The sequence below is a fragment of the Streptomyces sp. NPDC058086 genome, assembly GCF_042885015.1.
GTDB lineage: Bacteria > Actinomycetota > Actinomycetes > Streptomycetales > Streptomycetaceae > Streptomyces.
Genome location: NZ_JBHVST010000078.1, coordinates 1 through 53,947, shown reverse-complemented (window position 1 = coordinate 53,947; position 53,947 = coordinate 1). Strand labels below are relative to the sequence as shown.

Genomic DNA, 53,947 nt, shown 5'->3' with positions numbered 1-53,947 from the left:
CTCCGGGACGCGCGCACCGGGTGGGAGCGGGCGCGTGATCAGCGGTGTACCTGCCACCGTCTCTTTGAGTGAAGATCTCGCTGGGCGACGTAGCAGTCTCGGGCGGGGCGGGGGCGGGGGGCGGGGAGGGGGGGGGGGGGCGGGGTGGGGGGGGGGGGTCCGGGCTGGGTTCGGGCCCCAACCGGGGGGGGGGCGGGCCCGTTGGGTGCCCGCCCGCCTTCTCGCGCCCTCGCCGCAGGGTCGTCTTCCGGCCACCCGGTCGTGAGCGCGGCCGTCCGGTCGTAGGTCGTGAGTACGGCCGTCCAGTCGTCAGTACGGCCAGATCGGCGGGTGCGTCGTGAAGTGGCCGCCCAGGTGGGCGTGGTCCGGGTCGGCCGGGTCGAGTTCGCCCTGTTCGGCGATGAGCTTCTCGGCGTACGGCTCGGAGTCGTCCTGCGGCTCGTAGCCCAGCGCCCGGGCCGTCGAGAGGTCCCACCACAGGCGGGTGTTGGCGGAGGAGCCGTAGACGACCGTGTGCCGTACGTCCTCGGCGGTCAGCGCCGCGTGGAAGAGACGGGCGCCGTCCTCGGGGCTCATCCAGACGGAGAGCATGCGCACGCTGGTGGGCTCCGCGAAGCAGGAGCCGATGCGGACCGAGACCGTCTCCAGGCCGTGCTTGTCCCAGTAGAACTGCGCCAGGTCCTCGCCGAAGGACTTGGAGAGCCCATAGAAGGTGTCCGGGCGGCGCGGCGTGTCGATCGGGATCAGGGCGCTGTCGTCGAAGGGGGCCTCGCCCTGGGGGCGCGGGGTGAAGCCGACGGCGTGGTTGGAGGAGGCGAAGACGATGCGTCGTACGCCCTCTTCGCGCGCCGCCTCGTACAGGTTGTACGTCCCCTCGATGTTCGCCTTGAGGATCTTGTCGAAGGAGGCTTCCAGCGAGATGCCCGCGAGGTGGATGATCGCGTCGACGCCCCGCACGGCCTCGCGCAGGGCGGCCCTGTCCGCGAGGTCCGCGGTGAGCGCGTCCGGCTCGCCCTCGACGGGCAGCAGGTCGAGGAGGCGCAGCTGGTAGCCGTAGTCCGGCAGCAGCCCCCGCATCAGGGTGCCGAGTCCGCCGGCGGCGCCGGTGAGCAGAACGGTGCGGGGAGCGGGCATGCGGGTGTCTCCTCACGGCCACGTGAGTGGCCGTATTCGTGTACGGCATTCACATCCATGGACACGCTAAGGAGCGCCGACCTGCTCCGTCAAGTGTCGCGCGGAGGTGGCGAATCCGCTGCTGTGTCGCGGGTTTGCGCGCTTGACCGGCCCCAAGGTCGCGCTTTAGCGTGGTGGCGTTCAGAAATATGGACATGGATCAGAAACATGCACCGGCTGTTGTGTGCGTGAGCACCTGCCCCAGGGAGAGTCCGTGACGTCAGCCCCCCTTGCCGCTCGGCTCAGCATCCCCAGCGGGCCGCTGTTCTTCCCCGTCACGGCGTACGGCCCCGACGGTGCCCTCGATCTCGACACCTACCGCGCGCACGTGCGACGCGGCGTCGAGGCCGGTGCCGCCGCCGTCTTCGCCTGCTGCGGCACCGGGGAGTTCCACGCGCTCACGCCGGAGGAGTTCCAGGAGTGCGTGCGGGCGGCCGTGGAGGAGGTTGCCGGGCGGGTTCCGGTCGTCGCGGGCGCCGGGTACGGGACCGCGCTCGCCGTACGGTTCGCACGCCTCGCCGAGGAGGCCGGGGCCGACGCGCTGCTCGCGATGCCGCCGTATCTGGTGGTGGCGGGGCAGGAGGGGCTTCTGCGGCACTACCGGGAACTCGCCGCCGCCACCTCGCTGGACATCGTGGTCTACCAGCGCGACAACGCCGTGTTCACGCCCGAGACCGTGGTCGAACTCGCCCGCACCGAGGGGATCATCGGTTTCAAGGACGGGGTGGGCGACCTCGACCTGATGCAGCGGATCGTGAGCGCGGTGCGCAGTGAGGTCCCCGGCGACTTCCTGTACTTCAACGGGCTGCCGACCGCCGAACTGACGGGGCTCGCGTACCGGGGCATCGGCATCACGCTGTACTCGTCGGCGGTCTTCTGCTTCGCACCCGAGATCGCCCTGGCGTTCCACACGGCGCTCAACGCGGGCGACGACGAGACGGCGAACCGGCTGCTGGACGGCTTCTACCGCCCCTTCGTCGACCTGCGGGCCCAGGGCCGCGGATACGCGGTCTCCCTGGTCAAGGCGGGGGTGCGGCTGCGGGGGCTGGACGTGGGTGAGGTACGGCCGCCGCTGCACGAGCCGACCGAGGACCATGTGAAGCAGCTCGCGCAGCTGATCGAGCGTGGGTATGCGCTGCTGGAGCCGCTCGAAGGACCTGAGGGGCCTGAGGGAGAAGGACGGCCGGGGGAGGGCGAGTGAAGGCGTCCGCTTTCGTCTATCCGTGGGACGTCGTCGGGGATCCGGGGGCGGCCGAGCGGATCGCCGGGCTCGGGGTGCGGCAGGTGACGCTCGCCTCCGCGTACCACTCCACGCGCGCGCTGACCCCTCGCCACCCCCGGCACCGGATCGTGACGGCCTCGCACGCCGCCGTCCTGTACCCCGTCGACGACGCGCGGTGGGAGGGGCGCGCGCTGCGGCCGTACGCCGCCGGGGAGTGGGCGCCCGGGGACGCGTACGGGGAGGCGGCCGACGCGCTCGCGGAGACCGGACTGGACGTCCACACATGGGTGGTCCTCGCGCACAACTCCCGGATGGGTGCCGAGCATCCGTCCACCTGCGTCGTCAACGCCTACGGGGACCGCTATGCGTGGGCGCCGTGCATCGCGCGGGCCGACACGCGGGCGTACCTCGTCGACCTCGCGGTGGAGGCGGCGGTGCGGCCCGGGGCGCTGGGTACGGAGCTGGAGTCGCTCGGCTGGTACGGCCTCACGCATCTGCACGCCCACGACAAGATCGGTGGGGTGGGGCTCGGGGACGCCGGGCAGTACCTGATGTCGCTCTGCTTCTGCGCGGCCTGCCGGGAGGGGTACGGGGGATGCGGGCTCGACACGGATGACCTGGCGTCGGCCGTCCGGGAGGCGCTGGAACCGGTGTGGCGCGGGGACGTGCCGTCGGACGGCGGCTGGCCGGCCGTCGAGAAGCTGCTCGGGGGTGAGACGGCGGCCGCCACGCGCGCGTGGCGTGAGGGCGTGGCCCGTTCGCTCCAGGAGACGGCGGTCGCGGCGGTGCGGGCGGCCGCGCCGGCCGGCTTCCAGGTGTTGCTGCACGCCGATCCCGTGTCGTACCACTGCGGGGCGAACGCCGGGGTCGATCCCGGGCACATTCTGTCCGTCGCGGACGGGGTGGTGGTGCCGTGCACGGGTGGAGTGGGCCCGCTGACGCCGTTCGCGGAACAGGGGCGGGACGCGGCCGTACTGGCCGCCAACTTCACGGTCGTGTCAGGGATGGGAGGCAGTCCGGGCACGCTGGCGGCGGACGCGGCCCGGGCGGCTTCGGCGGGCGCGACCGAACTGCGGCTGTATCACGCGGGGTTGGCCTCGGACGGGGATCTGGACGCCGTGCGGGCGGTGTTGACGGGTCCGGCCTGAGCCCAGACCCCGGGGGTGCGTCTTCTAGGTGCGGGTGAGCGGGGGCAGGGTCAGGAGGCGGGTCAGCCCGAGGACCGGGAGCAGGAGCCGGTAGTCGACCAGTTCGATCAGGCCCGCGCCGACGGCCAGCCCGAGCGCGTTCGGGGCGTACATCAGGGTGTTCGCGGTGGCGGAGGTGCGGCCGAGGAGCGGGGCCGGAGTCTCGCGCTGGACGGCGGTGTACGCGGCGATCAGGACGCAGGGGAGGCCGAAGCCGATCACTGCGCCGCAGACCAGGGCCACCGCGTCGGACGGGACCGCGCGGAGCGCGACCGCGACCGCCGTGAGGGCGATGCCGTAAGCGGCGAAGCGGCGCTCGCCCAGTCGGCGGAGCAGGGGACCCGAGACCAGGCCGATCAGCACCGAGCCGGCGCCTTGGGCGACGTAGAGGAGGCCGACGTACGCGGGGGAGTGGCCAAGACCCTCGGCGACGGCGTAGACCGTGGCGCCGTTGACGCCCGCGAAGAGCATGGTCGTGGCGGCGGCCAGGATCAGTGGCCGGAGTTCCGGGTGATGCCGGATGTGGCGGATGCCCGCGACGGTCCGGGCTCGCAAGGCCGAGGGGTCCGGGGCGGGCGGGGCCTCGCGGACCCGCAGCAGCGCGTACAGCCCGGCCGCGAGGGCGAACGTCCCGGCGTCCAGGACGGCCACCCTCGCGCCGCCGTACGCCGCGTACAGGCCCGCCCCGGTCAGCGGAGCCAGGAGCTTCATGCCCTCGCCCGCCGTCATGCGCAGGCCGTTCAAGTCGCCGAGGAGGTGCCTGTCGACAGCCGTGGCCATGAGCGCCGACTCCGCCGCGTCATGGACGACGCCCGCCGCCCCGTAGAGCGAAAGCACCGTGAAGAGGATCCACAGGCCCTCCCGGGTGGTCACGGCCGACAGCGTCGGCAGGAGCGCGGCCAGGGCCAGGTTCAGGGCGATCAGGAGCGGCCGGCGGCGGGTGCGGTCCGCGAGCACGCCGAGGACGGGGCCGACGAGCGTGGGGGCCCAGAGGGCGAACACGCACAGGGCCGCCATACCGTTGGAGCCCGTCAGGTCCTTGACCCAGATGCCCGACACCAGCCACATCGCCGACGAGCCGAAGCCCGAGACCACCACTCCGGCCAGGTACAACCCCGCGTTGCGGTCACCCAGCACACGCGTCACCGTCCATGTCATGACAGGTGATCGTGGTTGTAAGGAGGGCGGTCGGGGATCGGGCATCCGACCTATCTCCTCGGCCGGGAGCGATGAGTTCCGGGCGCCGTTTCGGTCTGTCTCCGGAGTGGAGTCACAGATGAGCCGACGAGCTGAAGAGCTCAAGAGCCGGGGAGCAGCGGATGACGGACGACCGGACTTTCGACACCTTCGACCTCGGGCCGCAGGCCCTGATCGTGGCACGCCTCGCGGCGGGGATGACGCAGGAGCAGCTCGACCGCGCCACGCCCTGTCCCGGGCTCGCGGTGCACAACATGCTCGGGCATCTGGGCGGACTGGCCGTCGCCTTCCGTGACGCCGGGCGCAAGGACCTGGGCGTCACGACCGACACCAACCCCGGTTCCGTGGTGCCGGACATCGGGCCCGACTGGCGTGCGGCCCTGCCGAAGGCGCTCGACGAGCTCGCCGAGGCCTGGCGCGACCCGGCCGCGTGGACCGGCGTGACCCGTGCCGGCGGGGTGACGCTGCCGGGTGCGGTCGCCGGGGCCGTGGCCGCCGACGAGCTGGTGGTGCACGGCTGGGACCTGGCCCGGGCCACCGGCCAGGAGTACGAGCCCGACGAGGTCGCGTTGCGGGCGGCGTACGGCTTCCTCGCCGGCGCGGCCGAGAGTTCCGGCCCGGGCGGGGGCGTGTTCGGCCCCGTGGTGCCCGTGCCTGACGATGCGCCCTTCCTCGACCGCGTGATCGGCCTCAGCGGCCGCGACCCCGGCTGGAAGCCGTAGCCCGGCCGAGTTGCAGAAGCATACGGACTCCGGAAGGGCTGTGTGCGATCTGATCGGGTGCGACATCGAGGCGTACGGCCCGCAGGCCGAGTGCGCACGGGGCGCCGGTCGAGTGTGAGGGGGCGTTCCAGCGTTCCTCTGTGAGGCGAACAACAACCGGCATCGCGAAAGCGAACACCGCGCAGAGAACGTCCGTCGGCCCGGACCTCCTTCGTCACCCCCACTTCTTTTGTTCGAAGCGTTGACGAAACACGGCTGCGCTCCTACCTTCAACGCGTCGTACTTCGTACGTCATATATGAGACGCGATACACGAGATCAGATACAGATCCGAGAGGCGCGCATGACCTCTGTGCCCATTCCGATCCCGTCCCGCACGCAGTTCGTGCTGGAGGGGATCAAACACCGCATACTCACCGGGCAGTTGACCCCGGGGCAGGCCCTGGTCGAGACCGAGCTCGCCGCACAGTTCGGGGTGTCGAAGACGCCCGTGCGTGAGGCGCTGAAGACCCTGGCCGGTACCGGACTCGTCGTGATGAACCAGTACAAGGGCGTCACGGTGCGCATGGTGGACGCGGACATGGCGCGCGAGGTGTACGACGTGCGGCTGCTGCTGGAGCCGGAGGCGCTGCGGCGGACCGTACGGCGCGAGGCGTCGCTCGACGCCGCGCGCGACGCGCTGACCCGCGCCGACGACGCCTCCGACACCGCCGAACGCTCGCTCGCCAACCGGGAGTTCCACCGCGCCCTGTATGTCTCCTGCGGCAACCCGCTGCTCGGCCGGATGCTCGACGAAGTGCGTGACCAGGCCGCTCTCGTCTCGGCGGTCGCCTGGGCCGCCGACCCGTCCTGGGAGCGCGAGGCCGGCGAGCACCGGGAGATCCTGCGCCTCGCCCTCGACGGTGACTCCGACGGCGCGGCCCGCGCGCTGCACGCCCACATCGAGTCGTTCGTGCAACGGGCCTTCCCCGCGGCCCAGGAAGAGGTCGGACAGGAATGACAGCGACGTACGAGACCCAGCGGGCGGCGCTCGCCGAGGTCGTGGCGATCCCCGTGACCCCCTTCACGGAGGACGGGACGATCGACGGCGACACCCACCGGGCCCTGCTGCGTCGGCTGCTCGACGGCGGCATCCGCACCCTCACCCCGAACGGCAACACCGGTGAGTTCTACGCCCTGACCCCCGAAGAGCGGCAGCTCGTCACCGAGTTGACGATCGACGAGGCCGGCGACCGCGCCACCGTCCTGGTCGGCGTCGGACACGACGTGCCGACCGCCATCGCCTCCGCCCGGCACGCCCGGGAGCTCGGGGCGCAGATGGTGATGGTCCATCAGCCCGTGCACCCCTACGTCTCGGAGGGCGGCTGGGTCGACTACCACCGGGCCATCGCCGAGGCCGTGCCGGAACTGGGCGTCGTGCCCTACATCCGCAACCCGGTGCTGCCCGGCGCCCGGCTCGCCGACCTCGCCGACGTCTGCCCGAACGTGATCGGCGTGAAGTACGCCGTCCCGGACGCGGCCCGCTTCGCCGCCTTCGCCCGGGACGCGGGGCTCGACCGGTTCGTGTGGGTCGCGGGCCTCGCCGAACCGTACGCCCCGTCGTACTTCTCGGCCGGCGCCACGGGTTTCACCTCGGGCCTCGTGAACGTCGCCCCGGCCGTCTCCCTGAACATGATCGAAGCCCTCCGGGCCGGTGACTACCCGGCCGCCATGAAGGTCTGGGAGCAGATCCGCCGCTTCGAGGAGCTGCGCGCGGCGAACACCTCCGCCAACAACGTCACCGTGGTCAAGGAGGCCCTCGCCTCGCTCGGCCTGTGCCGCCGCGAGGTCCGCCCGCCGAGCAGGGAGCTGCCCGACTCCGAGCGCGCGGAGGTCGCCGCCATCGCCGCGGGGTGGTCCATATGAGCCAGGGCGGAAAGGAGCCCAAGCGCCCCGAGGAGCTCCGGAGCCATCAGTGGTACGGCAGCGGCGTCTCATCGGGTCTGCGCTCCTTCAGCCACCGGGCCCGCACCCGCCAGCTCGGCTACCTGCCCGAGGAGCACCTCGGCAAGCCGGTCATCGCGATCCTGAACACCTGGTCCGACATCAACCCCTGTCACGTCCATCTGCGCGACCGCGCGCAGGCCGTGAAGCGGGGGGTGTGGCAGGCCGGGGGCTTCCCGCTCGAATTCCCGGTCTCCACCCTCAGCGAGACCTTCCAGAAGCCGACCCCGATGCTCTACCGCAACCTGCTGGCGATGGAGACCGAGGAACTGCTGCGCTCGTATCCCGTCGACGGCGCGGTACTGATGGGCGGCTGCGACAAGTCCACGCCCGCCCTGCTCATGGGCGCCGCGTCCGTCGACCTGCCGGCCGTCTTCGTGCCCGCCGGGCCCATGCTGCCCGGTCACTGGCGGGGCGAGGTCCTCGGTTCCGGCACCGACATGTGGAAGTACTGGGACGACAAGCGCGCCGGACTCATCGGCGACTGCGAGATGACCGAGCTGGAGAGCGGGCTCGCGCGGTCTCCTGGACACTGCATGACCATGGGTACGGCGTCCACGCTGACGGCTGCCGCCGAGGCGCTCGGGGTGACCGTGCCCGGCGCGTCCAGCATCCCCGCCGTCGACTCCGGGCACGACCGGATGGCGGCCGCGGCGGGCCTGAGGATCGTCGAACTCGTCCGCCAGGACCGGAAGCTGTCCGACATCCTCACCGCGGACGCGTTCGAGGACGCGGTGACGACCGTCCTCGGGCTCGGCGGCTCCACCAACGCCGTGATCCATCTGATCGCCATGGCGGGCCGCGCGGGTGTCACCCTCACGCTCGACGACTTCGACCGGATCGCGCGGACCGTGCCGGTGCTCGCGAACGTCCGGCCCGGCGGCCAGAAGTACCTCATGGAGGACTTCCACTTCGCCGGCGGTCTGCCCGGGTTCCTGTCGCGGATCACCGATCTGCTGCACCTGGACCGGCCGACGGTGTCGTACGACAGCATGCGTGAGCAGCTGGCCGGCGCCCAGGTGCACGACGACGACGTCATCCGCACCCGGCACAACCCGGTCGCGGCCGAGGGCGGTGTCGCCGTACTGCGCGGCAACCTCTGCCCCGACGGAGCCGTCATCAAGCACATCGCCGCCGAGCCGCACCTGCTCAAGCACACCGGTCCCGTGGTCGTCTTCGACGACTACAAGACCATGCAGCGGACCATCAACGACCCGTCGCTCGGCATCACGGCGGACAGCGTGCTGGTGCTGCGGGGCTCCGGGCCCAAGGGCGGCCCCGGCATGCCGGAGTACGGGATGCTGCCCATCCCCGACCATCTGCTGAAGCAGGGTGTACGGGACATGGTGCGGATCTCCGACGCCCGGATGAGCGGCACGAGTTACGGCGCCTGCGTGCTGCACGTGGCGCCCGAGTCGCACATCGGCGGACCGCTCGCCCTGGTACGCACCGGGGACACGATCACCCTCGACGTCGAGGCACGGTCGCTCCAGCTCAACGTGGACGACGAGGAGTTGGAGCGGCGCAGGGCGGAGTGGACGGCGCCGCCCGAACGGTACGCGCGCGGGTACGGGGCGCTCTACAACGAGCAGATCACCCAGGCGGACACCGGCTGCGACTTCGCGTTCCTGGCCCGGCCGGGGAAGGTGCCGGACCCGTACGCGGGCTGAGCGTGCCCGCGAGGGCCGCCCCGCTTTGAGTCTCACCCGATCGACATCTCGAACAGCAAGCAGCGATCAGTAAACAGCAAGCGCTTCACCCATGTGTACGTAGCAAGCGCTTCCTGTCAGTACAGCAAGCGTTCCACGGCACCCGCCAGAACGGAGAACAGTCATGGCCCAAGCCGCAGTCGTGGCGAAACAGCCCGCGCCACCCCGGCGGCGCCGTGGCTCGGCGACGCCCCGCAAGCTCCCATATCTGCTGATCGCCCCGGCGGGCCTGCTGATGCTGGGCTTCATCGCCTACCCGGTCATCAGCGTTTTCTACTACAGCCTGCAGAACTACAACCCCACCAAACCGTGGCGCAACGGCTTCGCGGGCCTCGACAACTTCACCCACGCCTTCACCAGCGACCCCCAGTTCTGGGACACACTGACCTTCAGCGCCAAGTGGGTCTTCGTCGAGGTCGGCCTGCAACTGCTCTTCGGGCTCGCGCTCGCGCTGATCGTCAACCAGACCTTCGTGGGACGGGCCGTCGGCCGCGCGCTGGTCTTCTCGCCCTGGGCGGTCTCCGGTGTGCTGACCTCCGCGATCTGGGTGCTGCTCTACAACTCCCAGACCGGCATCACCCGTTACCTGGCCGACGCGGGCATCGGCCAGTACGGCACCAGCTGGCTGTCGGACACCTCCACCGTCTTCCCGGCGGCCGTGGTCGCCGACCTGTGGCGCGGTGTCCCCTTCTTCGCGATTTTGATCCTCGCCGACCTCCAGTCCGTCTCCAAGGACCTGTACGAGGCCGCCGAGGTCGACGGTGCCAGCCGCTTCAAGCAGTTCCTGCACATCACACTGCCGCACCTGAAGGACGCCATCATCCTGTCCACGCTGCTGCGCGCGGTCTGGGAGTTCAACAACGTCGACCTGCTCTACACGCTCACGGGCGGTGGTCCCGCGGGCGAGACGACGACCCTGCCGCTCTACATCGCCAACACCAGCGTCGACGCCCACAACTTCGGCTACGCGTCCGCCCTCACCACGGTCGCGTTCGTGATTCTGCTCTTCTGTTCGGTCGTCTATCTGCGACTGAGCAAGTTCGGAGGCGGGGACAAGTGATCACCAAGGACGCCACGATCAGCGCCCCCGTGGCACCCGCTCCGCTCGCCGAGGAACCCCGACAGCGCCCGGGGAGGAAGCGCCGCGCCTGGGACGAGGTCCCGCGCCGGCACATCTACCTCCCGCTCTCCCTCTACCTCCTCTTCACGCTGATCCCCTTCTACTGGATCCTGCTCTTCGCGCTCCGCCCGGCCGGCTCGACCTCGCTCGTGCCCTGGCCCATGACCTTCGAGCACTTCGACAAGGTGTGGAACGACCGCAGCTTCGGGACCTACTTCCAGAACAGCGTGCTCATCGCCGTCGCCACGCTGGTGATGACGACCCTCGTCGCCCTCGCCGGCGGGTACGCCCTGGCCCGCTTCGACTTCAGGATCAAGCGCGGCTTCATGCTGGCGCTGCTCTGCTCCCAGTTCGTGCCGGGCGCGCTGCTCCTGGTCCCGCTCTTCCAGATCTTCGCCAAGCTCCAGATGATCAACTCGCTGGGCAGCGTCATCATCGCCGAGACGGTCTTCCAGCTGCCGCTGTCGATGATCCTCATCAGCGGGTTCATCAGGAACGTCCCGTACTCGCTCGAAGAGGCCGCCTGGGTCGACGGCTGCGACCGCTTCACCGCCTTCCGGATCGTCGTCCTGCCCCTGCTGCGGCCCGGGCTGATCGCCGTCGGCTCCTTCGCCTTCGTGCACGCCTGGAACCACTTCCTGTTCGCCCTGATGTTCCTCAGCGACCAGAGCAAGCAGACCATCCCCGTCGGCCTCAACACGCTGATGAGCTCCGACAGCGTCGACCTGGGCGCGCTCGCCGCGGGCGGCATCATCGCGGCCGTCCCCGTCGTCATCGTCTTCGCCTTCATCCAGAAGTGGCTGATCACCGGGTTCAGCGCGGGGGCGGTGAAGGGATGAGGGCCGCCGAGGAATTTCCGTCGAGCACGTCCACCGGACAACTGCCGCTGCCCGTCGTTCTCGCGGGTGCGCGCGGTCACGGCCGCTGGCATCTGGAGAACATCCGCCGGCTCCAGGACAAGGGGCTCGTACGGCTGGCGGGCATCTGCGAGCTGACCCCGCTCAGCGCGGAGGAACTGAACGGGCAGACGGTCGAGCAGTCGGCCGACTTCGGCGCCCTCCTCGACTCCACCGGCGCCGCGATCGCCGTGATCTGCACGCCCATTCCCACCCACACCGACCTGGCGCTGATCGCCGCGGGCAAGGGCGTACACCTCCTGCTGGAGAAGCCGCCCGCGCCGTCGTACGCCGAGTTCCGCCGGATGGCCGACGGAGTCGCCGCGGCCGGGGTCGTCTGCCAGATCGGCTTCCAGTCGCTCGGTTCGCACGCCGTGCCCGCGATCCGGAAGCTGATCGCGCAGGGTGCGATCGGCCAGGTGGCCGGGATCGGCGGGGCGGGCGCCTGGGCGCGCGACGAGGCGTACTACCGGCGGGCGCCGTGGGCGGGCAAGCGCCGTCTGAACGGCGTGGACGTGATCGACGGGGCGCTCACCAACCCCCTCGCGCACGCCGTCGCCACCGCCCTGGCGCTCAACGGATCCACCCGCGCCGAGGACGTCACCGCGATCGAGACCGAGCTGCTGCACGCCAACGACATCGAGTCCGACGACACGTCCTGCGTACGGATCACCACCCCGCGGGGCCGGGTCACCGTCGCCGCCACTCTCTGTGCCGAGCGGCCCGGCGAACCGTACGTCCTGGTGCACGGCAGCAGCGGCCGGATCACCTTCTGGTACAAGCAGGACCGGGTGCTGGTGCAGCGGTCCGGGCACGGCCCGGAGGAGATCGAGTACGGCCGCACGGACCTGCTGGAGAACCTGGTCGCGCATCTGACGGAGGGTGCCGAACTGCTGGTCGCGCCGGATACGACGGGTGCCTTCATGAAGGTGGTGGAGGCGATCCGGCAGGCGCCGGACCCGCTCGCGCTGCCCGCCGACGCCTGGGAGCCGCTCCCCGAGGAGAACCGCAGGGTCGTGCCCGGCATCGACGGACTCGTCGCGGCCGCCGCCGACACCCTCGCCCTCTACTCCGAGCTCGGCGCCTCCTGGGCCCGGCCGAACCAGGCCCCGAACCAGGCCCCGGACGACGTTCCGAGCGGCGTCCCGAACAAGGCCGCGAACAAGGTGGGAAGCGAGGTGAGCACCCCATGAACCACGCACAGAGCACCGACTCGCTCGTCCTGCGTGTCGCGGGCCGCCCGGTCGGCCGGTACGTCACCCGGCCCGAACTCGCGCCCCGCCTCTCGCCGCGCCCCTACCTCCACCCGGTCACCACCCTGGCCGGCACGGCCGTCACCGAGCTCAGCCCCGCCGACCACACCCACCACCTCGGCGTCGGTGTCGCCGTTCCCGACGTCGAGGGGCACAACTTCTGGGGCGGGCGCACCTACGTCCGCGACCAGGGACCCACCGAGCTGGCCAACCACGGCGCCCAGCGGCACTCCGGTTTCCAGCTGCGCGACCCGGACGGCTTCGTGGAGGAGCTGCGCTGGGTGGCCGCGGGCGGCGAGCTGCTGCGCGAGCGCCGTACGGTCGCCGTCACCGAACTCACCGAGTCCGCCTGGGCGTTGGACTTCACCTTCTCCCTCACCAACACGACCACCCGCCCCCTCTCGATCGGCAGCCCGGCCACCAACGGGCGGCCCGGAGCGGCCTACGGCGGCTTCTTCTGGCGGGCCCGCAAGGAAGCGCGGGCGCCGCGCGTCTTCACCGCCGACACCGAGGGCGAGGAGACGGTCCACGGGGCCCCCGCCGACTGGCTCGCCCTCGCGGGCGCGGGCTGGACCCTCGTCTTCGCCGGGGCCACCGCGGCGACCCGCCGCGACCCGTGGTTCGTGCGCACCGCCGAGTACCCGGGCGTCGGATCCTCCCTCGCGCACACCGAACGGCTGCCGATCCCGGCCGGGGAGACGGTCGTACGCCGGGTCGTCACCGTCGTCGCGGACGGCGCCCTCGGCAGCAGCGAGGCCGCGGCGCTGGTGCGGAAGGCGGTGAGCCCCTGATGGCGCTGGCCTCGGCAGACCTCGGCGACGGCACCTACCGCAACCCCGTCCTCGACGCCGACTGGTCCGACCCCGACCTTCTGTGCGTGGGCGACGACTTCTACCTCACCGCCTCCAGCTTCGGCCGCGCGCCCGGACTGCCGCTCCTGCACTCCCGCGACCTGGTCAACTGGACCCTCGTCGGACACGCGCTCGGGCTCCTGGAACCCGCGGGGGAATTCAGGAAGCCCCGGCACGACTGCGGTGTGTGGGCCCCGTCCCTGCGGCACCACGACGACCGCTTCTGGATCTTCTGGGGCGATCCCGACCACGGCATCTTCCAGGTCAACGCCCCGGAGATCCGCGGTCCCTGGACCCGGCCGCACCTGGTCAAGGAGGGCAAGGGCCTCATCGACGCCTGCCCGCTGTGGGACGAGGAGACCGGCGAGGCGTATCTCGTGCACGCCTGGGCCAAGTCCCGTGCGGGCGTGAAGAACCGGCTCACCGGCCACCGTATGCGCCCCGACGGCACCGGACTGCTCGACGAGGGCAAGGTGATCATCGACGCGGACCGGATCCCGGGCTGGTTCACCCTCGAAGGGCCCAAGGCCTACCGGCACGACGGCTGGTTCTGGATCTTCGCACCCGCAGGGGGAGTGGAGACCGGCTGGCAGGGCGCCTTCCGCTCGCGCGGCTTCTTCGGCCCGTACGAGGAGCGGGTGGTGCTGGAGCAGGGGGACACCGAGGTCAACGGCCCCCACCAGGGCGGCTGGGTGCGCACGAGGGCCGGCGAGGACTGGTTCGCGCACTTCCAGCAGCGCGGGCCCTACGGGCGTGTCGTCCACCTCCAGCCGATGCGCTGGGGCGCCGACAACTGGCCGGTGCTCGGTGACGAGGGCGCCCCCGTCGCCGTACACCGGAAGCCGCGACTGCCGCCGCAGCCGCCCTGCGCACCCGCCACCGACGACGACTTCCCCGGCGGCCGCTTCGGACGGCAGTGGCAGTGGACCGCCAACCCCCATGACGGCTGGGCCACCCAGCACTCGGGGGACGGGCTGCGGCTGAGCTGCGTACGGACGGCGGACGCGCACGACCTGCGCAGACTGCCGAACGTCCTCACCCAGCGGTTACCCGGAATTCCCGCCACCGTCGGGGTGGAGCTGCGCCTCGACAGCGAGGAGCCGGGGGCGCGGGCGGGGCTCGCGGTGCTCGGGGACGCTTTCAGCTGGATCGGGCTCCAGCGGGAGGCGGACGGGTCGGTGCGGCTCGTGCACCGGTTCGCCGAGTCGGTCGCCATGGGGGCACCTCCCACGCCTTCAGGGCAGTGGGGGAGAGAGCGCGACGCCGCGCATCCGCGAGAGGCGCCCGAGGGGCGGGCCCGGCTGTGGATCGAGAGCGGGGCGGGGGCGCGCTGCCGGTTCTCCTACGACGTCGGGGGCGGCCGGCAGTCCTCCGGCCAGGTCTTCGCCGCCACCTCCTGGCGCTGGGTCGGCGCCCTGCTCGGACTTTTCGCACTCGCGCCCGTCGGCGGGGGACACACCGGCGCGGCCTCGTTCACGCAGTTCCGCATCACCAGTTCCTTCCGCTGACAAGACCACACAACCCCGTTGGATCCAGAAGAAGAGAGCCGATCAATGAAGATCAACATCCACAGAACCGGGCGTGCCGCGACGGTCGTCGCCCTGGGCTCCGTGCTTGCGCTCACCGCCACCGCCTGCGGCGACAACGGCAGCGGAGCGGCGGGCGACAAGGGCACCGAGGGCTCCGGCAAGGGCGAGATCACCTTCTGGGACAACAACGGCGGTGTCCGCACCGACATCTGGAAGCAGATCATCGCGGACTTCGAGAAGAAGTACCCGGACATCAAGGTCAAGTACGTCGGCATCCCGGCGGCGAGCGCCCAGTCGAAGTACGACACCGCCATCCAGGGCGGCGGCCTGCCCGACGTCGGCGGCGTGGGTACCGCGATGCTCGCCGAGGTCGCCGTCCAGGGCGCGCTGGAGCCGCTGGACAGCCGGCTCAAGGGGAGCTCGCTGGGCGGCAAGCTGAGCCAGAACCTGCTCGACGTCAGCCGGGCCGCGGGCGGCGGTGACGCCCTGTACCAGGTGCCGACCTCCGCCAACAACGGCACGCTGTGGTACCGGACGGACCTGTTCAAGGCGGCGGGACTGGACGCACCGACCACCTGGTCGAAGTTCTACGACGCCGCCGACAAGCTCACCGACAAGGGCAAGAACAAGTTCGGCTTCACCATCCGGGGCGGCGAGGGAGCCATCGCGCCGGCCCTCGACGCGGTGTACGGCCAGACCGGCATCACCTCGTTCTGGAACGGCGACAAGACCACCGTCAACGACCCGAAGAACGTCGCCGCCCTCGAGAAGTACATCGCCCTGTACAAGAAGGACACCCCGTCCGCCGACGTCAACAACGACTTCACCAAGATGGTCGCCCAGTGGGACAGCGGCACCATCGGCATGCTCAGCCACAACCTCGGCTCCTACCAGGACCACGTGAAGGCGCTGGGCGCGGAGAAGTTCCGCGGCATCCCGAACCCGACGCAGGACGACGGCACCCGGGTGCAGGTGTCCAACCCGGTCGACGGGATGAGCCTGTTCAAGTCCAGCAAGAACAAGGCGGCCGGCTGGAAGTTCATCGAGTTCGCCCTCTCGGCGGCGGAGAACTCCAAGTTCAACGAGTCGGCGGGACAGGTCCCGGCGAACACCGACGCGGCGAAGGACGCGTGGATCCAGAAGGCCGAGCCCACCAAGCTGGCCGCGGAGGCGCTGAACGGGGCCGGTACCAAGATCGTGCAGCTGCCGTACTACCTGCCGGACTGGAACACGATCTCCAAGTCCGACAACGAGCCGAACTTCCAGAAGCTGCTGCTCGGGAAGATGAGCGCGAAGCAGTTCCTGGACACGTTGGCCGATCAGTTGAACAAGGCGCAGGCGGACTGGAAGGCGAATCACTGAGAACTCGGGTGGTTCGGTCGGTTCTTGGCTGCGGGGCCGTTGTGGCTGGTCGCGCCCACGCGGCGGAGCCGCACATTGATACAGCCCCGCGCCCCTGAAAGACGGGGCGCGGGTCCCCCCTCTGCTTGAAAGGCACACGTCCGTGTCCCTTACGCGTAGACAGGTCACCTCGGCGGCTCTTGCCGCCGTTCCGGTCGCCCTTGCGGCAACCGGCACCGCACAAGCCACCCGGCGTCGCCGCACCCTCTACATCGCCGGTGACTCCACAGCCGCCCAGAAGTACGCCGACGCCGCGCCCGAGACCGGGTGGGGCATGGCGCTCGCGTTCTTTCTGCGGGAGCACCTGGAAGTCTCCAATCACGCCGTGAACGGGCGGAGTTCGAAGAGTTTCGTCGACGAGGGGCGGCTCGACGTCATCCTCGACGTGATCCGGCCCGGCGACTTCCTGCTCATCCAGTTCGGGCACAACGACGAGAAGAGCGCCGACCCGACGCGCTACACCGAGCCCTGGACGACGTACCAGGACTACCTGCGGCAGTACGTCGACGGGGCGCGGGCCCGTGGCGCGCGGCCCGTGCTCGCCACCCCCGTCGAGCGCAGAAAGTTCGACGCGGACGGCAACGCCTTGCCGACCCACGGCGACTACCCGGCGGCGATGCGTGCCCTCGCCGAACAGGAGCGCGTGGCGCTGCTCGACATCCAGGCCCTGTCGATCGCCCTGTGGCGGCGGCTCGGCGTCGAGGAGACCAAGAAGTACTTCAACTGGACCGCGACCGAGCAGGACAACACCCACTTCAACCCGCCGGGCGCGATCGCCGTGGCCCGTCTCGTCGCGGCCGAGCTGCTGCACCGCCGGGTGCTGGCGCACCGGGACGTGCGCCGGCTGGACGAGGAAGTCCCCGAGTCCTGGATCACCTGGCCGGACGCGGCCGCGTAACCCCCTTCCACAGAACCTCCGCCAGAAGGAGAGCCGCACAGTGAACACACAGAGATGGCATGCGCATGTCACAGCAAGGCCGGTGACGACGGCCCTGCTGGTCGGTTGCACCGCCCTGGCTCTCGCCGTCACCGGCACCACCGCCCAGGCCCAGGCCCGGTCGGGCGACCTCGGTCGAGGGACCCTCGCCGCCGGTGACGGCTGGGGCTCCGACGGCACGGGAACCTCCGGTGGTGCGGCGGCCGACACCGCGCACGTGTACACCGTCACCACCTGGGCCGAGTTCAAGGCCGCGTTGAAGAACGGCGGCACCGCCCCGAAGATCATCCAGGTGAGGGGCACGATCGACGCCAACGCCGAGGGCTGCGACTCCTTCGCCGCGCCGGGCTACGACTTCGACGCCTATCTGCAGAAGTACTCGCCGGAGAACTGGGGTTACGGCACCAACCTGGACGCCGAGCCCGACGACAGCCCCGAAGGCCTGCGCCGCGCCTCCGCCGCCAACCAGGACACTGCCATCAAGGCGGAGATCCCCGCCAACACCACCCTCGTCGGCCTCGGCAAGGGCGCGGGGTTCAAGGGCGCCAGCCTCCAGATCAAGGCCGTGGACAACGTCATCGTCCGCAACCTCACCTTCGAGAGCCCGCTCGACTGCTTCCCGCAGTGGGACCCGACCGACACCTCCGTCGGCAACTGGAACTCCGAGTACGACAGCACGGTGGTGTACGGCTCGACGCACGTCTGGCTGGACCACAACACCTTCACCGACGGGGACCACCCCGACAGCACGCTGCCCACGTACTTCGGCCGGATCTTCGAGCAGCACGACGGCGAGCTGGACATCGTCAAGGGCGCGGACTACGTGACCGCCTCCTGGAACGTCTTCGCCGACCACGACAAGACGATCCTCATCGGCAACAGCGACAGCGCGTCCACCGCCGCGGTCGACCGGGGCCACCTCAAGGTCACCTTCCACCACAACCTGTTCTCGAACCTCGTCGAGCGCGCGCCGCGCGTCCGCTTCGGCCAGGTCGACTCGTACAACAACCACTTCGTCGCGGGCGACGGCTACTCCTACAGCTACGGCATCGGGATGGAGTCCCAACTCGTCGCCGAGCACAACGCGTTCACGCTGCCCGCCGGGGTCAGCGCGGCGACCGTCCTGAAGAAGTGGAAGGAGGCGCCGCTCACCGCGGCGGACAACTACGTCAACGGGGCGGCCACCGATCTGATCGCCGTGCACAACGCGGAGATCCCGGCGGAGACGCTGCGGTCCGGGGCCGGATGGACGCCGACCCTGCGGACCAAGGTCGACTCGCCCAGGGCGGTACCGCGGATCGTGGACCACGGGGCGGGCGCCGGAAAGATCTGCTGACCCACGTCGGACCCACGCCTGACCGACCCACCTGCGACCCATCTCCTGGTCAGGCCGGAGCGGCTCCGCACTCGCCCATCACCCAGGGCGCGCCGCTCCGGCCCCTTTCCCCGCGGAGCCCGCGGGGCTCTTGAGCCGCCGCACAGCGAAGGAGCATCGTCATGCTCTCCCGCACCACCCCCAGTCGCAGAACCTTCCTCGCCGCCGGTGCCGGAGCCGCTCTGGCGCTCGGTCTCGCGGCCCCCGCGCGGGCCCAGGGGCGCTCCCCCTTCGGGCGCTACGGCTCACCGTCCGCCCGGCTCACCGAGCGGACCCTGTACGTCCACCCCGGCGGCCTCGGCGACCACACCACCGTCCAGGCCGCCGTCAGCGCGGTTGGGGGCACCTCCCAGGCGTTAAGCACTGGGGGAGGGGCCGGATACACCCTGGTCATCGCGCCTGGAACGTACCGGGAGACCGTCGCCGTCGGCGTCGCCCGTACGGAGATGACCTGGATCGGCGCCTCCGGGGACCCGCGTGATGTCGTCGTCGTGTACGACAACGCCAACGGCACCCCGAAGCCCGGCGGCGGTACCTACGGGACCACCGGGTCGGCCACCACCACCGTGCAGGGCGACGGGTTCACCGCCCGTGGGATCACCTTCGCCAACGACTTCCTGCGCGCCGACCACCCCGAGATCACCGGTACCCAGGCGGTCGCCGTCAAGGTGCAGGGCGACCGCTCGGCGTTCGTGGGGTGCCGGTTCCTGGGCCACCAGGACACGCTGTACGCCGACTCGATCGCGCTCGCCACCTTCGCCCGCCAGTACTACCGCGACTGCTACGTCGAGGGTGACGTGGACTTCGTCTTCGGCCGGGCGACCGCCGTCTTCGATCGCTGCCACTTCCGCACCCTGAACCGCCCGGACCTGGCGGCCGCCCCGTACGGCTTCGTCTTCGCCCCCTCCACCGCCCTCGCCAACCCGCGCGGCTACCTGGTCATCGACAGCCGTGTGAGCAGCGCGGCCCCCGACGCGTACTACAAGCTCGCCCGCCCCTGGGTGCCCGGCTCGGACATCACCGCCCGGCCCATGCTGACCGTCCGCGACACCCGCCTCGCCGCCGGGATCGACGCGGTCGCGCCCTACACCGACATGGCGGACGCCTACCCGTGGCAGAGCCAGCGCTTCGCCGAGTACCGGAACACGGGGCCGGGCGCGGTGATCAGCGTCCCGGAGAACCGTCCTCAACTGAGCCCCGACGAGGCCGAGTCGGCGACCCGCGAGGCGTACCTCGGCGACTGGACGCCGTGGAAGGGGTGCTGAAGATGCGCCGACGCGCCTTCCTCGCCACGGCCGGTGCTCTCACGGTCCTCGGGGCGACTCCCGCCTTCGCGGGCGGGCGCCGGGTGCTGCACGTCCGCCCCGGTGACTCCGTCCAGGCCGCCGTCGACGCGGTGACCGGCGCCGGCTGGACGATCGTCGTGCACCCGGGCACCTACCGCGAGGTCGTGAACATCCCCGCAGACAAGGCCGACCTGACGCTGCGCGGTGCCACCGGCGACCCGCGCGACGCCGTCATCGTCTTCGACCGCGCCAACGGGACCCAGAAGCCGGACGGCTCGGGGACGTACGGCACCGCGGGCTCCGCCACCTTCACCTCGGCGGCGCCGGGGCTCACGGTGCACGGGCTGACGCTCGCCAACGACTGGCTGCGCGCCGACCACCCGGACATCACCGGGACACAGGCGGTGGCGGCGTACGTCATCGGGGACCGCTCGTCCTTCACCCGCGTCCGTCTGCTGGCACACCAGGACACCCTGTTCGCGGACACGACGGCCCTGACCGCCTTCGACCGCCAGTACTACCGCGACTGCTACATCCAGGGTGACGTCGACTTCGTCTTCGGACGGGCCACCGCCGTCTTCGAGAGTTGCCACTTCCACACCCTCGACCGGGACGTCACGTTCAGACCTGAGGGGATGGTCTTCGCGCCCTCCACGGCCCGCGCCAACCCGCACGGCTTCCTGGCCCTGCGCGGCCGGGTCACCTCGGGCGCGCAGGACGGGGCGTACAAGATCGCACGGCCGTGGGTGCCATCGTACGAGACGACGGCCTGGCCGTCCCTGGTCGTACGGGAGACGGAACTCGGTCCCGGCATCGACGCGGTGGCGCCCTACGTCAACATGCGCGAGGCCTACCCCTGGCAGTCCATGCGCTTTCGCGAGTACCGCAACACCGGCCCCGGCGCGGAGATCACCGTGCCGGAGAACCGTCCCCAGCTCACGGACACGGAAGCCATGTCGCACACGCGTGCGGCGTATCTCGGCGACTGGTGCCCGTGATGTCCCCGCACCGATCACCGCGGTAGCTCCCCCCACCCGCATCGACGAAAGGACCGCACTCCATGTCTCGTCGAACCGCTCTCGCCCTCGGCGCCACCCTGGCGCTCGGCGCCGGACTCGCCGCCCTGCCCACCCAGGCCCAGGCGGCGACCGTCGTCGTCAGCACCACGGCCGACCTCACCAGCGCCATCAAGAACGCCACCGCCGGCACCGTCATCCAGGTGCGCGCCGGCACGTACTACCCGACGGCCACCCTCCAGTCGACGGCCAACGGCACCTCGTCGAGCCCCGTCACCCTCCAGGCGTACGGCTCGGAGACGGTGAAGATCGACGGCTCGTCGCTGCCCGCCGGGGACTGGATCTTCAAGCTGACGGCCGACTACTGGAACGTCTCCAACCTCACCTTCCAGAACTCCCCGGACAGCGCGGTCGTCTGCCAGTCCTGCACCGGCACGAACTGGAACAACATCAAGACCATCAACGGCGGCGATTCCGGCTTCACACTCACGGGTGACGGCACCGTCAACAACACGGTCAAGAACATCGACTCGTACGGCAACTACGACGCCGCGGGCCATGGCGAGAACGCGGACGGCGTCGCCGTGAAGTTCGGCTCCGGCACCGGCAACCTGATCACCGGCGCCCGCCTGTACAACAACTCGGACGACGGCATCGACTTCTGGTCCTTCTCGTCCCCCGTCACCGTCGAGCACACCTGGTCCTTCGGCAACGGGAAGAACCGCTGGGGCGACTCGGCCTTCGCGGGTGACGGCAACGGCTACAAGCTGGGCGGCGACGGCGAGGTCGTCGCGCACGTCGTCAACAACTCCGCCGCCTGGGACGACGCCGGCAACGGCTTCACCGAGAACTCCAACACCGGCTCGATCGTCATCAACCGCACCACCGCGTACGCCAACGGCAAGTACGGCTACTACTTCGCCACCAGCTCCGCGAAGCTCGGCAAGAACCTGGCCGTCGGCAACGGCAGCGCGGCCGTCTCCAAGGGGTCCTCCGTCACGTCCTCCGGCAACAACTGGGACTCGGGCATCTCCACCCCGTCCTTCGTCTCCACGGACGCGTCGACGACGTACAACTCCCGCAAGTCCGACGGCTCGCTGCCCGCGACGACATTCCTGATGACGGGCAGCACGACGATCGGCGCCACGATGAACTGATCCGGAGGAACCGGTGCGGTGGGCTCAGTTGAGGTGCCACAGGGCGTAGGCAGCGGTCAGCAGCACAAGACCGGCGACCGTGAGAAACGCCCCGAGCATCCGGTGGTACCAAGGCTGGGCCCCCATCAGCACCGAACCACCCCTCAGCTGATGTCTGTCGCGGATGTTCGCAGCCCTCCGGACGGCGATCCCGCGCACGTTGAACGCCCAGCTCCCGCCGCACCAGACGGCTGCGAGGCCGCCCAGGGCGAAGAGGGCGATGATCACTGGGGACGGTCCATGCGTTCCGGCAGCGAGATGGTGCATGTTCTCGTTGTTCCTTCCGTCAAGAGAGCTCGTTGCGTGTTCGGGGGAGTTCGGCCAGGTGGTCCCGGCTCCGTCATGGATTGACGTGTCCCATAAGTCTTGCCAACGCGTCGTCGTATCCCGGGGCGTTCCCGGGGAGCAATTCCTTCATCCTGGCGAAGAATTTCGTGCCCGACCGTTGCAGCGCCTCGATGAGTTCTCGCTCGTCGACGGAGGTGGCGCGCTTGACGTCATCGTAGGTGAGAGAGACGAGAACGAGTCCCCCGCCCAGGCGCTTGAACGAAAGCCTGATCGGCTGATCCGGGAAGTACGTCGCCGCCTCGTCCTCGCGTTTGAGACTCAGCACCATGTCGCTGATATAGGACCAGAGTTCGTCGACATAGTCCCAAAGCTCCTGGTCCAGGATCCGTACGCCGTTGATCGTCAGCTCGATGGCGCCTTCGACGTATGAGGGATCCGAAGGTGCGGAGGTCGTGTCCGGTACGGGGGTGAATCCTCCTGACTTGGTGCGCAGGTAGGAGGTGATTTCAATCATGTGGCCTATTTCTTGGGGAGAGTTCCGGGATAGAACTGGCCGATATGGCCGTTCTTGATACCGAGGACGTAATCTACTCCGTTTACTTTTCCTTCTACCTGGTACATGCCCATGGGGCCGCGGGATGTCAGCTTGTCCCGGTTCTGATTCAAGGTCTCGGTAATGGCGTCCTCGACATCCTTGACGGACATCTTTCCGTCGAGGAAGGACTGCTTCTGCTTCACCGAACCGTCCCAGTACTCAGGATGATGCCTTTCCAGGACGTGTGCCAGGTTCTTCTTGTCGAGCATGAACTGATCGCTGCCGAACTGGTATCTCCTGCTCTGCCAGTCCTTGAGCGCGTTCTCCACCTTGCAGGTGAAGAGACCGAGCGGATCGGACTCGACGAGGGGATTCCTCACGTAGGCGTGGTGATCGGGGGAGGGCGCGAGGCCCAGCGGGTCCGAAGAGACGTATCGTCCGGTCTCGGGGTCGTAATAGCGGAAGTGGTTGTAGCTGAGTCCCGTCTCGGGGTCGGCGTACTGGCCGGGGAAGCGTAGCGGGCAGTCCACGGCGGCTTCCTCGTCCGTCGGAGCCGGCAGGCCAGTGCCCCAGAGCGAGGTGCGCCGCTGCCAGACCAGGTCTCCGGACACCGAGACCAACTCCGCGGGGGTGCCCACGAGGTCCGTGACCACGGCGTGGAAGCGGGTCGCGTGCGAAGAGTCGGTCTCTTCGACCAGCCGGGCGAGGAACGACACGCCGGACTCGACGACGGAGGTCTTGTGCTGCGTCTGGGCGACCGGACGATGGGAACCCGGAGCGTAGTCCCAGGTCGTCACCCTGCCGTCCTGGCAGGTCTGTTCTGCCAGGCGGGTGTCGTCCCAGGAGAAGTCGACGCGATCGGCCTGTGACCCGTCCTCGGCCACGCGGTGTTTGGACACACGGCGGCCCAGTGGGTCGTACGCGTATCGCCATCGCTCGCCGTCCGGCGTGACCGCTTCGGTCAGCCGGTCCTCGGTGTCCCAGACGTATGTCCAGGTGCGCGTCTGCCCGTTGAGGAGCTTGCGCGTCCTGCGGACCAGACGGCCCTGGGCGTCGTGCTCGTAGACGGTGTGCCCTGCGCGTCGGACGAGCGTGCCCTCGAACTCGCGGTCACCCGGACAAGCATGGTCGGGCGCCGTCGCCCGCACCGGACTGCCTGCCGCGTCGTAGGCGTAGACCTCACGCCAGCCATGGGCGCGTACGCCCGTGACACGGCCCATGGCGTCCAGGTCGAAGCGGCGCGTGCCGGAGGTGAGCTCGCGTACTTCGACGAGGTGGCCGTCCGCTCGGTAGGCGTAACTGCGGTGCTGGAGAAGACGATCCGCCTCCGACGAGTCCGCCGTCGATGTCAACGACTGCACGGCGAGGTGTCCTGTCGCGCTCCAGCTCTGAGTGAGCGTCGCGGCATCGCCGATCCGGCGCTCGGTCTCGCGACCGACGGCGTCGTACGAGAAGGCTAGCGAACCGGCTGCCGATCGCAGTTCGACAGGGTGGCCCACAGGATCGTAAGTCCAGTCGGATACCAGACCGGATGGGGCCACCCGGTGGGTGCACTGCCCGACGGCGTCGTACGTGAACGTCGTCGTGCGCCCGCCCACCGTCTCCGAGAGAATGCGGCCCACGGCGTCCCGATCCAGCACGACCTCGGCGTCCGCGTTGGCGGCGCGAGACATTCTGCCGTCGGGGCCGTACGCGTACGTCGTCACCTCACCCGAGTCGTCGTGCTGCTCCACGACACGGCCCTGCGCGTCCCGTGTGAAGCGCAGTGTTTCGTCGGCCCCGTTGGTGCGCGAGACCAGACGGCCTGCCGCGTCGTGCTCGTACGTGAGCGTGCGGCCGTTGAAGTCCGTCTCCGCAACGAGCCGGCCGGCCTGGTCGTACCGGTACGACCAGGCCAGGCCCTGGGGATTGGTGACCTTGGTCAGGCGCAGCTCGGTGTCGTACGTGAACGTGTACCGTGCGCCGTCGGGATCCGTGCGGGCCGCCAGGAGGTCGAAGTGTGTGGCGGTCTGGTGGGTGGTGTTGCCCACCAGGTCGGTGTGGGTGAGCAGGTTGCCCTCGGCGTCCCAGGCCCAGGACTCGCGGGTGCCGTCGGCGTACTCCCGCCACTCCGGCTTGCCCTCGACGGTCCAGCCCATGCGGGTGGTGTCGCCGAGCGGGTCGGTCACCGCGACGATCCGGCCGAAGGCATCCCGCCGCACGGTCGTCTCGTGCCCCAGCTCGTCGGTGAGCACGACGGGCAGCCCGGCGGCGTTCGAGGTGATCCGGCGTGTGTGGCCGAGCGCGTCCGTGACCACGGCCAGATGGCCCGATGAGTCGTACGCGTACCGCGTTTGGGCACCCGCGGGGTCCACAGTGGACAGCAGGTTGCCGCGGTCGTCGTAGGTATGCCGCCAGGTCGCGCCGCCCGACTCCACGACCTCTGTGGGCAGGCCGAGGAGGTTGTGGGCCGCTCGGGTCACCGACGCGTCCGGAAGGGTGATCTCGCTCAGGTTCCCGGCGGGGTCATACGCGTGACGGGTCGTCCTCCCTGGCGGATCGGTCACTGCGACGGGCTGGGCACCCCACTCGTCCCACTCCGTGCGCGTGACATGCCCGAGCGGGTCCGTCTCCTCGACGACCAGGCCCTCGGAGTTGTATCGATGGCTGGAGACGCGGCCGAGCGAATCGGTGTACGTCGTCGTGGCCGCCGCCTCGTCGTACGTCAGGGTGCCCGACAGGATGCCGTCGACGCCCTCGGTGCGGACGACGCGGCCGCGTTCGTCGTAGACGTAGGAGAACCAGGTCCCGTTGCGGTCGGTCCAGCGCGTCATCCGGCCCTGGTCGTCGTAGGTGAACCGGAGCGGCTCACCGCTGGAGTTGATGACCTCGGTGAGGTTGCCGGACGGGTCGTAGCCGTACCGCATGACGAGGGTGCCCTCGCCCACCGGGCCGTCGGGGCCGTAGCGGGAGGGCGGTTCGTCGAGCAGGCGCAGGGCGGTGACGCGGGGGCCCTGGGTGTCGACGGCCACGTAGTAGCCGCCGGAGTGGCGGATGCCGAACGGGATGCCTTCGTCGTCGCGCTCGACGTCGATGCGAGCGCCGTTTCGGTCGCTCCAGGAGTCCAGGGGCAGATGGAAGACGCCGAAGGAGCCCGAGGAGAAGGGGGTGCTGAAGGTGCGGACGACTCCGGTGGCGGGGTCGGTGATGGTCATGACGCCGTCGGGCTTGCCGTCCCAGCGCAGTGGCCAGCGCGCGCCCTTCAGAGGGAGGGTCGGCACATCCGGCTCCGGCACGGGATAGACGAGCCGCATACCGTCCGCCGCCGCGAAGACGACCCCCTCGCCGTCGATCTGCACGCACTCGTCGAGGGTGGAGATCCACGTCGGGCCGAAACAGATCCCGCCCCGGTAGGAGGACAGGTGGGTGCGCTGGAAGAGGAGGGGAAGGGAGGCGGGCAGTGTCAGGTCGGTCTGGGACATCAGCATGGCGCCCGTCGCCACGTCGATCGGCTCGCCGACGCACGGCGTGCGATCCGCGTTGCGCGCGGCGGGTCCGAGCTCGACCAGGTCGGGGCGGAGGGACGGTGGGCGCAGCAGGAGGGGAGTGGTGTCGCTGAACGCGCCCTCCATGCCCGCCTTCAGTACGCCGCCGCCCGCGCCCAGCGCGCCGCCGAAGATCATGCCGTCCTTGGCGGCCTGGTTGACCTCGTCCAGGCTGAAGCCCTGCTGCAGACCGGTGACCATCTTCAGGGGCTGGGCCACGGCCAGGTCGACGGTGACCGACTCGATCCCGCCGAAGGCCGCCGCGACCAGGGTGCCCGCCGCGATCTCCGCGACGGTGGTGGAGACGGCGATGCCCATGGTGGCGCCGAACTCGATGATGGCGTCGGCCGCCGCGACGGCGGCTCCGGAGGCGAGGCCCGCCGTGAAGAAGGCCAGCGCCACCCCGCCCGCGATCACGGCGGCGTCGATGCCGATCTGCGTCCAGAGTTTGTTGATGGCGTCGTCGATGGCGTCCGCGAACTTGTCCAGGGCCTTCGCCATCGCCCGGGACGACTCCGCCAGGTCGCTCAGCCAGCCGGCGTCCTTGCCCTTGGCGTAGCGGTTCCAGAACTTCTCGAACGCGTCGATCGACTCGCCGGTGTTGTGGTGGATGAGGGAGGACGCACTCGTGTGCACCGGTCCCCGTACGTCGTCGACGGAGTCGGCGAAGGTGCGCCAGGCGGTCGCCGCGGCCCGCAGCGAACCGGAGTTGGCGTCCGGCCACCACAGACCCAGCTTCAGCAGGATCTTCTTGGCCTCGTCCTCAACGCTCACCGGAACCGTCGCTTCCGGCCTTGTCGGTCCCGCCGGCCTTCACTTCGGTGAACATTCCCGCGATCAGCTGGTCGTTGTCGACGGTGCCGTCCGCCAGGTCGTTCATGGCCTCGTGGATGCTCACCAGGCCGAGTACGAGGGTGCCCGCCGCGCTCTCTATCTTCTTCTGCATCGGCGAGTAGGCGTCCCCGAACTCCTTGCCCTGTTTGTCGTCGCCCCAGGGTTTTCCCAGGCTGTCCAGGGTGGTGACGAGGGTGGTGAGTGCCTTGCTGAGGTTCTTGGCCCCTTCGTGGAAGTCCGGCGCCGCGCGCTTCAGATCGGCTGTCCGTATGTGCAGGACCATGCCCTTGCCGTTGCCTTCACCCATGCGGCTTCCCCCGTCCGACGCATTGTTCGCATGTGCGTCTCCCGACCCTAGGAGAACCGGTTCAAGAGACGGTCAAGCGAATGTCATCCCCGGGTAATCCATTGCGGGCGCAGGGCAGTTGCCCCGGCCGGTGGAGTGACGGGGTCGGTTTCTGTGGGTGAGGTATCGATCGGATAAAGACTCTCGCGCCGGGTGCGTGATGCGCGTAGACAGTCCCTGACCTGGTGCGAATTGACCTGGTCACCCATCACTCAGATCCGGAGAATCCATGCGGAAATCCCTCAGAGCGGCAGCCATCGTTGCCGCTTGTGCCATCGCCGGTGGCGCCCTCTACGGCACGGGCGTCGCCACGGCCGGCCAGTCGACGGCCAACTCGACCCACGAGCCCTACAACATCGGGCTCCTGGTCAAGGACATCGACACCTACTACGGCGCCACGCTCGACAGCAACGGCGTGTACCAGGCGTCCAAGGACAGCCAGTACGCCAAGGACCTGTCGCGCCTGGAGTCGGACGCCGAGCGCTACATCGACAGGGCGGCGCACAAGGCGAAGCACCGGGGCGAGAAGCCCGCGGTCGTCTTCGACATCGACGACACGCTGCTGCTCTCCCTCGACTACGAGAAGAAGACCAACTACACGTACAACTCGGCCTCCTGGGCCGCGTACGTGGCCCAGGCCGACCGTCCGGCCGTCTTCGGCACCCCCGAACTCGTCGCGTACGCCAAGTCCAAGGGTGTCGAGGTCTTCTACAACTCGGGCCTCAAGGAGTCGCAGCGCGGCTCCGCGGTCGCGAACCTGAAGAAGGTCGGCGCCGACATCAACCTCGACGCCGACCACATGTTCCTCAAGGACGCGGCCAACCCGCCGGCCTATCTGAGCGCCTGCGCCACGGCCGCCGCCTGGAACTGCACCACCGTGCAGTACAAGTCCGGCACCCGCGCGCACATCGAGTCCCTCGGGTACGACATCGTCGCCAACTTCGGCGACCAGTACTCCGACCTCGACGGAGGCTACGCCGACAAGACGTTCAAGGTCCCCAATCCGACGTACTACGTGAGCTAGTCCCGCACGTACGGGACTGATCGACTCCAGGGTCGGCACCATCGGCTCGATCGTTCCGTCGGCCGCGAACGCCATGCGGTCGACGGTGGGTTCCCGGTCGGCGACCAGTGCTCCGATCTCGAAGGGGGCTACGCAGACATGACGTACAAGCTCCCGAACCGTTCCTAAGCTGATTGGCCGGTGTTGGTCATGTCGGGCGTTCCGACGGACGCTGCTGCCGGGCGGGAGCGCGAGGCGGGCCTCGATCGCACTGATGGCCCGGCGCAGGGAACCGACCCGGGCGTTCAACGCCGGTCAGCCCAGCTGATATTGGTCCTCGGTGGGCGGGTGATCGCACCCGCCCACCGCGACGACGACTTCGCGGTCAGGGCCTTCTTACGCTCCGCCCGCTGGGTGTCGGCCGCCGATACGTTCCCGATCCGTGCCCGGGCCGCCAGATCCGCCCCGGCCGTGATGATCTCGACGAGCCGAAACCAACGGCGTCTCCGGCCCTCTCGGTGCACATGTCGGCGATTGGCAAACAAGTGACCCATTCCGCACGGGAGTGCCGAAGACGGTCACCAGCGACCCCAACCTCCATGGGCAGAACAGCTAGTCCGCACGCACGGGTTCGGTCGACTCCAGCGTCGGTATCACCGGTTCGATCGTTCCGTCGGCCGCGAACTCCATGCGGTCGATGGTGGTCTCCCGGTGTGTGCCGTCCCCGCCCGCCTTCCCGGGGCCGTTCAGGGCGAACCGGTGGTAGACGATGTACCAGTCGTCGGTGCCGGGGACGTTCACCACGGAGTGATGTCCGGTGCCCTTGACGCCGTACTCCGGGCGCTTGGACAGGATCGTGCCCCGCTTGGTCCACGGACCGAGCGGGGACGGTCCGGTCGCGTAGGCGACGTGGTAGTTCTCGCTGCGGGTGTCGTCCTCGGACCACATGAAGTAGTACGTGCCCTGCCGCTTGACGACGAAGGATCCCTCACGGAAGTCGGGCTGCGTGATGTCCCGCACCTTCGAGGCGTCGAACGACACCATGTCGGCGTTCAGCGGCACCACGTACCCATGACCGTTTCCCCAGTACAGGTATGACTGGCCGTCGTCGTCCGTGAACACCGCCGGGTCGATCATCTGACCGGTGAACTCCCCCTTGCCGACCAGGGGTTTGCCCAGCGCGTCCTTGAAGGGACCGGCCGGGGAGTCGGCCACCGCCACGCCGATCTGCTGCTCGGCACAGAAGTAGAGGTAGTACTTGCCGTCGCGTTCGGCGATCGCCGGGGCCCAGGCGTTCTTGTCCGCCCAGGACACATCGGGTCCCAGGTCCAGGATCACACCGTGGTCCTTCCAGTGGACCAGGTCCTTCGACGAGTACGCCTTGAAGCTCGTCCCGCTCCAGCCCGCGTAGCCGTCCGTCGTCGGATAGATCCAGTACCGGCCGTCCAGGTAACGGACGTCCGGGTCGGCGTTGAGGCCGGGGAGGACCGGGCTGCGGTTGGGTACCGCCTCGACCGTCCAGGTCCGGCTCGTCCCGTCCGGGGCCGTCACGGTGTAGGTGCGCGGGGTGCGGAAGTCCCGGCGTGTGCCCGAGGCCGGGCTGACCTTCGCGCCGGCGCCGACCGCGAGGGTGGGGGCCAGGTGGCTGAGGTCGGCGTCCGGCTTCATCGGCAGGACGACCTTCGAGGCCGACTCGGTGACGATCGCGTACCCGTTCTGGCCCTTCGCGGTCGCGTCCACGACCGACGTGCCGGTTGTCGGATAGGCGGCCAGCAGCCGGTCGTACTGCGCCTGCGTCACCGGCATCACCGTGCCGTGCCGGGGGCTCGCGGGCAGCTGGTAGTTCGTCGACATGGTCCACTTGCCCGAGTCGAGGTCGGTCGTCTCGAAGGGGACGTAACCGCGGCTGCCGTACTCGTCGATGAACAGGTACCACTTGTTCTCGGTGTTGGACTTGAAGACCGTCGGGCCCTCGCCGCGGTCGATCGAGCCGCTGCCGATGCAGTCGGAGACGAAGTCGTACGTGGTGCTGGTCAGGGAGGTCGACTTCTCGCCGGTGATGAACTTCGAGCAGGGGCTGGAGGAGCTGGGGTCGCGCTCGTCCTTGGTGTAGCGGTAGTAACTGCCCTTGTTCTTGATGACCGTCGAGTCGATCACCGAGTAGCCCGGGTCGTCCCAGACCTTCGGCTCGCTGAAGGTGCGGAAGTCCTTCGTGGTGGCGTACAGCATCTTGTTGTACGTCGATCCGGTGTGGTCCGGGTCGTCGTCGGCGTACAGCTTGGACGCCCAGAAGACGACGTACTCACCGAGGGAGTCGTCCCAATAGGCCTCCGGCGCCCAGGTGTTGCCCGCGTTGTCGGGGGCCACCTTCACCAGGCGCTGGTCGGTCCAGTGCACCAGGTCGGTGGACTCCCAGATCATGATGGACCTGCTGCCGTGCCGCTGCACGTAGTCCCAGCTGCCGCTGGAGTTCTGGTACATCTTCAGGTCGGTGGCGATGAGGAAGAACTTGTCGCCCTTGGGGGAGCGGATCACGAACGGGTCGCGCAACCCCTTCTCCCCGATGGTGGAGGTCAGGACGGGATTGCCCGCGTTCAACTCCCGCCAGTGCAAAGGGTCGTTGCCGCGGCTGAGGGCGTAGCGGATCTGCTCGCCGTCGGCGGTGCCCTCGCCGGTGAAGTAGGCGAAGAGATAACCGGCGTACTTCGGTTCGTTCACGTGCGATGCTCCCGATGGTGACGGTGACGCGGGGCTCGGTGGGGCGGCCAGCAGGCCCAGGAGGAGCGCGAGGACGGGGATCAGGAGCGCGCGGGCGGTGCGGCGTCGCATGACACATCCTGTCGGAGTCTGGTGGATTCTGTGGGGGAAGCGCTCTCGGAGTGTTGCCAGTGGGGGACAGCACGTCAATTGATGAAGGCGGCACGACGGCCGGCGAAAGTTTCGACCTTTTTCGCGAGCCCCCGGCAACGTTTCCCGCCACCGCGGCGACCAGGGAGCAGAAGCGGGCCGGGGCGGCCCCTCCGGCCCGCTTCGTCTCCCGTCCCCCTAGGAAAGGAACGCCCCGTGCTTCTGAGCACCGGACGCCACCGCAGGACCCGTACGCTCTCGATCGCCGCGGCGGTGGCCGTCGCCGCGGGGGCGGGTGGCGTCTACCTCGGCCTCGCGAACAACGGCTCGGCGCAGGCCGCCGCGACCACGGTCACCGTCTCCACCACCGCGCAGCTCCAGACGGCCGTCGCCGATGCCGCCGCGGGTACGACCATCCAGGTGCGCGGCGGTACGTACTACCCGACGGCCACGCTGAAGTCGACGGCGAACGGCACCGGTTCCACGCGGATCACGCTCACCGCGTACGGCAGCGAGAAGGTGAAGATCGACGGCTCCAAGCTGGCCGCCGGTTCCTGGCTGGCCGGGATCTACGGCGACTACTGGACCGTCCAGAACATCACCTGGCAGAACTCGCCCGCCCAGGGCTTCGTCGCCACCTCCTCCGTCGGCGGCGTCTTCAAGAACCTCGTCACCGCGAACAACGGCGACTCTGGCTTCACGCTGCGCGGCGACGGAACGACCGACAACCTCGTGCAGAACCTGGACAGTTACGGCAACTACGACGCCGCGAACCACGGGCAGAACGCCGACGGCATCGCCATCAAGTTCGGCTCCGGCACCGGCAACAAGGTCACCGGCGCGCGCCTCTACAACAACGCGGACGACGGCCTCGACCTCTGGCAGTTCTCCTCGCCGATCACCATCGAGCACTCCTGGTCGTACGGCAACGGCAAGAACCGCTGGAACGACTCCGCCTTCGAGGGCAATGGCAACGGCTTCAAGCTCGGCGGCGGCGGGGCCTCGGTCGCCCACGTCGTGAACAACGACGCGGCCTGGGACAACGCGGGCAACGGCTTCACCGAGAACTCCAACACCGGAGCCATCGTCCTCAACCGCAACACCGCCTACGCCAACACCGACGCGGGCTTCTTCTTCGCGACGGGCAAGGCGCGGCTCGCCAGGAACCTCGCGGTGAGCAACAAGGGTGGTCCGGACAAGCTCGGTTCGTCCACGGTCTCCGCGGCCAACAACTGGGACAGCGGCACCCGGGCGCCGTCCTTCAACTCGACGGACGCGACCACGGCGTACGGCGCCCGCTCGTCGAGCGGCTCGCTGCCGGCGACCACGTTCCTGACGACGGGCTCGACCACCATCGGCTCGACCATGAACTGACGCACCCGCGTACTGACGTACGAGGGAAAGTGAACGCCCCCGCCGGTCGTCACCGGCGGGGGCGTTCCTCTGACTGGCTCCGAGGGGGGCTCAGGCCAGCAGATCCCTTACTTGTACGTGATGTCAGATGACGAGAACTTGCAGAAGGTTCCGTCCGCGCCGGTGCCGAGCTCGGTGGGCTCCTTGCCGCTGCTGTTGCCCTTGAAGCGCACGCAGGTCTTGAGCTTCTTCTTGGTGTCGCCGGTGACACGGATCTTCGACAGCGTCGCCGTGTCGCCGAAGTTGGAGTTGATGCCGACCAGCGCCTTGCCCGGGGCGGTCGCGTCGATGTCGCTGAGTACGATCGTGCGCTTGACTTGCGTCCTGCAGTTGCCGCAGGAGCGCGCCAGCTTGCCGAAGTTCTCCACGTGGAAGCCGGTGATGGTGAGCTTGCCGGCGCCGTTGAACTGGAACACCTTGTCGGAGGCCTTCTGCGCGCCACCGCCGATGACGTCGTACTTCGCGGACGAGGCCTTGCCCTTGAAGGTGGCCGCGTCCTCGCCGACGTCCAGCCACCACACGTTCTGCAGCGTGCAGCTGCCCAGGCAGTGGACGCCGTCGGCGGCGGGGGTGCCGATGATGACGTTCTTGAGGACCGCGCCGTCCTTGAGCTCGAAGATCGGGCCCTGGTTCTCCGACTGGTCGGAGGTGCCGAGAGAACCACTGCCGAAGAACTTCGTCAGCTTGCCGTCGTAGGTGCCCGAGACCGAGATCGTCTTCGAGACGGCCTTGCTGCCCTTGGCCGTCGGCCAGACGGAGCTCGCGCCCGCGGTGCTCAGCATCGACGTCGTGACGAGCGCGGCCCCGGTGATGCCGAGGGCGGTGACCCCACCGATCACGGACCGCCGCTTGGTGAGGCGGCGACGGTGCCGGACGCGCTGTTCAACTCGTGCAGTCATGAAGCGGATTTCCTTGCGGAGAGGGGACGTGTTCGTCTCCTGGTCGCCGCAGGTGAGGAAAGGGTTGCCGCCGGCCGCAGGATTTTCCGAGGGGATTTTCTACGAGTCGCCGTCGGTGCCGCTCGCGGCGGCGAAGTCGCCCGCCACCGACAGTGTCCTGTCCGTGGTCCTCGCGTTCGCCGAGTAGCGGTCGTCCTTGGCGTCCCGGCCGCCGCGGGTGTGGTTGTACTGACCCGCGAAGACCCACTGGCCCGCCGCGAGGGTGTGGCCGTCCTTGAGCACCCAGGTGTAGACGAGGAAGCCGTCCTTCTCGGCGACCGTCGTCGTGAAGTCGCTCTCGGGCGCCGAGCGCCAGGAGCCCGCGTCGCTTACCCCGCCGGTCAGCTTGATCTTCAACTCGACGGTGAGCGAGGTGAGTTTGCCGGCGTTCTTCAGGGTCACATTGCTCTGCGCCCAGAAGTCGTTGCTGTGCGGATCGACCGAACCGTCGGACCACAGCGAGCCGTCCTGGTTGCCCGCGGCGGGCGCCTTGGGCGCGGCGGGCGAGGAGTTCGCGGCCGAGGGGGTGTCCGAGGGGGAGGCGCTCGCCTTCCCGGACGGCTTCGAGGCACCCGAGGTGTGCGAGGGGTGCGGCACGACGGGCGCGCGGCTCGTCGCGTCCGGGGAGACGACCGGGGTCGGCGAGACCGCGACCGTCTGCTGCGGCGGGTTGTTCTCCTGCACCGCCGCGGCCACCCAGTAGCCGCCGACCGCGAGGACGCCCGCCACCGCGGCCGTGGCGCCGACGACCCGTCCCCAGCCGAGCACCGGCGGACGCGCCGCGCGCCGGGGACGACGCTCGGAGGCGCCGGACATCCCGCGCTCGACCCGGGCCAGGATGCGCGCGCGGTCGGGCTCATGCGCCTCGGCCGCCTCGTGCAGCCTGGCGCGCAGCTCGTCGTGCACGTCCTGCGCCTTCCTCATCGGTCCCTTCCTCCGGCTCCACCCGTGGGCAGCACACCGGCGTGCACCCGCATCGGGGCCTCGTCGGTGCCGAGGAGCCGCTTCAGTTCGGCCATGCCCTTCGACGTCTGGGACTTAACCGTACCCACGGAAACACCGAGGGCGAGCGCCGTGTCCTTCTCCGAGAGGTCGAAAGCGTGCCGAAGCACGACACATGCGCGCTTACGGAACGGCAGTCGGCGCAGCGCCTCCTGGACATCGATCTTCCCCGCTATGTCGGGGTTCTCGGTCTTGTCCTCGCGCTGCGACCAGAACAGTGTGATCCGTCTGCGCTCGCGCACGGCGCTGCGGATCCGGGTGCGGGCCAGGTTCGCGACGACACCACGGGCGTACGCCACCGGGTGGTCGGCCGCGCGCACCCGGTCCCAGCGGTGCCACAGCGCGAGCAGCGCGTCGGCCGCCAGGTCGTCGGCGGCGTCCGCCTCGCCGGTCAACAGATGGGCGAAGCGGGCGAGTTCGGCATGGTGCCGCTCGAAGAAGGCGTGGAACTCCACGGAGGCTGCGTCGTCGACGACAGTGCCCACGGCTACCTCTCCTTGCTGCGGCTTGTGAGCAACCGGTGCGGGTGCGTGCGTATACGGCCCCCGTGCGCCATCCGTGAAGGAATGGTGCCCCTGTGGGGCGAGATGCGTGAGCGTACCAGCGATGCGTACAGGGCTTCGAACAGCGTATGGCGGGCCGAACTTGATTCCGTAACACGGTGAAAACCTGAAAGCGGTTCAACGCGGGAACAATCCAGCCAGCATCCGCACACCCAGCACGCAGGTCACAAGGAGTATCAGCCATGTCCGAAACCCAGAAGGCGGCCGACCGGCCAACTGCCGTGCCACCAGCGGCGAACAGCGTCGACCGGTTCTTCAGGATCTCCGAACGGGGCTCCACCTTCGGCCGGGAGATACGCGGCGGTTTCGCCACGTTCTTCACCATGGCCTACATCCTTGTCCTGAACCCGATCATCCTGGGCAGCGCCAAGGACAAGTTCGGCCACCAGCTCGACAGCGGCCAACTCGTCACGGCCACCGCCCTGGTGGCCGCGGTGATGACCGTCATCATGGGCGTGGGCGGCAATCTGCCCCTCGCGATCGCCGCGGGCCTCGGCCTGAACGCCGTCGTCGCCTTCCAGATCGCCCCGCTGATGAGCTGGCCCGACGCGATGGGCCTGGTGGTCATCGAAGGCGTGATCATCTGCGTACTGGTCCTCACCGGACTGCGCGAAGCCGTCATGAACGCCATCCCGCAACCGCTGAAGCACGCCATCGGTGTGGGCATCGGACTCTTCATCGCCTTCATCGGCTTCGTGGACGCCGGCTTCGTCAGCCGCATCCCGGACGTCGCGAACACCACCGTGCCGGTGCAGTTGGGCGCGACCGGTTCGCTGACCGGCTGGCCCGTGCTGGTCTTCTGTCTCGGCGTGCTGCTCACCATCGGACTGATGGCACGCAAGGTCAAGGGCGCCATCCTCATCAGCATCGTGACGATGACCGTGGTCGCCGTGATCATCAACTCGGCTGCTGACATCAAGAGTTGGGGCCTGACTACGCCGAAGATCCCCTCCGACGTGGTGGCCACCCCGGACTTCGGTCTCGTCGGTCACTTCAGTCTGTTCGGCGGCTTCGGCGAGACCGGCGCCCTGACCGTCGTCCTGCTGATCTTCACCCTGATCCTGTCGGACTTCTTCGACGCCATGGGCACGATCGTCGGCATCAGCGCCGAGGCCGGACTGCTCGACGAGGAGGGCAAGGTGCCCGGCATCGGCCGGGTGCTGTTCATCGACGGCGCCGCGGCCGTCGCGGGCGGCGCGGCCTCCGCCTCCTCCAACACCGCCTACATCGAGTCCGCGGCCGGCGTCGGCGAGGGCTCGCGCACCGGCTTCTCGAACCTCATCACCGGCGGCATGTTCGCCCTCGCCCTGTTCCTGACCCCGCTGCTCACCATCGTTCCGCTGCAGGCGGCGGCCCCCGCCCTGGTCGCGGTCGGCTTCCTGATGATGACGCAGGTCAAGCACATCGAATGGGACAGCTACGAGATCGCGATCCCCGCGTTCCTGACCATCGCGGCGATGCCGTTCACCTACTCGATCACCAACGGCATCGGGGCCGGTTTCGTCGCCTATGTCGTGATCAAGGCGGTGCTCGGCAAGATACGCGAGGTCCACTGGCTGCTGTGGGCCGTGTCGGCGCTGTTCCTGGTGTACTTCGCGATCGATCCCGTGCGGCAGCTGTTCGGCGTGAAGTGACCGTACGGGTGTGAAGTGACCGTACGAAGGAAGGGCCGCCCCCAGGGGTGCGGGGCGGCCCTTCGTCGTGCGCGGTGCGTCAGTTCTTCAGCGCCGCCCGCATCATGGCCTTGGCCACCGGTGCCGCCAGGCCGTTGCCGCTGACCTCGGACCTCGCCGCGTCGGACTGCTCGACGATGACCGCCACGGCGACCTCCTTGCCGTTCGAGTCGGACTTCGCGTACGACGTGAACCAGGCGTACGGAGTCTTGCTGTTCTTCTCGCCGTGCTGCGCCGTACCCGTCTTGCCGCCCACGGTCGCGCCGGAGATCTTCGCGTTCGTGCCCGTGCCCTCGGTGACGACTGTCTGCATCGCGGACTGGAGCTGCTCGGCGGTCGTCGAGCTGACGATCTCCTTGGTCCGGGTGCTCTCGTCGTAGTTCTTCACCACATTGCCGCTCGCGTCACTGGTCTGCGACACCATGTGCGGCGAGACCAGCTTGCCGCCGTTGGCGATGGCGGCCGACACCATGGCCATCTGCAGCGGGGTCGCCGTGACGTCGTACTGGCCGATGCCGGTCAGCGCCGTGGACGACTTGTCCATGTTCGAGGGGTAGACGCTCGGGTACGCCCGTACCGGCACGTCCTGCGAGCTGTCGTTGAAGCCGAACTTCTCCGCCATCGCCTTGACCTTGTCCTGCCCGAGGTCGACGGCCATCTTCGCGAAGACGTTGTTGCACGAGTACTGGAGCGCCACCCGGATCGAGGCGTCCTTGCAGGGCGCGGAGGCGCTCTCGTTCGACAGGTCGGTCGTTGTGTTCGGCAGTGTGTACGGGTTCGGGCTGTCCGTGCCGATGTCCACGTTCTTGTACAGCCCGTCCTCCAGCGCCGCCGCCGCGACCACCAGCTTGAACGTCGACCCAGGGGGCAGCGGCTGGCGCAGCGCCCGGTTGGTCATCGGCTTGTCCGCGTCCTTCGTCAGCTTCGTCCAGGCGGCGGAGTCGCCGGCGCTCAGCTGCGAGGGGTCGTACGACGGAGTGGAGACGACCGCGAGGATCTTGCCGTTCGTCGGGTCGATCGCGACGGCCCCGCCCTTCTTGCTGCCGAGCGCCGCGTACGCCGCCTTCTGCACGTCCGGGTCGATGGTCGTGACCACGTCACCAGGGCTGGCGCGCTTGTTGGTGATCGTGTCGAGGGGGTTCTTCAGCTGGGTGTCCGTACCGTCGAGCAGATTCTTGTAGACGCCCTCCAGCTGGGTCGCCCCGAACACCTGGGAGCTGTAGCCCGTGACCGCCGCGTACAGACTGCCGTCGGTGTACGTCCGCTTGTACTTGAGGTCGCTGCCCTTCGTCTGCGCGGAGCCGGTGATCGCCCGGCCGGCCACGATGATGTTCCCGAGCGGGTTCGCGTACTGCTCGATCGCGTTCCGTCGGTTGCTCTTGTTCTCCGCGAGTGCCTTGCCGTCGTAGAACTGCACCCAGGTCGCCCTGACCAGCAGGGAGAGCACGAGCAGCAGAGTGAAGACGGCGGCACGCCTGATCGTCTTGTTCATCCCGCTCAGAAGGACGAGCGGACGGGAGCGAATCGTTCCCTTCCGCCCACATTTCTCATGCGCTGTTCATGAAGTCCGGTTCACATGAAGTCCCGCTCAGCCCTCCAGGGTGAGCACGACCTCGTCCGTGTCCTCGCCGCGGGCGTGCGCGTACCCCCGGGCGTTCGCGGTGAACCGGAACCCGCACTTCTCCAGAACCCGCCGCGACGCCGCGTTGTCGGCCGCCGCCCGCGCGTGCAGCGGGCGTTCGGGCACCTCGGCCAGCAGGTCCCGCAGCGCGGCCGTCGCGATGCCCCGGCCCCAGTACGCACGGTCGATCCAGTAGGTGACCTCGCGCTCACCGGGCTCCCCGTACACCGCGGCGCTGCCCACGACGTCGCCGTCCGCGAGGATCGTGCGCGGCACCACGTCGGACGAGGCGCGGATGCGCTTCCAGTGGGCGTCGAAGGCGTCACGGTCGGCCGGGTCCTGGGGGGTGAACGCGGCCATCCGCAGGGACTCGGGGTCGTTCATCTGCCGGTAGAAGACCGGCAGATCACTGTCGTGGACCGGGCGGAGCGAGACCTCCATCGTCAGAGCCTCCGGGTGGCGAGGGTCAGGCGGTCGCGGGCGTCGAACAGGGCGTCCTTGACCATCTGTTCGTGGGCGGGGGTGAGCCGGGCCACCGGGACCGAGCAGCTGATCGCGTCCCGGGCGGGGGTGCGGTAGGGGATCGCGACGCCGAAGCAGCGCAGCCCCAGCGTGTTCTCCTCACGGTCCACGGCGAAGCCCTGCTCCCGGACCTGGTGCAGCTCCTCGATGAGCTTCTCCCGGTCGGTGATCGTGTGCTCGGTCAGGGCGGGGAGCGTCTCGGGCAGCATCTTGCGGACCTGCTCGTCGGTGTGGGTGGCGAGCAGCGCCTTGCCGAGCGAGGTCGAGTGCGCGGGGAGCCGGCGGCCCACCCGGGTGAAGGGGCGCAGGTAGTGCTGCGACTGGCGGGTGGCCAGGTACACGACGTTCGTGCCGTCCAGGCGCGCCAGGTGGATGGTCTCCGTGGTGTCGTCGGAGAGCCGGTCCAGGGTGGGGCGGGCCGCGGCGACCACCTCGTCGCCGTCGATGTACGAGGTGCCGACCAGCAGCGCCCGTACGCCGATGCCGTACCGCGTGCCCGTCGCGTCCGTCTCGACCCAGCCGAGTTCCACGAGGGTGCGCAGCAGCATGTAGAGGCTGGATTTCGGATAACCGACGGCCTCCTGGACCGCGGCCAGGGAGTGCATACCGGGCCGGCCCGCGAAGTACTCGAGCAATTCCACGGTCCGTACCGCGGACTTGACCTGCGCTCCGCCGCCTGTCTCGCCTGCCGACATCGCCCTTGACCCCCTCGTTCGACGGGAAATAGTCTCCGCATCATATTCACCATCAGAGACAGCGTTCAGTATATCGAACACCGCTGGTGGGTGAGACAAGAACTGCGGCATTACATCTGGAGGGACCCGCGGTGGCAGCAGCACCAGTCTGGAGTGTCGACCCCCGTACCGGGAAGCAGCGCGAGCAGGTTGCGGTGGAGGCCACGGCCCAGGAGGTCGACGAGGCCGTCCGCGCCGCGCACGCCGCCCGGGGAGCCCTCGCCGACCGCACGGTGCGCGCGGCCTTCCTGAGGACCGCCGCGGACCTGCTCGAAGTGGCCAAGGAACAGCTCGTCGAGGCCGCCGACGCCGAGACCGCGCTCGGCCCGGTCCGGCTCACCGGCGAACTCGCCCGCACCTGCTACCAGCTGCGGGCCTTCGGCGGCATCGTCGACGAGGGCGCGTTCCTCGACGTCGTCATCAACCACCCCGACGACACGGCGACCCCGCCGATCCCGGACCTGCGCCGCTACAAGGTGCCGCTGGGCGTCGTCGCCGTCTACTCCGCCTCGAACTTCCCCTTCGCCTTCTCCGTCGCCGGCGGCGACACCGCGAGCGCGCTGGCGGCCGGCTGTCCGGTCGTGGTCAAGGCCCACCCCGACCACCCGGCGCTCTCCGAGCTGGTCGCGGCCGTGCTGCGCCGGGCCGCCGCCCGGCACGACATCCCGGGCGGTGTCGTCGGCCTCGTGCACGGCTTCGAGGCGGGCGTCGAACTCGTCAAGCACCCGCTGGTCGCGGCGGCCGGGTTCACCGGTTCCGTCCGTGGCGGCCGTGCCCTCTTCGACGCGGCGGCCGCGCGCCCCGCGCCGATCCCCTTCCACGGCGAGCTGGGCTCCCTCAACCCCGTCGTGATCACCGAGGCCGCGGCGGCCGAGCGCGGCGAGGCGATCGGCGCCGGGCTCGCGGGCTCGATGACGCTGGGCGTCGGCCAGTTCTGCGTGAAGCCGGGCCTGGTCCTGGCCCCCGCGGGCGCGGCGGGCGACCGCCTGCTGAAGTCCCTGACCGACGCCGTCAGCGACACCGACGCGGGCGTCCTCCTGGACCACCGCATGCGCGACAACTTCATCGCGGGTGTCGCCGAGCGCGCCGAGCTTCCCGGCGTCGAGAGCCCGGTGACCCCGGGCTCGGGCGGCGAGCACACGGTGAGCCCCGGCTTCCTGACCGTGCCCGCGCGGAAGCTCGCCACCGAGGGCGAGCACGACCTGCTCCTGGAGGAGTGCTTCGGCCCGCTCACGGTCGTCGCCCGTTACGAGGACGAGTCCGAGGCCAGCGCGGTCCTCTCCCGCCTTCCCGGCAACCTCACCGCGACCGTGCAGCTGTCTACGGAGGAGGCGGCGGGCGAAGGCCGCGGCGCGGAGATCCTCGCCGAGCTGACCCCGCTCGCCGGGCGCGTGCTGGTCAACGGCTGGCCCACCGGTGTCGCCGTGGCCCCCGCCCAGCACCACGGCGGTCCCTACCCGGCGACGACCTCGACCTCGACGTCGGTCGGCGGTACGGCGATCGAACGCTGGCTGCGGCCGGTGGCGTACCAGAACGCGCCGGAGGCGCTGCTGCCGGTGGAGCTGCGGGACGACAACCCGCTGGGGTTGCCGCGACGGTACGACGGTCAACTGGAGCGGTAGCGCTCCGCGGGTGGCGCCGTTGGGGTTGTGGTTGTTCGCGGGCTGCGGGGCCGTTGTGGCTGGTCGCGCAGTTCCTCGCGCCCCTTCGGGGGCACGGTACTTGGCCTGAGAGGATTGGTGAATGGACGTCGAACTTCCCGAACTTCCCTTCCCTCTCCGTACCTATGGGCCTGATGGGCACTGGTCGCACGAGGACGGGATACTCACCGGCTGGGCCGGCCCCCGCCAGGACCGTTTCGTGCCGCCCACCGACGAGGCACTGGACCCCGCCTCCGACGCGCCCCGCCTCCTCGGGGCGCCGGAGGGGGACTTCCAGCTGATCGCCCGCGTCACGGTCGGCTTCGGCGCGGCCTTCGACGCGGGGGTCCTCTACGTCCATGTGGGGGAGCGGGCCTGGGCGAAGCTCTGCCTGGAGAACTCCCCTGACGTACCCACCGTCTGCACGGTGGTCACCCGGGGGCACTCCGACGACGCCAACTCCTTCACCGTGGACGGCAGTTCCGTCTGGCTGCGGATCAGCCGCACGGGGCGGGCCTTCGCCTTCCACGCCTCCCGTGACGGCAAGCGCTGGACCTTCATCCGGCTCTTCACCCTGGGCGACGAGAAGGAGACGTCCGCCGCGCTCGTCGGTTTCATGACGCAGTCGCCGATGGGGGAGGGGTGCGTGGTGACGTACGACGGCATCGAGTTCCGCCCGAACTGGCCCCAGGACCTGAGAGACGGCAGCTGACCGCGGGTGGGGGGTCGGCCGCGCAGCGGGAACCGTGGCCCCCCTCCACCACGTCTTCGGCTGCATGATCAGCACACCCCACACCGCAGCCCCCCTCGTCATCAGAACCGCGCTGCCCAGCGAGGCCGCCACCATCGCCGACCTCCACGTCCGCGCCCGTGCGACCTACTACCCGGACGGCCTGCCGGAAGACGGCTTCGACTGGCTCGCACGCTGGCGCGGTGCCATCGAGCGCCCCGACGGCCACGTCCTGTGCGCGGTGCGCGACGGACACCTCGTGGGCATCGCCTCCTTCCGTACCGCGGAGGGCGCCCCCGCCGACACCGTGACGCTCTTCCAGTTCCACGTGGCCCCCGACCACTGGCGCGAAGGCATCGGCACCGCACTGCACACGGCCTGCCTCGAACAGTGGCGGGCCGACGGCAAGCACACGGCCACCCTCGACGTGCACGTCGACAGCGCCCGCGCCCAGGCCTTCTACGCCCGCCAGGGCTGGGTCCCGGACCCGGAGAACCCGCCCGCCGAAGGCGATCACCACCTCTTCCTGCGCTACGCCGTCACCGGGGAATGAAATCGGCCGCTTGAACGTTCACATACTCCTGCCCCCGGAGGGGCCCGTATTCGTACGACCTGGAGAGAGCCGAAGACATGCGCGTCGAGATCTGGTCGGATATCGCTTGTCCCTGGTGTTACGTCGGAAAGGCCCGTTTCGAGAAGGCGCTCGACGCCTTCCCGCACCGTGACGAGGTCGAGGTCGTGCACCGCTCCTTCGAGCTGGACCCCGGTCGCGCCAAGGACGACATCCAGCCCGTGATCAAGATGCTGACCAAGAAGTACGGCATGAGCGAGGCGCAGGCGCGGGCCGGCGAGGAGAACCTGGGCACGCAGGCCGCCGCCGAGGGCCTGGACTACCGCACCCGGGACCGCGACCACGGCAACACCTTCGACATGCACCGTCTCCTCCACTTCGCCAAGGAGCGGGGCCGCCAGGACGAGCTGATCGGCCTGCTGTACAAGGCGAACTTCGCCGAGGAGCGGACCGTCTTCAACGACGACGAGCGGCTCGTCGAGCTGGCCGTCGCCGCCGGGCTCGACGCCGACGCGTCCCGCGAGGTGCTGGCCGACCCGAAGGCGTACGCCGACGAGGTGCGCGCCGACGAGCGCGAGGCCGCCGAGCTCGGCGCGAACGGCGTGCCGTTCTTCGTCCTGGACCGCAAGTACGGCGTCTCCGGCGCCCAGCCCGCCGAGGTCTTCGCACAGGCCCTGACCCAGGCGTGGGGCGAGCGCCCGCCGCTGAAGCTGATCCAGGACGGTTCCGCCGACGCGGAGGCCTGTGGCCCGGACGGATGTGCCGTACCGCAGCCGTAAGCCCGTCCGGCACGGCGGTGAAAGCGCAGGTCGGGGCGGACGTATAAGCAGTCCTTACCGGAACCACGCAAAACTCCGTAATGGACGAGAGGTGCTCGGGGCCGCACAGTGGTCCCATGGAGACCTTCGAGAGCCTCGTACGAGCCGAGTTCGCCCCGAAGAACACCTACCTGAACACCGCGAGCTGCGGACTCCTGCCGGCGCGCACGGTCGAGGCCATGCGCGCCGCCGTCGAGTCCGTCGCCGAAGGACGGCCGTCCGACATGTTCGACGACGTGGAGGCCGCCCGCGCCGCCTTCGCCCGGCTGGCCGGGGTCCCCGCGGGCCGGGTGGCGGCCGGGGCCTCGGTCGCCGTCTACAGCGGGCTGATCGCCGCCTCGCTGCCGCCGGGCGCCGAAGTCCTCACCGCGGAGGACGACTTCAGCTCCGTCGTGAACCCTTTCCACGTCCGTGGCGACCTCAAGCTGCGCGCCGTACCGCTGGAGCGGATCGCCGAGTCCGTGCGTCCGGGCACCGCGCTCGTCGCGGTCAGCGCCGCGCAGTCCGCGGACGGGCGGATCGCCGATCTGGCGGGCATCGCCCGGGCCGCGCGCGAGCACGGAGCGCGTACGTACGTGGACGTGTCCCAGGCCGCCGGCTGGCTGCCGATGGAGGCCGACGCGTACGACTTCGTCTCCTCGGTCGCCTTCAAGTGGCTCGTCTGCCCTCGGGGCGTGGCCTTCCTGGTCGTTCCGGAGGACTTCGGCGGGCTCATTCCGGTGTTCGCCGGCTGGGTCGCGGGTGAGGCGCCCTGGGACAGCTGCTACGGCCCGGTGGAGGAACTCGCCCACTCGGCCCGGCGGTTCGACGAGAGTCCCAGCCTCTTCTCGTACGCGGGCGCCCGGCACTCGCTGGAGCTCGTCGAGGAGCTGGGCGTGGCGAACGTACGCGCCCATGACCTCGCCCTCGCCGACCGATTCCGCGCCGGGCTCCAGGGGCTCGGCCACACACCGGTCTCCGCCCCCGCCTCGCCGATCGTGTCCGTGCCCGGACTCGGCCGGAGCCAGCCGGAGCTGAGCGAGGCCGGGGTCGAGGTCTCCGACCGGGCGGGCAACCTGCGCGCGGCCTTCCACCTGTACAACACCCCCGCCGACGTCGACCGACTGCTGGACGTCCTGTCCGGCTGACCCCGGCGGGGGCTCCTTCACGCTCGCGGCTACGCCATGCCCGCGGCTACTTCACGGGTGTGAAGTCACGGGCACCGATGAACTCGGGCCTGCGGACCGGCGCCGCGAACGGCTCCACCGCCGCGTTCTCCACGCTGTTGAACACGATGAAGACGTTGCTGCGCGGGAACGGGGTGATGTTGTCCCCGGAGCCGTGCATGCAGTTGCAGTCGAACCAGGTCGCCGAACCGGCCCGGCCCGTGAAGAGCTTGATGCCGTGCCGGTCGGCGAAGCGGGTGAGCGCCTCGTCGGACGGGGTGCCCGCGTCCTGCATCTGGAGCGACTTCTTGTAGTTGTCGTGCGGGGTGGCCCCCGCACAGCCGAGGAACGTCTTGTGCGACCCCGGCATGATCATGAGGCCGCCGTTGGTGTCGTGGTTCTCGGTCAGCGCGATCGACACGGACACGGTCCGCATGTTCGCCAGCCCGTCCTCGGCGTGCCAGGTCTCGAAGTCCGAGTGCCAGTAGAACCCGCTGGCCCCGAAGCCCGGCTTGACGTTGATCCGCGACTGGTGGACGTAGACGTCCGAGCCGAGGATCTGCCGGGCCCGCCCGACGACCCGCTCGTCGCGTACGAGCGCGGCGAAGACCTCGCTGATCCGGTGCACCTCGAAGACGGACCGGATCTCCTGCGTGGCGGGCTCGATGATCGAGCGCTCGTCGGCGCGGATCGCCGGATCGGTGACCAGTCGCTCCAACTCGGCCCGGTAGAGGGCGACGTCGTCCTCGCCGATCAGTTCCTCGATCGCGAGGAAGCCGTCACGCTCGTAGGCCTGGAGGTCGGTCACGGAGACCGGCCCGGGAGTGCCGGGCGCGCCCCAGACAACCGGGTCCTGACGGGGCACGGACACCTCGGCGGCGCCGCGGCTGGGGTAGAGATCGGTGAAGGTGGTCGCGGTGGTCGTGGTGGTCGTGGTCATGGGGCTTCAGACCTCCTCGGGTTCGGTGAGCAGCGGATAGACGCCGTTCTCGTCGTGGTCCTCCCGTCCGGTGACGGGCGGATTGAAGACGCAGACGCACCGGAAGTCGGTCTTGGGGCGCATGGTGTGGCGCTCGTGGCCGTCGAGCAGGTACATCGTGCCCGGCGTGATCCAGTGCGTCTCACCGGTCTCGTCGTTGGTCAGCTCGGCCTCGCCCGCCACGCAGAGCACGGCCTCGATGTGGTTCGCGTACCACATCGACGTCTCCGTACCCGCGTACAGGACCGTCTCGTGGAGGGAGAAGCCCACCTTCTCCTTGGCGAGAACGATGCGCTTGCTCTCCCAGGTACCCGTCGCGGCCTTCACATGCCGGTCGGTGCCTTCGATGTCCTTGAACGAACGGACTATCACGGTGGTGCCGTGCCTTTCTGTCAGATCTGTCGGATCTGTCGGATCTGGCGGACGTCTGCCGGACGTCTGTCAGACGGTTTCGTGTACGGCTCGGGCGAGGGTGCGCAGGCCCTCGTCGAGCTCGTCGGGGGTGATGGTGAGCGCGGGGAGGAGTTTCACGACCTCGCTCTCCGGGCCGGAGGTCTCGATGAGCAGCCCGAGTTCGAAGGCGCGCTGCGCGACGCGCCCCGCACGCTCCTTCTCGTGGAACTCAAGGCCCCAGACGAGGCCGCGCCCCCGGTACTCCTTCACGTCGGCGAGGTTCTCCTCGGTGAGGGAGATCAGCGCCTGCTCGATCTGCTCGCCGCGGGCACGGGTCTGCTTCTCCATGGCGGACCCGTCGGACCAGTACGTCTCCAGGGCCGCGGTGGCGGTGACGAACGCGGGGTTGTTGCCGCGGAACGTGCCGTTGTGCTCGCCCGGCTCCCAGATGTCCAGCTCGGGCTTGAACAGGCACAGCGACATGGGCAGTCCGTACCCGCTGATGGACTTGGACACGGTCACGATGTCGGGCACGATCCCCGCCTCCTCGAAGGAGAAGAACGCTCCCGTCCGCCCGCAGCCCATCTGGATGTCGTCGACGATGAGCAGCATGTCGCGCCGCCGGCACAGGTCGGCGAGGGCGCGCAGCCACTCGGGCCGGGCGACGTTGATGCCGCCCTCGCCCTGCACGGTCTCGACAATGACCGCGGCGGGCTGGTTGAGCCCCGACCCCTGGTCCTCCAGCAGCCGCTCGAACCAGAGGAAGTCCGGCACCTGGCCGTCGAAGTAGTGGTCGAACGGCATCGGGGTCCCGTGCACGAGCGGAATCCCGGCACCGGCCCGCTTGAAGGCGTTCCCGGTCACGGCGAGCGAGCCCAGCGACATCCCGTGGAAGGCGTTGGTGAAGGACACGATCGCCTCGCGCCCCTTCACCTTCCGCGCCAGCTTCAGCGCGGACTCGACGGCGTTGGTGCCCGTCGGCCCCGGGAACATGACCTTGTACGGCAGGTCGCGCGGCCGTAGGACGAGGTTCTGGAAGGCCTCAAGGAAGGCGCGCTTGGCGGTCGTCGACATGTCGAGGCCGTGGGTGACGCCGTCGCGCTCCAGGTAGTCGATGAGGGCCCGTTTGAGTACGGGGTTGTTGTGCCCGTAGTTCAGGGACCCCGCACCGGCGAAGAAGTCGAGGTACTCGTGTCCGTCCTCGTCGAACATCCGGCTGCCCCGGGCCCGGTCGAAGACGGTGGGCCAGCTGCGGCAGTAGCTGCGCACCTCCGACTCCAGGGTCTCGAAGACGCTCAGGTCGGGCTGGATGATGGTCACGGCGAATCGCTCCTCGGTGCGTGGGGGAGGGAGGGGAAAGTCAGGAGGAAGGCAGGGGGAGACAGGGGGAAGACAGGGGAAGACAGGGGGATGTCCGGGTCGGCCGAGGGGTCGGTCCAGGGCCGGCTGGGAGCCGACGGCCCGGGGTCAGCTGGGGAGCGGACCGATCCGGTAGAGCACTTCGGGGTCGTGCGGTCCGTCCGGGAACTGCCCTGTCTCGAACAGCACTTCGCGCTCGACGCTCGCGCGGTGGCGGCGCGCGTACGAGGTGAACAGGCGCTCGGAGGCGGTGTTGCCGGGCGTGATCGTGGTCTCGACGGCGGTGATCGTCCGCTGCTCCGTGACCCGCGCGGTCAGCCCGTCGAGCAGGGCCGCGGCCAGTCCGCGTCCGCGGTGGGCGGCGTCGACGGCCACCTGCCACACGAGCAGGGTGCCCGGACACTCGGGCCGGACGTACCCGGTGACGAAGCCGACGGGCACGCCGTCCGCGTCGCGCGCCACCGCCGACGTACCGGCGAAGTCACGGCACCACAGCAGATAGCTGTACGAGGAGTTCAGGTCGAGGGTTCCGGAGGCCTTGGCGATATGCCAGAGCGCGGCTCCGTCCGCCACCTTCGGACGGTCGATCCGAAGGCCCTCCGGCATTTCCAGGAATTCCGCTTGCAGGTCTGCTTGTGCGGCGGTCATGCGGATTGAATTTACCCAGGGAAATCTTAAATTGCATCGTCGGCCGGGGTTACGTACGACGCGCCGTTGTGTTATCACGCGCCCGTGAAGGCCCGGTGCTACAGGTGGTGTAAAGGGACAGTTTGCCCGGAAAATAGGGGAGGAAGTGGACGCATTGTGGAGTGCGTCACAGACACATAATGACCACGAAACGTGCCCGAATTGCGTCGGTTGATGTTCGCGAAATCTTTGCGTTTAGAGACCGGGAAAGCGGGCAGAAGAATACGGGAAGCTAATCTTCGAGTTAATGCAAGAATAAGCATGGTGAGCGTCTCGTCAATTGATGCACGATTAAGCACCGACAAGTCCGTCGATTCGCTCGCGCACGATGGAACCAGTTCCGTTCGGCCTCGTCCTCGAACGCCGGACGGGCTGGGAGTCTTCAGGGGCGCGGGGGACTGCGCGACCAGCCCCCCCACCCGCAGCCGAAGAACACACCCGGGGTCCGGGGCGGAGCCCCAGGTTCAGGGCTAGGCCCTGTCGTCAAATTCCCGTCTGCCCCGCGACGCCATGCACGCACTCTCGCCGCACCGGGCACAGACCCAAGTACATCCAGTACGAGGGCCTGCGCCCGGCACGCCGAGAGCACGCACCTGACCCCGCGGGGCCCGCCCTCCGGGCGGACGACGGGAATTTGACGACAGGACCTAGGTCCAGGCCTCCGTCGTCGCGCGGCGTGCCGCTTCCAGGTCGACCGTGAGGTCGGACTCGGCCATCGCCGCCCCCAACGCCGCGAGGCAGGAGTGCACGACCCCCGGCGTCGCATCGGGGCCGTAGTGGTTCACCCGGATCATCTCCTTCGCCAGCGCACCCCCACCCGCGACCAACGGCAACACCGGATCCGCGGCCAACGCCTTCGCGACCAACTCCCCCGCGTCGACCCCGGACGGCGCCCGCAACGTCGTGGCGACCGGCGCCGCGTCCCCCGCCTCGTACACGTACGGCTCCAGCCCGCCACCCAGGGCGACCGCCCCCGCCCGCGTGGCCGCCGCCGCCAGGGCGTGGCGGCGCATCACTTCGTCGAGCCCCTCCGCCTCGATCCGCTCGACACACGCCTCCAGCGCCAGCATCTCCAGCTGCGCCGGCGCGTGCAGCAGCGCCTTGCGCCCGCCGTCGACCCACCGCTCCTTCCAGTCCAGCAGGGAGAGGTAGGACCGACGCGGCGCCCCGGGATTGGCGGCCATCCGCGCCCACGCCCGCTCGCTCACGGACACCGCCGACACCCCGGCAGGACCGCCCATCGCCTTCTGCGCCCCGATCACGCACAGGTCGACTCCCCACGCGTCCGGCAGTACCGGCTCCGCGCCGATCGAGGCGACGGCGTCCAGGTAGAACAGCGCGCCGTGCGCACGCACCACCTCGCCGATCTCCGCGACGGGGTTCGTGTTGCCCGTCGCCGCCTCCGCGTGCACCAGCGAGACGAAGTCGATCGCCGGATGCTCGGCAAAGGCGTCACGCACCTGCGCGGCCGTGACCGCCGTGTGGAACGGCACCGCGAGATCGATCACCGTCGCCCCGCAGTCCCGCAGCCAGTCCCCGAAGGTCTGCCCGTAGGGCCCGGTGATCACGTTGAGCGCGGTGGTGCCGGGCCCGGCCGTGGCGCGAATGGCACCCTCCAGGGGCAACAGCGCCTCTCCCTGCATGATCACGACGTCCTGCTCGGTGGAGAGCAGCCGCGCCACGCGGTCCTCGATCGCCGCGAAGTGTGCGGCGCTCAGCGGGGCGAGGTCCAGGAAGGGATGGGTCACGACGGTGCTCTCTTCGCTCACGGGTTCCAATGCGCAGCCCCGAGCGTATCCGGAGGCCTTGTCACGCCACGGCGATCCTCGGTCGTACGGGCGGACACCCTCAGGTCGTACGGCCGGACGGCCCCGCGAGGCATGACTTCTGAGGCCGAACGGCGCAGCAGCCATCGGATTGGTTTGAGTGAGTCAAACCTTTCCTTATAATCGGAATCCTCCATTCCCCTCACAGGAGGTCTCCGTGAACTCGGTCCTCGGACGCCGGACGCGCATTCTGGCCGCCACCACCGCCACGGCCGGGCTGCTGCTCGTGGCCGGCTGTTCCTCGGGCGGCGGAGGGGGCCAGAGCAGTGCCAAGGGCGTTCCCCTGGTCAAGGCGGGCCAGGTCACGACCTGCACCCACCTCCCGTACCCGCCGTTCCAGTCGGAGATCAACGGCAAGGTGCAGGGCTTCGACGTCGCGCTGATCGACCTGGTCGCGGGGAACCTCGGCGTGAAGCAGGAAATCGTCGACACGCCCTTCGAGAACTTCAAGACGGGCGCGTTCCTCAACTCCAGCCAGTGCGACCTCGCCGCGGCAGGCATGACGATCACGCCGGAGCGCAAGAAGAACGTCGACTTCTCCGACCCGTACTTCGACGCCACCCAGGCCGTCCTGGTCGACAAGAAGAGCGGCGTCGACTCCCTCGCCGACGTGAAGGCCAAGGGCAAGAAGCTCGGCGCCCAGGCGCAGACGACGGGCGAGGACTACGTGCGCAAGCACGGCTACGACCCGGTCTCCTTCGAGTCCTCCGACGCGGTCCTCAACGGCCTGCGCACCGGCCAGGTCCAGGCCGTCATCATCGACTACCCGGTCGTCCAGGGCTGGCTGAAGGACAAGGCGAACGCCGACGCCTTCAAGGTGGTCGACAACCTCAACACCGGTGAGCAGTACGGCTTCACGGTCAAGAAGGGCAACACCAAGCTCCTCGCCGAGATCAACAAGGCGATCAAGCAGGCCAAGGCCGACGGCACGTACAAGAAGCTCTACGAGAAGTGGATCGGCCCGTACCCCGCGTCCGCGGCCACCGCCTCCCCGTCCGCCTCATGAGCGATGCCGACGCACGACTCCAGCCCCGCAGGTCCGGCCTGACCCGGCGCCAGAAGCGCGCCCTGTCGCGCGGCGCGCAGTACGTCGTCTTCGTCGCCGCCGTGATCGCGTTCGCGGTCACGGCGGACTGGGGACGTCTGAAGAACCAGTTCGCGCAGTGGGACCTGGTCAAGCAGATGTTCCCGGACGTCATCACGCTGGCGCTGAAGAACACCGTGCTCTACACGATGTCCGGCTTCGTCGTCGGTCTCGTGCTCGGCCTGGTCATCGCCCTGATGCGCCTGTCCTCGGTGGGCCCCTACCGCTGGGTCGCCGGCATCTACATCGAGATCTTCCGGGGCCTGCCCGCCCTGCTGATCTTCGTCTTCGTGGGCGTCGCCGTACCGCTCGCGTTCCCGGGCACGGAGATCCCCGGCGGCACCTACGGCAAGGTGGCGCTCGCGCTCGGCCTGGTCTCGGCCGCGTACATGGCCGAGACGATCCGCGCGGGCATCCAGGCGGTGCCCAAGGGGCAGATGGAGGCGGCCCGTTCGCTGGGCTTCTCGCACGCCCGGGCCATGGTCTCGATCATCATCCCGCAGGCGTTCCGCGTCGTGATCCCGCCGCTCACCAACGAGCTCGTCCTCCTCTTCAAGGACTCCTCTCTGGTGCTGTTCCTCGGGGTCACCCTGGAGGAGCGCGAACTCACCAAGTTCGGGCGCGACCTGGCGAGCCAGACCGCCAACTCCACACCGATCCTGGTCGCGGGCCTGTGCTACCTGCTCGTCACCGTGCCGCTCGGATTCGTCGTACGCCGCCTGGAGGCCAAGGCCGGGGAGGCCACCAAGTGACCAGCACCAGCAGCACCAGCACCAGCACCGGCACTCCGGAGATCGACGTCCGGGACCTGCACAAGTCCTTCGGCGACAACGACGTCCTGCGCGGTATCGACCTGGAGATCGGACAGGGGGAGGTCGTCTGCGTCATCGGACCCTCCGGCTCCGGCAAGTCCACCCTGCTCCGCTGCGTGAACCTCCTGGAGGAACCCACCAAGGGCCAGGTCTTCGTCGGCGGTAGCGAGGTCACGCACCCCGACGTCGACATCGACGCCGTACGCCGCCGGATCGGCATGGTCTTCCAGCAGTTCAACCTCTTCCCGCACCTGTCGGTGACCGAGAACCTCACGCTCCCGCAGCGCCGGGTGCTGAAGCGGGACAAGGAGGAGGCGGCCAAGGTCGCCGCCGAGAACCTGGCGCGGGTGGGCCTGTCCGAGAAGGCCGACGCCTACCCCTCCTCCCTCTCCGGCGGCCAGCAGCAGCGTGTCGCGATCGCCCGCGCGCTCGCCATGGGCCCCGAGGTGATGCTCTTCGACGAGCCGACCTCGGCGCTCGACCCGGAGCTCGTCGGCGACGTACTCGCCGTCATGCGCAGGCTCGCCCACGAGGGCATGACGATGATGGTCGTCACCCACGAGATGAGTTTCGCGCGCGAGGTCGCCGACCGGGTCGTCTTCATGGACGGCGGCGTGATCGTCGAGGACGGCGTCCCCGCGCAGGTCATCGGCAACCCGAGCCACGAGCGCACCCGCCACTTCCTGTCCCGGCTGCTGGACCCGGCGATGGCGGACGTGGAGGAGGACAGCGCCCCGTAGGGGCGCGGGGCTGTGACCCTGTGCGGCTCCGCCGCGTGGGCGCGACCGGCCACGAACCACCCGCAGCGGCAGAACTAAGGTTCTCCCCATGAGCGATCAAGCGGTGCTGCATGTGAAAGGCAGGGTGCTCGTCGGCGCCGACGACGTGCGGGACGAGCTGTGGGTCGTCGGCGGCCGGATCTCGTACGAGCGCCCCGGCGCCCGTGACATCCGTACCGTCGAGGGCTGGGCCCTCCCCGGTCTCGTCGACGCGCACTGCCATGTCGGCCTCGACGCGCACGGGCCCGTCCCCGACGACGTCTCCGAGAAGCAGGCGCTCACCGACCGCGAGGCCGGCACCCTCCTCATCCGGGACGCGGGCTCGCCCTCCGACACCCGGTGGATCGACGACCGCGCCGACCTACCGAAGATCATCCGAGCGGGCCGGCACATCGCCCGCACCCGCCGCTACATCCGCAACTACGCGCACGAGATCGAGCCGGACGACCTGGTGGCGTACGTCGCCCAGGAGGCCCGGCGCGGCGACGGCTGGGTGAAACTGGTCGGCGACTGGATCGACCGCGAGACGGGCGACCTCAGCGCCTGCTGGCCGCGCGAGGCCGCTGCGGCGGCGATCGCCGAGGCGCACCGCCTCGGCGCACGGGTGACCGCGCACTGCTTCGCGGAGGACTCGCTCAGGGATCTGGTCGAGGCGGGCATCGACTGCGTCGAGCACGCGACCGGTCTGACCGAGGAGACGATCCCCCTCTTCGCCTCCCGCGGGGTCGCGATCGTCCCCACGCTCGTCAACATCGCCACCTTCCCGCAGCTCGCCGCCGGGGGAGAGACGAAGTTCCCGCGCTGGTCGGCGCACATGCGGGCACTGCACGAACGCCGCTACGACACCGTGCGCGCCGCCTACGACGCCGGAGTCCCGGTCTACGTCGGCACCGACGCGGGTGGTTCGCTGGCCCACGGTCTGGTGGCCGGCGAGGTCGCCGAACTCGTCACCGCGGGCATCCCGCCGGTCGAGGCGCTGTCCGCGACGGCCTGGGGCGCCCGGCGGTGGCTCGGGCGGCCGGGGCTGGACGAGGGCGCGCCCGCCGACCTCGTGGTGTACGAGGGGGATCCGCGCGCGGACGTACGGGTGCTGGCGGCTCCGCGCCGGGTGGTGCTGAACGGGCGGGTCGTGGGCTAGGTCCTGTCGTCACATTCCCGTCTGCCCCGCGACGCCATGCACGCGCCCCCAAGTTCTCGGCTTCGCTCGAACAGGGAGGGACCCCCTTCAC

The 53,947-nt window shown here is 69.5% G+C and carries 47 protein-coding genes; 29 read left to right on the top strand and 18 right to left on the bottom strand.

From position 1 onward, the window contains the following. Window positions 1-309: 309 nt before the first annotated feature. On the bottom strand, window positions 310-1,134 hold the full coding sequence (locus ACFVWD_RS40910; protein WP_389603038.1) for an NAD-dependent epimerase/dehydratase family protein: 825 nt from the start codon (window positions 1,132-1,134) through the stop codon (window positions 310-312). Window positions 1,135-1,387: 253 nt separating this feature from the next. On the opposite strand from ACFVWD_RS40910, the gene ACFVWD_RS40905 reads away from it, so the two are divergent. Further along, window positions 1,388-2,374, top strand: a complete 987-nt coding sequence (locus ACFVWD_RS40905; RefSeq protein WP_389603037.1) for a 5-dehydro-4-deoxyglucarate dehydratase — start codon at window positions 1,388-1,390, stop codon at window positions 2,372-2,374. Further along, window positions 2,371-3,543: a hypothetical protein gene (locus ACFVWD_RS40900; RefSeq protein WP_389603036.1), complete on the top strand. Its 1,173-nt coding sequence runs from the start codon at window positions 2,371-2,373 to the stop codon at window positions 3,541-3,543. Before ACFVWD_RS40905 ends, ACFVWD_RS40900 begins: the two co-directional genes overlap by 4 nt. A 24-nt stretch (window positions 3,544-3,567) precedes the next feature. On the opposite strand, the gene ACFVWD_RS40895 is transcribed toward ACFVWD_RS40900, so the two are convergent. Further along, window positions 3,568-4,740, bottom strand: coding sequence for an MFS transporter (locus ACFVWD_RS40895; protein WP_389603035.1), 1,173 nt, complete (start codon window positions 4,738-4,740; stop codon window positions 3,568-3,570). 161 nt (window positions 4,741-4,901) lie between these two features. Here ACFVWD_RS40895 and ACFVWD_RS40890 point away from each other — a divergent pair, with 161 nt between their 5' ends. The 15 genes from ACFVWD_RS40890 to ACFVWD_RS40820 all read left to right on the top strand — a co-directional run bounded on the left by ACFVWD_RS40890 (window position 4,902) and on the right by ACFVWD_RS40820 (window position 22,013). Next, the gene (locus ACFVWD_RS40890) at window positions 4,902-5,501 is read left to right on the top strand and encodes a TIGR03086 family metal-binding protein (protein WP_389603034.1); all 600 of its coding nucleotides are present in this window, start codon (window positions 4,902-4,904) and stop codon (window positions 5,499-5,501) included. Between the two features lie 342 nt (window positions 5,502-5,843). Beyond that, the gene (locus ACFVWD_RS40885; RefSeq protein WP_389603033.1) at window positions 5,844-6,500 is read left to right on the top strand and encodes a GntR family transcriptional regulator; all 657 of its coding nucleotides are present in this window, start codon (window positions 5,844-5,846) and stop codon (window positions 6,498-6,500) included. Next, entirely contained in the window at window positions 6,497-7,405 is a 909-nt protein-coding gene (locus ACFVWD_RS40880) for a dihydrodipicolinate synthase family protein (protein ID WP_385369795.1), read from the top strand. Before ACFVWD_RS40885 ends, ACFVWD_RS40880 begins: the two co-directional genes overlap by 4 nt. Next, on the top strand, window positions 7,402-9,153 hold the full coding sequence (araD, locus tag ACFVWD_RS40875) for an L-arabinonate dehydratase (RefSeq protein ID WP_389603032.1): 1,752 nt from the start codon (window positions 7,402-7,404) through the stop codon (window positions 9,151-9,153). Before ACFVWD_RS40880 ends, araD begins: the two co-directional genes overlap by 4 nt. Before the next feature lie 163 nt (window positions 9,154-9,316). Next, complete coding sequence (locus ACFVWD_RS40870) at window positions 9,317-10,252, top strand: carbohydrate ABC transporter permease (RefSeq protein WP_101405858.1); 936 nt, start codon at window positions 9,317-9,319, stop codon at window positions 10,250-10,252. Further along, on the top strand, window positions 10,249-11,151 hold the full coding sequence (locus ACFVWD_RS40865) for a carbohydrate ABC transporter permease (RefSeq protein ID WP_389603031.1): 903 nt from the start codon (window positions 10,249-10,251) through the stop codon (window positions 11,149-11,151). Before ACFVWD_RS40870 ends, ACFVWD_RS40865 begins: the two co-directional genes overlap by 4 nt. After that, complete coding sequence (locus ACFVWD_RS40860; protein ID WP_389603030.1) at window positions 11,148-12,401, top strand: Gfo/Idh/MocA family protein; 1,254 nt, start codon at window positions 11,148-11,150, stop codon at window positions 12,399-12,401. Before ACFVWD_RS40865 ends, ACFVWD_RS40860 begins: the two co-directional genes overlap by 4 nt. Continuing rightward, a complete protein-coding gene (locus ACFVWD_RS40855) occupies window positions 12,398-13,252 on the top strand; it encodes a PmoA family protein (RefSeq protein ID WP_389603029.1) in 855 nt (284 codons plus the stop codon). The genes ACFVWD_RS40860 and ACFVWD_RS40855 overlap by 4 nt, the downstream gene beginning before the upstream one ends. Continuing rightward, window positions 13,252-14,820, top strand: coding sequence for a family 43 glycosylhydrolase (locus tag ACFVWD_RS40850; protein WP_389603028.1), 1,569 nt, complete (start codon window positions 13,252-13,254; stop codon window positions 14,818-14,820). Before ACFVWD_RS40855 ends, ACFVWD_RS40850 begins: the two co-directional genes overlap by 1 nt. A 45-nt stretch (window positions 14,821-14,865) precedes the next feature. Next, complete coding sequence (locus ACFVWD_RS40845; RefSeq protein ID WP_389603027.1) at window positions 14,866-16,203, top strand: ABC transporter substrate-binding protein; 1,338 nt, start codon at window positions 14,866-14,868, stop codon at window positions 16,201-16,203. Window positions 16,204-16,345: 142 nt separating this feature from the next. Further along, window positions 16,346-17,140: a rhamnogalacturonan acetylesterase gene (locus tag ACFVWD_RS40840; protein WP_389603026.1), complete on the top strand. Its 795-nt coding sequence runs from the start codon at window positions 16,346-16,348 to the stop codon at window positions 17,138-17,140. A gap of 40 nt (window positions 17,141-17,180) precedes the next feature. Next, complete coding sequence (locus ACFVWD_RS40835) at window positions 17,181-18,515, top strand: polysaccharide lyase family 1 protein (RefSeq protein ID WP_389603025.1); 1,335 nt, start codon at window positions 17,181-17,183, stop codon at window positions 18,513-18,515. Between the two features lie 161 nt (window positions 18,516-18,676). Further along, complete coding sequence (locus ACFVWD_RS40830; RefSeq protein ID WP_389603024.1) at window positions 18,677-19,819, top strand: pectinesterase family protein; 1,143 nt, start codon at window positions 18,677-18,679, stop codon at window positions 19,817-19,819. Between the two features lie 2 nt (window positions 19,820-19,821). Continuing rightward, window positions 19,822-20,838 (top strand): pectinesterase family protein, encoded by a 1,017-nt coding sequence (locus ACFVWD_RS40825; RefSeq protein ID WP_389603023.1) that lies wholly within the window; start codon window positions 19,822-19,824, stop codon window positions 20,836-20,838. Window positions 20,839-20,900: 62 nt separating this feature from the next. Then, on the top strand, window positions 20,901-22,013 hold the full coding sequence (locus ACFVWD_RS40820) for a chondroitinase-B domain-containing protein (protein ID WP_389603022.1): 1,113 nt from the start codon (window positions 20,901-20,903) through the stop codon (window positions 22,011-22,013). Between the two features lie 24 nt (window positions 22,014-22,037). Here ACFVWD_RS40820 and ACFVWD_RS40815 read toward each other — a convergent pair whose 3' ends face one another. The 4 genes from ACFVWD_RS40815 to ACFVWD_RS40800 form a co-directional block, all read right to left on the bottom strand. Beyond that, the gene (locus ACFVWD_RS40815; protein WP_261686077.1) at window positions 22,038-22,319 is read right to left on the bottom strand and encodes a hypothetical protein; all 282 of its coding nucleotides are present in this window, start codon (window positions 22,317-22,319) and stop codon (window positions 22,038-22,040) included. Between the two features lie 73 nt (window positions 22,320-22,392). Next, a complete protein-coding gene (locus ACFVWD_RS40810; RefSeq protein WP_389603021.1) occupies window positions 22,393-22,854 on the bottom strand; it encodes a hypothetical protein in 462 nt (153 codons plus the stop codon). A gap of 5 nt (window positions 22,855-22,859) precedes the next feature. Further along, window positions 22,860-27,173, bottom strand: a complete 4,314-nt coding sequence (locus ACFVWD_RS40805; protein ID WP_389603020.1) for a DUF6531 domain-containing protein — start codon at window positions 27,171-27,173, stop codon at window positions 22,860-22,862. Beyond that, on the bottom strand, window positions 27,163-27,540 hold the full coding sequence (locus ACFVWD_RS40800) for a hypothetical protein (RefSeq protein WP_389603019.1): 378 nt from the start codon (window positions 27,538-27,540) through the stop codon (window positions 27,163-27,165). The genes ACFVWD_RS40805 and ACFVWD_RS40800 overlap by 11 nt, the downstream gene beginning before the upstream one ends. Window positions 27,541-27,808: 268 nt before the next feature. Between ACFVWD_RS40800 and ACFVWD_RS40795 the strand changes: the two genes are divergently transcribed. Beyond that, a complete protein-coding gene (locus ACFVWD_RS40795; protein ID WP_389603018.1) occupies window positions 27,809-28,603 on the top strand; it encodes an HAD family acid phosphatase in 795 nt (264 codons plus the stop codon). Window positions 28,604-29,194: 591 nt separating this feature from the next. On the opposite strand, the gene ACFVWD_RS40790 is transcribed toward ACFVWD_RS40795, so the two are convergent. Next, the gene (locus ACFVWD_RS40790; RefSeq protein ID WP_389603017.1) at window positions 29,195-31,411 is read right to left on the bottom strand and encodes a family 43 glycosylhydrolase; all 2,217 of its coding nucleotides are present in this window, start codon (window positions 31,409-31,411) and stop codon (window positions 29,195-29,197) included. Window positions 31,412-31,645: 234 nt separating this feature from the next. Between ACFVWD_RS40790 and ACFVWD_RS40785 the strand changes: the two genes are divergently transcribed. Then, on the top strand, window positions 31,646-32,803 hold the full coding sequence (locus ACFVWD_RS40785) for a pectate lyase (RefSeq protein WP_389603016.1): 1,158 nt from the start codon (window positions 31,646-31,648) through the stop codon (window positions 32,801-32,803). A 107-nt stretch (window positions 32,804-32,910) separates the two neighbouring features. On the opposite strand, the gene ACFVWD_RS40780 is transcribed toward ACFVWD_RS40785, so the two are convergent. From ACFVWD_RS40780 to ACFVWD_RS40770, 3 genes are all read right to left on the bottom strand, one after another. Beyond that, window positions 32,911-33,741, bottom strand: coding sequence for a pectate lyase (locus ACFVWD_RS40780; protein WP_389603015.1), 831 nt, complete (start codon window positions 33,739-33,741; stop codon window positions 32,911-32,913). Between the two features lie 99 nt (window positions 33,742-33,840). Continuing rightward, complete coding sequence (locus ACFVWD_RS40775) at window positions 33,841-34,704, bottom strand: hypothetical protein (protein ID WP_389603014.1); 864 nt, start codon at window positions 34,702-34,704, stop codon at window positions 33,841-33,843. After that, a complete protein-coding gene (locus tag ACFVWD_RS40770) occupies window positions 34,701-35,267 on the bottom strand; it encodes a SigE family RNA polymerase sigma factor (protein ID WP_101405876.1) in 567 nt (188 codons plus the stop codon). Before ACFVWD_RS40770 ends, ACFVWD_RS40775 begins: the two co-directional genes overlap by 4 nt. 260 nt (window positions 35,268-35,527) lie before the next feature. On the opposite strand from ACFVWD_RS40770, the gene ACFVWD_RS40765 reads away from it, so the two are divergent. Next, a complete protein-coding gene (locus ACFVWD_RS40765) occupies window positions 35,528-36,979 on the top strand; it encodes an NCS2 family permease (RefSeq protein WP_389603013.1) in 1,452 nt (483 codons plus the stop codon). A gap of 79 nt (window positions 36,980-37,058) precedes the next feature. Here ACFVWD_RS40765 and ACFVWD_RS40760 read toward each other — a convergent pair whose 3' ends face one another. The 3 genes from ACFVWD_RS40760 to ACFVWD_RS40750 all read right to left on the bottom strand — a co-directional run bounded on the left by ACFVWD_RS40760 (window position 37,059) and on the right by ACFVWD_RS40750 (window position 39,856). Then, window positions 37,059-38,510 (bottom strand): peptidoglycan D,D-transpeptidase FtsI family protein, encoded by a 1,452-nt coding sequence (locus ACFVWD_RS40760; protein WP_389603012.1) that lies wholly within the window; start codon window positions 38,508-38,510, stop codon window positions 37,059-37,061. 96 nt (window positions 38,511-38,606) lie between these two features. After that, window positions 38,607-39,080 carry a GNAT family N-acetyltransferase gene (locus ACFVWD_RS40755; protein ID WP_389603011.1) on the bottom strand — a complete coding sequence of 158 codons (474 nt, stop codon included), beginning with the start codon at window positions 39,078-39,080 and terminating at the stop codon, window positions 38,607-38,609. A 2-nt stretch (window positions 39,081-39,082) separates the two neighbouring features. After that, window positions 39,083-39,856: an IclR family transcriptional regulator gene (locus ACFVWD_RS40750; RefSeq protein ID WP_028803360.1), complete on the bottom strand. Its 774-nt coding sequence runs from the start codon at window positions 39,854-39,856 to the stop codon at window positions 39,083-39,085. A gap of 131 nt (window positions 39,857-39,987) precedes the next feature. Between ACFVWD_RS40750 and ACFVWD_RS40745 the strand changes: the two genes are divergently transcribed. From ACFVWD_RS40745 to ACFVWD_RS40725, 5 genes are all read left to right on the top strand, one after another. Beyond that, on the top strand, window positions 39,988-41,517 hold the full coding sequence (locus tag ACFVWD_RS40745; protein ID WP_389603010.1) for an aldehyde dehydrogenase (NADP(+)): 1,530 nt from the start codon (window positions 39,988-39,990) through the stop codon (window positions 41,515-41,517). Between the two features lie 121 nt (window positions 41,518-41,638). Further along, a complete protein-coding gene (locus ACFVWD_RS40740) occupies window positions 41,639-42,247 on the top strand; it encodes a DUF1349 domain-containing protein (protein WP_101405881.1) in 609 nt (202 codons plus the stop codon). A 64-nt stretch (window positions 42,248-42,311) separates the two neighbouring features. After that, on the top strand, window positions 42,312-42,818 hold the full coding sequence (locus tag ACFVWD_RS40735; protein WP_389603009.1) for a GNAT family N-acetyltransferase: 507 nt from the start codon (window positions 42,312-42,314) through the stop codon (window positions 42,816-42,818). Between the two features lie 77 nt (window positions 42,819-42,895). Beyond that, window positions 42,896-43,615 (top strand): DsbA family oxidoreductase, encoded by a 720-nt coding sequence (locus ACFVWD_RS40730; protein ID WP_389603008.1) that lies wholly within the window; start codon window positions 42,896-42,898, stop codon window positions 43,613-43,615. Window positions 43,616-43,731: 116 nt separating this feature from the next. Further along, window positions 43,732-44,781, top strand: coding sequence for an aminotransferase class V-fold PLP-dependent enzyme (locus ACFVWD_RS40725; RefSeq protein ID WP_389603007.1), 1,050 nt, complete (start codon window positions 43,732-43,734; stop codon window positions 44,779-44,781). A 46-nt stretch (window positions 44,782-44,827) separates the two neighbouring features. Here ACFVWD_RS40725 and thpD read toward each other — a convergent pair whose 3' ends face one another. From thpD to ACFVWD_RS40700, 5 genes are all read right to left on the bottom strand, one after another. Beyond that, window positions 44,828-45,739 (bottom strand): ectoine hydroxylase, encoded by a 912-nt coding sequence (gene thpD, locus ACFVWD_RS40720; RefSeq protein ID WP_389603006.1) that lies wholly within the window; start codon window positions 45,737-45,739, stop codon window positions 44,828-44,830. Between the two features lie 6 nt (window positions 45,740-45,745). Next, complete coding sequence (locus ACFVWD_RS40715; protein ID WP_054232284.1) at window positions 45,746-46,150, bottom strand: ectoine synthase; 405 nt, start codon at window positions 46,148-46,150, stop codon at window positions 45,746-45,748. Between the two features lie 69 nt (window positions 46,151-46,219). Continuing rightward, complete coding sequence (gene ectB, locus ACFVWD_RS40710; protein ID WP_389603005.1) at window positions 46,220-47,491, bottom strand: diaminobutyrate--2-oxoglutarate transaminase; 1,272 nt, start codon at window positions 47,489-47,491, stop codon at window positions 46,220-46,222. 147 nt (window positions 47,492-47,638) lie between these two features. After that, the gene (gene ectA, locus ACFVWD_RS40705; protein ID WP_389603004.1) at window positions 47,639-48,178 is read right to left on the bottom strand and encodes a diaminobutyrate acetyltransferase; all 540 of its coding nucleotides are present in this window, start codon (window positions 48,176-48,178) and stop codon (window positions 47,639-47,641) included. A 686-nt stretch (window positions 48,179-48,864) separates the two neighbouring features. Further along, the gene (locus ACFVWD_RS40700) at window positions 48,865-49,965 is read right to left on the bottom strand and encodes a pyridoxal-phosphate-dependent aminotransferase family protein (protein ID WP_389603039.1); all 1,101 of its coding nucleotides are present in this window, start codon (window positions 49,963-49,965) and stop codon (window positions 48,865-48,867) included. Window positions 49,966-50,200: 235 nt separating this feature from the next. Here ACFVWD_RS40700 and ACFVWD_RS40695 point away from each other — a divergent pair, with 235 nt between their 5' ends. The 4 genes from ACFVWD_RS40695 (at window position 50,201) to ACFVWD_RS40680 (ending at window position 53,856) form a co-directional block, all read left to right on the top strand. Further along, window positions 50,201-51,049 carry a transporter substrate-binding domain-containing protein gene (locus tag ACFVWD_RS40695; RefSeq protein WP_389603003.1) on the top strand — a complete coding sequence of 283 codons (849 nt, stop codon included), beginning with the start codon at window positions 50,201-50,203 and terminating at the stop codon, window positions 51,047-51,049. Continuing rightward, the gene (locus tag ACFVWD_RS40690) at window positions 51,046-51,879 is read left to right on the top strand and encodes an amino acid ABC transporter permease (protein WP_389603002.1); all 834 of its coding nucleotides are present in this window, start codon (window positions 51,046-51,048) and stop codon (window positions 51,877-51,879) included. Before ACFVWD_RS40695 ends, ACFVWD_RS40690 begins: the two co-directional genes overlap by 4 nt. Next, window positions 51,876-52,679, top strand: coding sequence for an amino acid ABC transporter ATP-binding protein (locus ACFVWD_RS40685; protein WP_389603001.1), 804 nt, complete (start codon window positions 51,876-51,878; stop codon window positions 52,677-52,679). The genes ACFVWD_RS40690 and ACFVWD_RS40685 overlap by 4 nt, the downstream gene beginning before the upstream one ends. Before the next feature lie 88 nt (window positions 52,680-52,767). Beyond that, window positions 52,768-53,856 carry an amidohydrolase family protein gene (locus tag ACFVWD_RS40680; protein WP_389603000.1) on the top strand — a complete coding sequence of 363 codons (1,089 nt, stop codon included), beginning with the start codon at window positions 52,768-52,770 and terminating at the stop codon, window positions 53,854-53,856. The last annotated feature ends 91 nt before the right edge of the window (window positions 53,857-53,947 follow it).

What these genes read in the sequence shown, in the direction of transcription:
- ACFVWD_RS40910 (WP_389603038.1), bottom strand. Translation starts at nt 1,134, where the DNA reads ATGCCCGCTCCCCGCACCGTTCTGCTCACCGGCGCCGCCGGCGGACTC.
- ACFVWD_RS40895 (WP_389603035.1), bottom strand. Translation starts at nt 4,740, where the DNA reads ATGACATGGACGGTGACGCGTGTGCTGGGTGACCGCAACGCGGGGTTG.
- ACFVWD_RS40890 (WP_389603034.1), top strand. Translation starts at nt 4,902, where the DNA reads ATGACGGACGACCGGACTTTCGACACCTTCGACCTCGGGCCGCAGGCC.
- ACFVWD_RS40885 (WP_389603033.1), top strand. Translation starts at nt 5,844, where the DNA reads ATGACCTCTGTGCCCATTCCGATCCCGTCCCGCACGCAGTTCGTGCTG.
- ACFVWD_RS40880 (WP_385369795.1), top strand. Translation starts at nt 6,497, where the DNA reads ATGACAGCGACGTACGAGACCCAGCGGGCGGCGCTCGCCGAGGTCGTG.
- araD (WP_389603032.1), top strand. Translation starts at nt 7,402, where the DNA reads ATGAGCCAGGGCGGAAAGGAGCCCAAGCGCCCCGAGGAGCTCCGGAGC.
- ACFVWD_RS40870 (WP_101405858.1), top strand. Translation starts at nt 9,317, where the DNA reads ATGGCCCAAGCCGCAGTCGTGGCGAAACAGCCCGCGCCACCCCGGCGG.
- ACFVWD_RS40860 (WP_389603030.1), top strand. Translation starts at nt 11,148, where the DNA reads ATGAGGGCCGCCGAGGAATTTCCGTCGAGCACGTCCACCGGACAACTG.
- ACFVWD_RS40855 (WP_389603029.1), top strand. Translation starts at nt 12,398, where the DNA reads ATGAACCACGCACAGAGCACCGACTCGCTCGTCCTGCGTGTCGCGGGC.
- ACFVWD_RS40850 (WP_389603028.1), top strand. Translation starts at nt 13,252, where the DNA reads ATGGCGCTGGCCTCGGCAGACCTCGGCGACGGCACCTACCGCAACCCC.
- ACFVWD_RS40845 (WP_389603027.1), top strand. Translation starts at nt 14,866, where the DNA reads ATGAAGATCAACATCCACAGAACCGGGCGTGCCGCGACGGTCGTCGCC.
- ACFVWD_RS40830 (WP_389603024.1), top strand. Translation starts at nt 18,677, where the DNA reads ATGCTCTCCCGCACCACCCCCAGTCGCAGAACCTTCCTCGCCGCCGGT.
- ACFVWD_RS40825 (WP_389603023.1), top strand. Translation starts at nt 19,822, where the DNA reads ATGCGCCGACGCGCCTTCCTCGCCACGGCCGGTGCTCTCACGGTCCTC.
- ACFVWD_RS40820 (WP_389603022.1), top strand. Translation starts at nt 20,901, where the DNA reads ATGTCTCGTCGAACCGCTCTCGCCCTCGGCGCCACCCTGGCGCTCGGC.
- ACFVWD_RS40815 (WP_261686077.1), bottom strand. Translation starts at nt 22,319, where the DNA reads ATGCACCATCTCGCTGCCGGAACGCATGGACCGTCCCCAGTGATCATC.
- ACFVWD_RS40810 (WP_389603021.1), bottom strand. Translation starts at nt 22,854, where the DNA reads ATGATTGAAATCACCTCCTACCTGCGCACCAAGTCAGGAGGATTCACC.
- ACFVWD_RS40800 (WP_389603019.1), bottom strand. Translation starts at nt 27,540, where the DNA reads ATGGGTGAAGGCAACGGCAAGGGCATGGTCCTGCACATACGGACAGCC.
- ACFVWD_RS40795 (WP_389603018.1), top strand. Translation starts at nt 27,809, where the DNA reads ATGCGGAAATCCCTCAGAGCGGCAGCCATCGTTGCCGCTTGTGCCATC.
- ACFVWD_RS40790 (WP_389603017.1), bottom strand. Translation starts at nt 31,411, where the DNA reads ATGCGACGCCGCACCGCCCGCGCGCTCCTGATCCCCGTCCTCGCGCTC.
- ACFVWD_RS40780 (WP_389603015.1), bottom strand. Translation starts at nt 33,741, where the DNA reads ATGACTGCACGAGTTGAACAGCGCGTCCGGCACCGTCGCCGCCTCACC.
- ACFVWD_RS40775 (WP_389603014.1), bottom strand. Translation starts at nt 34,704, where the DNA reads ATGAGGAAGGCGCAGGACGTGCACGACGAGCTGCGCGCCAGGCTGCAC.
- ACFVWD_RS40765 (WP_389603013.1), top strand. Translation starts at nt 35,528, where the DNA reads ATGTCCGAAACCCAGAAGGCGGCCGACCGGCCAACTGCCGTGCCACCA.
- ACFVWD_RS40760 (WP_389603012.1), bottom strand. Translation starts at nt 38,510, where the DNA reads ATGAACAAGACGATCAGGCGTGCCGCCGTCTTCACTCTGCTGCTCGTG.
- ACFVWD_RS40755 (WP_389603011.1), bottom strand. Translation starts at nt 39,080, where the DNA reads ATGGAGGTCTCGCTCCGCCCGGTCCACGACAGTGATCTGCCGGTCTTC.
- ACFVWD_RS40750 (WP_028803360.1), bottom strand. Translation starts at nt 39,856, where the DNA reads ATGTCGGCAGGCGAGACAGGCGGCGGAGCGCAGGTCAAGTCCGCGGTA.
- ACFVWD_RS40740 (WP_101405881.1), top strand. Translation starts at nt 41,639, where the DNA reads ATGGACGTCGAACTTCCCGAACTTCCCTTCCCTCTCCGTACCTATGGG.
- ACFVWD_RS40735 (WP_389603009.1), top strand. Translation starts at nt 42,312, where the DNA reads ATGATCAGCACACCCCACACCGCAGCCCCCCTCGTCATCAGAACCGCG.
- ACFVWD_RS40730 (WP_389603008.1), top strand. Translation starts at nt 42,896, where the DNA reads ATGCGCGTCGAGATCTGGTCGGATATCGCTTGTCCCTGGTGTTACGTC.
- ACFVWD_RS40725 (WP_389603007.1), top strand. Translation starts at nt 43,732, where the DNA reads ATGGAGACCTTCGAGAGCCTCGTACGAGCCGAGTTCGCCCCGAAGAAC.
- thpD (WP_389603006.1), bottom strand. Translation starts at nt 45,739, where the DNA reads ATGACCACGACCACCACGACCACCGCGACCACCTTCACCGATCTCTAC.
- ectA (WP_389603004.1), bottom strand. Translation starts at nt 48,178, where the DNA reads ATGACCGCCGCACAAGCAGACCTGCAAGCGGAATTCCTGGAAATGCCG.
- ACFVWD_RS40690 (WP_389603002.1), top strand. Translation starts at nt 51,046, where the DNA reads ATGAGCGATGCCGACGCACGACTCCAGCCCCGCAGGTCCGGCCTGACC.
- ACFVWD_RS40680 (WP_389603000.1), top strand. Translation starts at nt 52,768, where the DNA reads ATGAGCGATCAAGCGGTGCTGCATGTGAAAGGCAGGGTGCTCGTCGGC.